This window comes from Pseudovibrio sp. Ad46, assembly GCF_001623065.1.
Classification (GTDB): domain Bacteria; phylum Pseudomonadota; class Alphaproteobacteria; order Rhizobiales; family Stappiaceae; genus Pseudovibrio.
In genome coordinates, this window is sequence record NZ_LMCG01000027.1 from 1 (window position 1) to 56846 (window position 56846).

Annotated in this window: 58 protein-coding genes (1 of these 58 running past the window's edge); 36 read left to right on the forward strand and 22 right to left on the reverse strand. The window is 51.7% G+C overall.

Going from position 1 to position 56846, the window contains the following annotated elements; translation table 11 throughout:
- Positions 1-292 precede the first annotated feature (292 nt).
- From mepA to PsAD46_RS05050, 3 genes are all read right to left on the reverse strand, one after another.
- Positions 293-1285: a penicillin-insensitive murein endopeptidase gene (gene mepA, locus PsAD46_RS05040; protein ID WP_063291313.1), complete on the reverse strand. Its 993-nt coding sequence runs from the start codon at positions 1283-1285 to the stop codon at positions 293-295.
- A gap of 88 nt (positions 1286-1373) precedes the next feature.
- Positions 1374-2417 (reverse strand): patatin-like phospholipase family protein, encoded by a 1044-nt coding sequence (locus PsAD46_RS05045; RefSeq protein WP_063291314.1) that lies wholly within the window; start codon positions 2415-2417, stop codon positions 1374-1376.
- 132 nt (positions 2418-2549) lie between these two features.
- Positions 2550-3140: a flavodoxin family protein gene (locus tag PsAD46_RS05050; protein ID WP_063306300.1), complete on the reverse strand. Its 591-nt coding sequence runs from the start codon at positions 3138-3140 to the stop codon at positions 2550-2552.
- Positions 3141-3230: 90 nt separating this feature from the next.
- Here PsAD46_RS05050 and PsAD46_RS05055 point away from each other — a divergent pair, with 90 nt between their 5' ends.
- Positions 3231-4154 carry a LysR family transcriptional regulator gene (locus PsAD46_RS05055; protein WP_063306301.1) on the forward strand — a complete coding sequence of 308 codons (924 nt, stop codon included), beginning with the start codon at positions 3231-3233 and terminating at the stop codon, positions 4152-4154.
- Between the two features lie 26 nt (positions 4155-4180).
- Here PsAD46_RS05055 and PsAD46_RS05060 read toward each other — a convergent pair whose 3' ends face one another.
- On the reverse strand, positions 4181-6202 hold the full coding sequence (locus PsAD46_RS05060) for a hypothetical protein (RefSeq protein WP_153040693.1): 2022 nt from the start codon (positions 6200-6202) through the stop codon (positions 4181-4183).
- A gap of 310 nt (positions 6203-6512) precedes the next feature.
- Positions 6513-7496, reverse strand: coding sequence for an AraC family transcriptional regulator (locus PsAD46_RS05065; protein ID WP_063306303.1), 984 nt, complete (start codon positions 7494-7496; stop codon positions 6513-6515).
- A gap of 197 nt (positions 7497-7693) precedes the next feature.
- On the opposite strand from PsAD46_RS05065, the gene PsAD46_RS05070 reads away from it, so the two are divergent.
- Both PsAD46_RS05070 and PsAD46_RS05075 read left to right on the forward strand, forming a co-directional pair.
- Positions 7694-8386 carry an SDR family oxidoreductase gene (locus tag PsAD46_RS05070; protein WP_063306304.1) on the forward strand — a complete coding sequence of 231 codons (693 nt, stop codon included), beginning with the start codon at positions 7694-7696 and terminating at the stop codon, positions 8384-8386.
- A 34-nt stretch (positions 8387-8420) separates the two neighbouring features.
- Entirely contained in the window at positions 8421-9296 is an 876-nt protein-coding gene (locus PsAD46_RS05075; protein WP_063306305.1) for a nucleoside-diphosphate kinase, read from the forward strand.
- Between the two features lie 21 nt (positions 9297-9317).
- Here PsAD46_RS05075 and PsAD46_RS05080 read toward each other — a convergent pair whose 3' ends face one another.
- The 3 genes from PsAD46_RS05080 to PsAD46_RS05090 all read right to left on the reverse strand — a co-directional run bounded on the left by PsAD46_RS05080 (position 9318) and on the right by PsAD46_RS05090 (position 11043).
- Positions 9318-9638, reverse strand: coding sequence for a multidrug efflux SMR transporter (locus PsAD46_RS05080; RefSeq protein ID WP_057464218.1), 321 nt, complete (start codon positions 9636-9638; stop codon positions 9318-9320).
- Positions 9639-9786: 148 nt separating this feature from the next.
- Entirely contained in the window at positions 9787-10404 is a 618-nt protein-coding gene (locus tag PsAD46_RS05085; protein WP_063286728.1) for a flavodoxin family protein, read from the reverse strand.
- A 129-nt stretch (positions 10405-10533) separates the two neighbouring features.
- Positions 10534-11043 (reverse strand): lactoylglutathione lyase family protein, encoded by a 510-nt coding sequence (locus tag PsAD46_RS05090; protein WP_063286729.1) that lies wholly within the window; start codon positions 11041-11043, stop codon positions 10534-10536.
- 130 nt (positions 11044-11173) lie between these two features.
- Between PsAD46_RS05090 and PsAD46_RS05095 the strand changes: the two genes are divergently transcribed.
- Entirely contained in the window at positions 11174-12070 is an 897-nt protein-coding gene (locus tag PsAD46_RS05095; RefSeq protein WP_208981675.1) for a LysR family transcriptional regulator, read from the forward strand.
- Positions 12071-12104: 34 nt separating this feature from the next.
- Here PsAD46_RS05095 and PsAD46_RS05100 read toward each other — a convergent pair whose 3' ends face one another.
- A complete protein-coding gene (locus PsAD46_RS05100) occupies positions 12105-12893 on the reverse strand; it encodes an alpha/beta hydrolase (RefSeq protein WP_063300730.1) in 789 nt (262 codons plus the stop codon).
- 131 nt (positions 12894-13024) lie between these two features.
- On the opposite strand from PsAD46_RS05100, the gene PsAD46_RS05105 reads away from it, so the two are divergent.
- From PsAD46_RS05105 to PsAD46_RS05135, 7 genes are all read left to right on the forward strand, one after another.
- Positions 13025-14200 carry a glycosyltransferase family 4 protein gene (locus PsAD46_RS05105; RefSeq protein ID WP_057464213.1) on the forward strand — a complete coding sequence of 392 codons (1176 nt, stop codon included), beginning with the start codon at positions 13025-13027 and terminating at the stop codon, positions 14198-14200.
- Between the two features lie 190 nt (positions 14201-14390).
- Positions 14391-14933, forward strand: a complete 543-nt coding sequence (gene infC / locus PsAD46_RS05110) for a translation initiation factor IF-3 (protein WP_082596985.1) — start codon at positions 14391-14393, stop codon at positions 14931-14933.
- Between the two features lie 128 nt (positions 14934-15061).
- Entirely contained in the window at positions 15062-15568 is a 507-nt protein-coding gene (locus tag PsAD46_RS05115; RefSeq protein ID WP_063306307.1) for a nucleoside deaminase, read from the forward strand.
- Positions 15569-15683: 115 nt separating this feature from the next.
- Positions 15684-16334: a lysoplasmalogenase gene (locus tag PsAD46_RS05120; protein WP_193776915.1), complete on the forward strand. Its 651-nt coding sequence runs from the start codon at positions 15684-15686 to the stop codon at positions 16332-16334.
- Between the two features lie 183 nt (positions 16335-16517).
- A complete protein-coding gene (gene rpmI, locus PsAD46_RS05125; RefSeq protein WP_057464257.1) occupies positions 16518-16715 on the forward strand; it encodes a 50S ribosomal protein L35 in 198 nt (65 codons plus the stop codon).
- Between the two features lie 29 nt (positions 16716-16744).
- On the forward strand, positions 16745-17101 hold the full coding sequence (rplT, locus tag PsAD46_RS05130; RefSeq protein WP_008553032.1) for a 50S ribosomal protein L20: 357 nt from the start codon (positions 16745-16747) through the stop codon (positions 17099-17101).
- Positions 17102-17278: 177 nt separating this feature from the next.
- Positions 17279-17662: a GFA family protein gene (locus tag PsAD46_RS05135; RefSeq protein ID WP_063306309.1), complete on the forward strand. Its 384-nt coding sequence runs from the start codon at positions 17279-17281 to the stop codon at positions 17660-17662.
- An 83-nt stretch (positions 17663-17745) separates the two neighbouring features.
- On the opposite strand, the gene PsAD46_RS05140 is transcribed toward PsAD46_RS05135, so the two are convergent.
- Together PsAD46_RS05140 and PsAD46_RS05145 are read right to left on the reverse strand one after the other, a co-directional pair.
- Entirely contained in the window at positions 17746-19647 is a 1902-nt protein-coding gene (locus PsAD46_RS05140) for a PhoX family phosphatase (RefSeq protein WP_063306310.1), read from the reverse strand.
- Positions 19648-20033: 386 nt separating this feature from the next.
- On the reverse strand, positions 20034-20450 hold the full coding sequence (locus tag PsAD46_RS05145; protein WP_082831232.1) for a GNAT family acetyltransferase: 417 nt from the start codon (positions 20448-20450) through the stop codon (positions 20034-20036).
- A 163-nt stretch (positions 20451-20613) separates the two neighbouring features.
- Here PsAD46_RS05145 and PsAD46_RS05150 point away from each other — a divergent pair, with 163 nt between their 5' ends.
- A complete protein-coding gene (locus tag PsAD46_RS05150; protein WP_063286737.1) occupies positions 20614-22089 on the forward strand; it encodes a methyl-accepting chemotaxis protein in 1476 nt (491 codons plus the stop codon).
- A 105-nt stretch (positions 22090-22194) separates the two neighbouring features.
- Here PsAD46_RS05150 and PsAD46_RS05155 read toward each other — a convergent pair whose 3' ends face one another.
- Positions 22195-22647, reverse strand: a complete 453-nt coding sequence (locus tag PsAD46_RS05155) for a YtoQ family protein (protein WP_063286740.1) — start codon at positions 22645-22647, stop codon at positions 22195-22197.
- Between the two features lie 41 nt (positions 22648-22688).
- Positions 22689-23321: a DUF2799 domain-containing protein gene (locus tag PsAD46_RS05160; protein ID WP_063306311.1), complete on the reverse strand. Its 633-nt coding sequence runs from the start codon at positions 23319-23321 to the stop codon at positions 22689-22691.
- 203 nt (positions 23322-23524) lie between these two features.
- On the opposite strand from PsAD46_RS05160, the gene PsAD46_RS05165 reads away from it, so the two are divergent.
- Both PsAD46_RS05165 and PsAD46_RS05170 read left to right on the forward strand, forming a co-directional pair.
- Positions 23525-23941: a GFA family protein gene (locus PsAD46_RS05165; protein ID WP_063306312.1), complete on the forward strand. Its 417-nt coding sequence runs from the start codon at positions 23525-23527 to the stop codon at positions 23939-23941.
- Between the two features lie 72 nt (positions 23942-24013).
- Entirely contained in the window at positions 24014-24427 is a 414-nt protein-coding gene (locus PsAD46_RS05170; RefSeq protein WP_063291330.1) for a GFA family protein, read from the forward strand.
- 67 nt (positions 24428-24494) lie between these two features.
- Here the strand turns inward: PsAD46_RS05170 and PsAD46_RS05175 are convergent, their stop codons facing one another.
- Genes PsAD46_RS05175 through PsAD46_RS05185 form a run of 3 tightly spaced genes read right to left on the reverse strand, consistent with a single transcriptional unit; the run spans position 24495 to position 27177 of the window.
- Positions 24495-25358, reverse strand: coding sequence for an SDR family oxidoreductase (locus PsAD46_RS05175; protein WP_063306313.1), 864 nt, complete (start codon positions 25356-25358; stop codon positions 24495-24497).
- Between the two features lie 21 nt (positions 25359-25379).
- A complete protein-coding gene (locus PsAD46_RS05180; protein ID WP_063291332.1) occupies positions 25380-26216 on the reverse strand; it encodes an RNA methyltransferase in 837 nt (278 codons plus the stop codon).
- A 4-nt stretch (positions 26217-26220) separates the two neighbouring features.
- Positions 26221-27177 carry a class I SAM-dependent methyltransferase gene (locus PsAD46_RS05185; RefSeq protein WP_063286842.1) on the reverse strand — a complete coding sequence of 319 codons (957 nt, stop codon included), beginning with the start codon at positions 27175-27177 and terminating at the stop codon, positions 26221-26223.
- 605 nt (positions 27178-27782) lie between these two features.
- On the opposite strand from PsAD46_RS05185, the gene PsAD46_RS05190 reads away from it, so the two are divergent.
- The 5 genes from PsAD46_RS05190 (at position 27783) to PsAD46_RS05210 (ending at position 32981) form a co-directional block, all read left to right on the forward strand.
- Positions 27783-28484, forward strand: a complete 702-nt coding sequence (locus PsAD46_RS05190; RefSeq protein ID WP_063306314.1) for a carbon monoxide dehydrogenase subunit G — start codon at positions 27783-27785, stop codon at positions 28482-28484.
- 193 nt (positions 28485-28677) lie between these two features.
- Positions 28678-29166 (forward strand): (2Fe-2S)-binding protein, encoded by a 489-nt coding sequence (locus tag PsAD46_RS05195; protein ID WP_057464199.1) that lies wholly within the window; start codon positions 28678-28680, stop codon positions 29164-29166.
- Positions 29167-29274: 108 nt separating this feature from the next.
- Positions 29275-31638: a xanthine dehydrogenase family protein molybdopterin-binding subunit gene (locus tag PsAD46_RS05200; RefSeq protein ID WP_063286746.1), complete on the forward strand. Its 2364-nt coding sequence runs from the start codon at positions 29275-29277 to the stop codon at positions 31636-31638.
- A gap of 3 nt (positions 31639-31641) precedes the next feature.
- Positions 31642-32139, forward strand: coding sequence for a hypothetical protein (locus tag PsAD46_RS05205; RefSeq protein WP_063306315.1), 498 nt, complete (start codon positions 31642-31644; stop codon positions 32137-32139).
- A 41-nt stretch (positions 32140-32180) separates the two neighbouring features.
- Positions 32181-32981: a xanthine dehydrogenase family protein subunit M gene (locus PsAD46_RS05210; protein WP_063291334.1), complete on the forward strand. Its 801-nt coding sequence runs from the start codon at positions 32181-32183 to the stop codon at positions 32979-32981.
- A 32-nt stretch (positions 32982-33013) separates the two neighbouring features.
- Here the strand turns inward: PsAD46_RS05210 and PsAD46_RS05215 are convergent, their stop codons facing one another.
- Positions 33014-33739, reverse strand: coding sequence for a hypothetical protein (locus PsAD46_RS05215; protein WP_208981676.1), 726 nt, complete (start codon positions 33737-33739; stop codon positions 33014-33016).
- Positions 33740-33904: 165 nt separating this feature from the next.
- Positions 33905-34666, reverse strand: a complete 762-nt coding sequence (locus tag PsAD46_RS05220; RefSeq protein WP_063306316.1) for an SDR family oxidoreductase — start codon at positions 34664-34666, stop codon at positions 33905-33907.
- A gap of 117 nt (positions 34667-34783) precedes the next feature.
- Between PsAD46_RS05220 and PsAD46_RS05225 the strand changes: the two genes are divergently transcribed.
- Positions 34784-34993, forward strand: a complete 210-nt coding sequence (locus PsAD46_RS05225; RefSeq protein WP_057464194.1) for a (2Fe-2S)-binding protein — start codon at positions 34784-34786, stop codon at positions 34991-34993.
- A gap of 54 nt (positions 34994-35047) precedes the next feature.
- Positions 35048-35533 (forward strand): bacterioferritin, encoded by a 486-nt coding sequence (gene bfr, locus PsAD46_RS05230; protein WP_054784322.1) that lies wholly within the window; start codon positions 35048-35050, stop codon positions 35531-35533.
- A gap of 53 nt (positions 35534-35586) precedes the next feature.
- Here the strand turns inward: bfr and hrpB are convergent, their stop codons facing one another.
- The 4 genes from hrpB to PsAD46_RS05250 form a co-directional block, all read right to left on the reverse strand.
- Positions 35587-38040 carry an ATP-dependent helicase HrpB gene (hrpB, locus tag PsAD46_RS05235; RefSeq protein ID WP_063306317.1) on the reverse strand — a complete coding sequence of 818 codons (2454 nt, stop codon included), beginning with the start codon at positions 38038-38040 and terminating at the stop codon, positions 35587-35589.
- A 100-nt stretch (positions 38041-38140) separates the two neighbouring features.
- The gene (gene glk / locus PsAD46_RS05240) at positions 38141-39184 is read right to left on the reverse strand and encodes a glucokinase (protein WP_063306318.1); all 1044 of its coding nucleotides are present in this window, start codon (positions 39182-39184) and stop codon (positions 38141-38143) included.
- Positions 39185-39198: 14 nt separating this feature from the next.
- Entirely contained in the window at positions 39199-39627 is a 429-nt protein-coding gene (locus PsAD46_RS05245; protein ID WP_063306319.1) for a methylglyoxal synthase, read from the reverse strand.
- 261 nt (positions 39628-39888) lie between these two features.
- Positions 39889-40713 (reverse strand): DUF1194 domain-containing protein, encoded by an 825-nt coding sequence (locus PsAD46_RS05250; RefSeq protein ID WP_208860247.1) that lies wholly within the window; start codon positions 40711-40713, stop codon positions 39889-39891.
- Positions 40714-41441: 728 nt separating this feature from the next.
- Between PsAD46_RS05250 and PsAD46_RS05255 the strand changes: the two genes are divergently transcribed.
- The 15 genes from PsAD46_RS05255 to PsAD46_RS05325 form a co-directional block, all read left to right on the forward strand.
- Complete coding sequence (locus tag PsAD46_RS05255) at positions 41442-42374, forward strand: sugar-binding domain-containing protein (RefSeq protein ID WP_244271720.1); 933 nt, start codon at positions 41442-41444, stop codon at positions 42372-42374.
- A gap of 69 nt (positions 42375-42443) precedes the next feature.
- Positions 42444-43442, forward strand: a complete 999-nt coding sequence (locus PsAD46_RS05260) for a BMP family ABC transporter substrate-binding protein (RefSeq protein WP_082830530.1) — start codon at positions 42444-42446, stop codon at positions 43440-43442.
- Between the two features lie 306 nt (positions 43443-43748).
- A complete protein-coding gene (locus PsAD46_RS05265; RefSeq protein WP_063306393.1) occupies positions 43749-45287 on the forward strand; it encodes an ABC transporter ATP-binding protein in 1539 nt (512 codons plus the stop codon).
- Positions 45288-45348: 61 nt separating this feature from the next.
- The gene (locus tag PsAD46_RS05270) at positions 45349-46452 is read left to right on the forward strand and encodes an ABC transporter permease (RefSeq protein WP_063306320.1); all 1104 of its coding nucleotides are present in this window, start codon (positions 45349-45351) and stop codon (positions 46450-46452) included.
- A 10-nt stretch (positions 46453-46462) separates the two neighbouring features.
- Entirely contained in the window at positions 46463-47431 is a 969-nt protein-coding gene (locus PsAD46_RS05275) for an ABC transporter permease (protein WP_057464188.1), read from the forward strand.
- A gap of 11 nt (positions 47432-47442) precedes the next feature.
- A complete protein-coding gene (gene cdd, locus PsAD46_RS05280) occupies positions 47443-47847 on the forward strand; it encodes a cytidine deaminase (RefSeq protein WP_063306321.1) in 405 nt (134 codons plus the stop codon).
- A gap of 2 nt (positions 47848-47849) precedes the next feature.
- Positions 47850-48656: a purine-nucleoside phosphorylase gene (locus PsAD46_RS05285; RefSeq protein ID WP_063286755.1), complete on the forward strand. Its 807-nt coding sequence runs from the start codon at positions 47850-47852 to the stop codon at positions 48654-48656.
- A gap of 14 nt (positions 48657-48670) precedes the next feature.
- Complete coding sequence (deoC, locus tag PsAD46_RS05290) at positions 48671-49450, forward strand: deoxyribose-phosphate aldolase (protein ID WP_057464250.1); 780 nt, start codon at positions 48671-48673, stop codon at positions 49448-49450.
- A 1-nt stretch (position 49451) separates the two neighbouring features.
- On the forward strand, positions 49452-50768 hold the full coding sequence (gene deoA / locus PsAD46_RS05295; protein WP_057464185.1) for a thymidine phosphorylase: 1317 nt from the start codon (positions 49452-49454) through the stop codon (positions 50766-50768).
- A 99-nt stretch (positions 50769-50867) separates the two neighbouring features.
- Entirely contained in the window at positions 50868-52088 is a 1221-nt protein-coding gene (locus PsAD46_RS05300) for a phosphopentomutase (protein ID WP_063291340.1), read from the forward strand.
- A gap of 250 nt (positions 52089-52338) precedes the next feature.
- Positions 52339-53214 (forward strand): phytanoyl-CoA dioxygenase family protein, encoded by an 876-nt coding sequence (locus PsAD46_RS05305; RefSeq protein ID WP_063291341.1) that lies wholly within the window; start codon positions 52339-52341, stop codon positions 53212-53214.
- Between the two features lie 3 nt (positions 53215-53217).
- The gene (locus tag PsAD46_RS05310) at positions 53218-54219 is read left to right on the forward strand and encodes an adenosine deaminase (RefSeq protein ID WP_063291342.1); all 1002 of its coding nucleotides are present in this window, start codon (positions 53218-53220) and stop codon (positions 54217-54219) included.
- Positions 54220-54462: 243 nt separating this feature from the next.
- Positions 54463-55698, forward strand: a complete 1236-nt coding sequence (locus PsAD46_RS05315) for a DUF1688 family protein (protein ID WP_063306322.1) — start codon at positions 54463-54465, stop codon at positions 55696-55698.
- A 127-nt stretch (positions 55699-55825) separates the two neighbouring features.
- Positions 55826-56455, forward strand: a complete 630-nt coding sequence (gene upp / locus PsAD46_RS05320) for a uracil phosphoribosyltransferase (RefSeq protein WP_057464180.1) — start codon at positions 55826-55828, stop codon at positions 56453-56455.
- 171 nt (positions 56456-56626) lie between these two features.
- Positions 56627-56846, forward strand: the start of a protein-coding gene (locus PsAD46_RS05325) for a phosphoribosylanthranilate isomerase (RefSeq protein ID WP_063286760.1). 443 nt of this gene lie beyond the right edge of the window; the window shows 220 of its 663 coding nt (coding positions 1-220); it begins with the start codon at positions 56627-56629; the stop codon falls past the right edge of the window.

Sequence of the window (56846 nt, forward strand, 5' to 3'; positions counted from 1 at the left end):
AACGCAGAACTATTCAAAACCGACGCTTGCGCTACCACGCACAAGCCGCTTAACATCAACACGCAATTGGGCCAGACACTCCACTAATCGAAAGCCAATTTTGTCCAACTATCTTTGACGACGGACAGTTTGTTTGCAAACATGCCGGTGTAGTCTCTACGGCCATGAATATGATTTTTTCTACCTCAGCCTCATCCGAAAAGCATGGGCTAAACACCAGCACATGAAAGCAGTCACCGCCGAACAAACCGGAGGTTGTTCGATCAGCTACATCACCATGTGCGCGCCAAACTTACTCTGCTCTCAAAACCGTCGCACAGCTATTAGGCAGGTCGGCAACAGCAAGCGGAGGCTTTGGCTTGCGTGGTTTTGGTTTCTCACCTGGTTTCGGCTTCTTAGGAACCCAGGGGGTATCAGAAAGCCAATAGGTCAGCTCCTTACCGCAGCCATCACCAGCAGGTGGCACGGCCTGATTTTTACACTGTGTGCTGCCGTCTGGGCAGGCCATCCGCACGTGGAAGTGATAGTGGTGTCCCCACCAGGGCCGTACTTTGCGCAACCAGTCGCGATCAGCACTCTCAAACTCACACAGTGCTTTCTTGATTGTCGGATTTACAAAGATGCGAGCCACACTAGCGTCCTGGGCAGCGCGGCGGATTAGCTTCGCATGGGCATCCGTCCAGCGTTTCGGGTTGACGCGGCGGTCCGCCCCCGGTTTGCTCAGGTTGCCATTCAGCATGGAAATCGCACTCTCTGACTCGCGTTGCTTGGCGCTGAAGCGTGTGTCTGGCATTTGTCTCAGCCAGATATCAGCATCCAATCCAATCTGATGAGAAGCATGACCCGTCAACATCGGGCCACCGCGCGGCTGCGAAAGATCGCCAACCAGCAAGCCATTCCAACCCAAATCTGGCGCATCAGCAGCCAGACGCTTCAGGAAATCAATGAGAACAGGATGCCCCCAATTGCGGTTACGAGACAGGCGCATGACCTGCCAGTTCTCACCGTCTTCAGGAATAGAGACGGCCCCTGCAACACAACCTCTTGCATAGCTGCCAAAGGAGAGAGGTTTCGTTTTGGCAGGTGTTTTCTTGTGCCCGAAGTGATACTTGGCAGCTCCCGGAAATTCTGGCTGCTTTTTCAGGGCGTCGCGATAATCCTCAGCAGAGAGCGGAGGCTTCGTGTCAGGAAGAGGTACAGCATGAGCACCAGCAGAAAGCAGGCTTACAACAATTCCACCAGCCATTAAGGCAATCGTGCGCTGATGACCTCTCAACCCAAACATGATCCCTCCGATGGATCCACGGCTATAGCGTGAATCACTTTCACTATTCATCCTAGTGGTTGTAGCAGGGGCGGAAGGATTGTGAAGCCTAAAAGCCAGGGCCATCCTGCCTTTCTTCCATAATATCTGCCAGTTTATCGAGTTCATCTCCGTGGCCGGAAAGGAGGTCATCTGCAATGCGGTTGAGCTGAAGCACCTCACCCGGACGCACACTGTATATGTCGCTGCCAAAGTGCGGAAGATCGGCGTTGAGGCGAATGTACTCAATCCCCGGCATGTCTTTAAACAGCACGTCTGCATACTGTCCCGTGGAGGCCGTTTGCCCATGCATATAGCTGGAAAGCAGAGGCGTACCTTCTTCTGGAGAAAGCCAGCCACTCGTGCCCCAGTTCACTGCCTGATTAAAGCTATGCTTCTCTTCAACCGGATTACCTGAGCCAAGCGAGAGAATAATGATGTCTTTAGGCGCCCATCCATGACGACGCGCCTCTGCATAGGCTGCAAGAACTGGGTCATTCAGGAAGCCGGCAGCGTCAATCATGATTTCTTCATCGCCAGTCGTCAGGTTCTCAACGCGGGCTGGTTCAAACCACGATGGGGAGGAGGTCGTTGCCCGCACAGCCTGCCAAAAGTAATAGTCATCCCGCCCGGTTGTGTTGTTGCTCATGGAAACGACGCGGCGGTTTTTCAGGTCATACGCAGTCAGCAAAATAGCCGTCATACTGCAGGAAAGTGCACTCCAGCCAATATGTTGCTTGATGGCTTGTTCAATGGGCCGCTCCTGAATGCCTTTATTGAACTGCCCGAAAGTATGGTAAAGGCGCCGAGGCAGCCAGTGCCTGCGGTTGTTCATGTAAAGCTCACGGGCTTCGATCTCAAAAAACTCTTGCAGCTCGCTGAGCGTCATCGCTGGCTGGCCGGATTTGTCACGGTCTGGGTTCGGTGCTGTCAGCCCAGCAGCAATCAGGCCACCACTGGATGTTCCGCAGATCAAATCAAAGTATCGGCAAAGAGGAGCGGATTTTCCGCGCTCATATAATTTGGTCTCAAGGCCGCGCAGCAGACGAATTGGAATAAGGCCGCGTGCTCCGCCACCATCAATGGAAAGGATAATGCGTTTTCTTTTTTTCATAGACAAACCCGATACAGTGATCTTGTGTTTTAATTTGCTCTTATACGTATCGAGTTTGTCCAAAAATGAGGTGAAGAGATGGCACCTGCGCCCGCACAAATCCAAGCACTTGCAATTGCAGTGAATTAAGGGTTAAGCCGCTTCACTCACAAGGGTGAGGGATGCTGCCACCTTCGCAATTCTGCCACCAAGTGCTTTGGCTGTATCTTTGTCGGCTTTCGGTGGAACAACCTCCGGTCCTTCGTCCGCATTGGCCTGTGCCATGACGCCGAGTGTGCTGCCCAAACGGTTGAGATCTTCCTCAGAACCTGTGCTGCTGTTGTTGCCGGGCATCAGATCCAACCCAACCCAGATCATGCCATGCTGAGCAACAAACACGCTCAGCTGTGTCAGCGTGCCAAGTTTATCGCCACTGCGAGAAGCCGATACTGTAAACGCACCTGCAACTTTATCGACCCAGCCACGTTCCATCCAAACTTTGGAACTGGCATCCATAAAAGCTTTAAACGGCGCACTCGCACTGCCCATGTATGTTGGCGAACCAAAGATAAGGGCATCAGCCGCCGCCAGCTTGTCCCAGTTCACATCATCCAATGTGCCGACTGACATCAGCTCAGCATCTGCACCAGCATCTAATGCACCCTGCAGCACGGCGTCTGCTAGGACTTGAGTGTGACCATACCCACTATGATAAACGACGATGACCTTGCTCTGCACGCTCATTGCAAATTCCTTTTCCTGCGCTGTGAGATCGACAGCACCTGTCTATTCAGCTAAGGATCATTCGTCTAATGCATGTAAGGTATAGTCATTATGCGTCAGGTGAATTTACGCAATGTAGATCTGAACCTTCTCGTCGTTTTGGAGAAGCTGCTGGAAACACGCCACGTGTCTATTGCTGCCACGCAATTGCATATGAGCCAACCCGCAGTAAGCCGTGCTTTGCAACGCCTGCGTGATGCCCTGCAAGATCCATTACTGGTGCGCATTGCCGGAGAGTATGAACTGACGGAAAGAGCTATTGAGATCCAGAGGCTACTCCCCTCTGCTCTGGCAACCATAAAGGACGTTATCGCTAAACCGCAGTTTGACCCGGCCACTGCGGAAGAAACCATCCGCTTTTCAGGCCCGGAGTTGGAGGTAAACCTCTACGGGCCGCCACTGCTACAGCGTATGAAGCAGGATGCTCCCGGCTTAAAGCTCGAGCTGAAAAGTGACATCCGCAACCAGTTCGAACCGCTGGAAAGTGGAGAGGCGCATTTTGTCCTGTCTGGCCAAACCCCAGCATCAGCGACAAGCCAGCTTCATCGTTTCTCGCTGGGCCGCTTCAGTTACGTCTGCCTGATGAGTAAAGACCATCCTCTTGCAGGCAAGCCTATATCGCTTGAGGACTACCTCAGTCAGGACCATATCTCGGTTATGATCACGGGTTCTGGGCACAGTATTATTGACGAGAAACTAGCAGTTATGGAGCAAAAAAGAAACGTCGCGGTAAAAATCGGCAGCTTCTTCGCGGCCATGCACTTCTGCGGCCAGTCCGACATGCTCTTTCTGGTGCCTTCCATCTTCGACACCCAAATCTACACCGGCCACAACACTGTTTCCTCCCCAGTGCCGGACTTCCTCAAAGACCATCACCAGGAATTCTTCCTCTACTGGCACGAGCGCTACCACCACGACCCAATGATCAAATGGACCCGCGACCTGATGAAAGAAACTACGAAGCAATACCGGTAGCTAAAGTGACGATGTATGCCACGCACTTAAAAACTGCTTGAGAACCTGACAGCAAGGTCGCCTCCAAGCTTGTCCTGATAACGGGCCGAAAAGACCTTCCCCAAGACCTCAACGCGGCTTTGCTCAGTCATGTTATAGGCTGCGCTTGCTTCGGCAACAAAACGAGCTCTGTTCTTTGAACGATCTGCACCAACAGAAAAATGTGCCAGACCGGGGATATTGGTAGAAGCTGATACCTCAACGTCATCTGCAAAGAAGTCCACTTCCCCCTGCAAACCAAAACCGAGTTCCAGTTGCTCAAAAACTGAAAACCGGGACCGGAGGCCAAAAACACCAGTGGCTGCACTTGTCGAGCTACCGTGAATATGGGCGATGGTGTCCAGCTCTGTCTGCTCGTCATATCCAGCTTGATAGGTGTTCTCCCAATATGCACCGATATAGGGGGAGATCATGAAATTCTCTGAGAATTGATGGTCAGCAATAAGTCGTGCGCCCACAGTCCTGCTGCTGAAATGAGTGGAGCCTCTTCCTACCTGTACATCAGTGAAATTTTGCCCACGTGTGACATCTGCATCGCTATAAAGCCATGCCCCATCAAGGCGTGCACGAACAGGTGTATCCTTAGAACCGAGAGGAAACGAACCAATCAAATACTCGGCGAATGCACCGACGCCAATACCGTAGTTCAAGTCCAACGTTGAACTAGTATTCCCTTCTCCATAGGTCCCAACACTTGCACCGAGTTTGAAAGCATCGCTGATGTTGACCGCACCAGTTAAACTACCACCAAAAGCATTGGTCCCCTGAAACAAACTAGTTGCGCCAGCCCGAACACCCAAACAGGCATTGCGGCCCTGCGAAATGTGGCACTCTTCCTCCCTAAGCTTCCTCGCTAAATGACTATTCAGATCCACGGCATTCGCAAATTCATTTGCGACCTCAATGGCAGAAGCTTGCACGTTAGCAAGATCTTGAATAGCTGTGCGATAAATGAAGCCGCGGGCATAAGTTCCAAAGTTAGATGTTCCAACAATTGTGGAGCCATCTGCACTAATATCGCCTACAAAGGTTTGCTCTGCCCCTGTCAAACCTCCAATGTCTTCCATCCGACCATTTTCCCAACGAAAAGAACTATATTTACTACCCAATGGGCTGTTCGTTCTAGATAGCCCCACGACAATGGTTCCATCATCACTCACGTGAGTGGCATAGGCATCGTCTCCAGGAGCCAGAACACCCAAATCCTGAGCCGTATCACCTAACCAGCGAACAGCCGTCTGAGCGCCTGTAATATTGCTAGACTGTGACCAACCTACAATGACACTTCCATCTGCATTTACATCCATTGCACCTGCACTAACGTGTCCCGTTATTAGCGACAGCTCCTGAAATTGATCACCTGTCCAACGCACGGCGCTATAGATGTCACCTGGTTTTGTGTAACTGCCAACGATAACTTTACCGTTAGCACTTACACCCGTAGCCCTGCTCTCGAGAGCACTTGGTGAAATAGCAAGAATTTGCATTTTGCCGTTCTGCCAACGAAATGCACGTGCGAAGCCTCCTGTGATGCTCCCGTGACCAACGACAATATCGCCTGTCGCATTGGTACTTGTTGCAATTGAATAATCGCCGCCTGATAGAAGGCCAAGATTATGCATTTTGCCGCTGTGCCATCGAAAGGCTTGAGGCCGGCCGGGAGTATCTCCCCCTCCGACGATGACTTTTCCATCATCACTCATCTCATGAAAATAGGTGTTCTTAAAATCTAGAAAGGGACTAAGGCGCACAGGGGATTCGGTAGTCGATGACCAATACAGGATCCCTGCTTTTCCCTGATAGTGTTGTATACCTGCGATTATTTTTCCGCTTCCGCTTACAGCATTCGCGCTAAAGCTAACACTGTAAGGGTCTAGTGGGCTAGGTAACTGCTCAAATGTGTTCAATGGAACCAATTGCTGGCCATGAGCAAGGTTTGCCGTCGAAGCGAATATGAAGGCTGTACATGAAAGGCAACCAAGTCCAGAGAGCGAAAATGAGACAGACATAAACAATCAGTTTCCATGAAAAAGCGCTGCTTCTCCCCAGTTATGGAAATTTGGAATAACCAGAAGAGAGCATGCAACAAATACATATTTTGACTGCATAAGAGAGTAAAACGAAGAGCAACTTCAGTGAAGTGCACGCTATGACTTCCTGAAAGTGCCGAATAATCGCTGCGTGAAACACAGGGGAAAATATCTCGGATACTTTTGTGTCTACATGACACAGAGGAGCAAATCTGAGAGCTGTCGTGTGGCTGTGCTTTAGTTCTAAATTATTTTCTTTATCAACAATTTACACATGAATCTGCTGGTGTTACTTGGCTGTTGCCCAATACACATAAGTGTCTAGTGGAGATTGTATGTCTTGACGTGCTTCACCCATCATCTCTCGCGGACTCATCTCAAACTCATCTTTGAAAACCTTAGAGAAGGTTGAAAGGTGCTTGAAGCCACACTGCTCAGCCAGCACACTGACCTCTTTGCTTCCTTGAAAATGTAAGAGCTGGCGGGCCCGTGCTAACCGCATGGTGCGTAGGTATTTTGCAAAGCCTCCCATCGGATCAAGCAGACGGTAAAGGGTACTTCGCGAAATACCCATCAAGTGGGCAAGATCATCACTGCTCAGATCAGGGTTAGATAAGTTGTGTCGGAGCAGGCCTTTTACTTGAAGTCTGCGGAGATGCTGAACTGAACGGGAAAGTGTAAAGCTGGAGTTTTCATTGTCTTGATGTGACACGATCTGTCCGACCAACTCTGCGATGCAATCAACAATGCTGGTGTATTGGTCATCCGTAAGCGTGTTGATCTCTGTGCTGAGACTGAGCATCAATTGCCGAATGATTGGCAAGGGAGTAGAATTCCCGCGAAAGATCTGGATAGGGTGGCTACGCTGGGCTGAAATGTAACCACTCAACTTCTCGCGTGGCAGCATCAACTTGCAAAGTTGATAATCTGCGTGATGTGCAGACATGGGCTGTGTAGCATCATAAAAAATCAGATCACCGCTCTGCAGTCCAAAGCTCCCTTTGGAGCATTCAAGTTCGCTTCCTCCGGTATGGCAGTAGAACTGAATGCAATACACATCGATGTTGTCTTGTGCAGTTCGCTTCTCAGTTCGCTCGACATAATAGTGACCACTGGAAATCAGACAAAGGCTGGCATCTGGAAGAAATCGGGCGCTTACAGATGCAGAAAAGTTCTCTACGGGCGGGCAATAGGCTTTGTTCACCACATCCCCGGTAACCGCTTGATAGGTTTCTACCCAGTCCCCCCACCGAACGTCTTTTTGCCGATGCAAAGAAATATGATCTGATTTTTTTCGCAAATGAAGATGATGCCAATACGTTGCAGCTGATGGTGGTAGTGTTAACACTTGGAAATCGAGGGAGCAAGTGAGTAGGACGCTCTGCAGAATCGTTTCAGACCTACGCTTCAATCTCCTTTAACTGACCAGAAACTTTGAAGCTCAATGCAAATCTGAGAAAGCATCATTTCGTGAAAAAGAATATTTTGATTGTTGGTGGTACGTCTGGCGTAGGTCTTGAGCTGGTGAAGCATTATGTAAAAGAAGGCCATAATGTTGGGCTGACTGGGCGCCAAAATCCTGAGCTTGAAGGAGCGGCCTTTCAAAAACTCTCGATGACAGATGACCCGGTTCAGTTAGCCCGTGACATCGATCAGGTGTTGGACGGCTTCAACAATGTTCATACGCTTATCTACGCCGCAGGTTTCCTTCAACGTGGGCATATTGACGAGCTTGCTGATGATCAACTTGGGATTATGGTCAATGTCGGCCTGCTGGCACCTATGATGTTGATACAGCGCCTGAAAAGAAGATCAGATCATCCTCTTAAGATCATGCTCATCACCTCCAGTTCGCAGTATACGCCTCGTGAGTTGGAACCAGCATATTGCGCGACCAAATCTGCGCTAGGAATGCTAGGCGCGTCACTCGTGCGTGACAAAGGCCTCGGCAAAGTTCTTGTCGCAGCACCGTCGGGAATTCAAACGCCATTCTGGGACGATACCGTGGAAGATACAGAGACGATGCTAGATCCGTCCTGGGTGTCAGAACAAATTGTCGAGCTCTCCGGTGGTAGCTTCAAATATAAGTTTGCAAAACTGCTGAGAGACCCGGCACGCGTAGAGGTCGTCGAAACTTTGGATAATAATCTGGTAACAATCTAGGCGGTTAGGCAGCTTGCTGACGGGAGGAGCCTTGATGGAACACAACATGATCCTCGTTAAGCCAGACCCGTCTAATCAAAAAAGGTTTGTCGAGGCCATCAGTGCTGACCTCTTGGAGAGCGGATACGAGATTGTTGCAGTTAGAAATAGGCAGCTGAGTTCTGCAGAATTTGAAGGCAACTTTATCTGCAAAAGTAGTCAGCACTTAGCGTACATAACCAGTGGTCCAATCGCAGCAATACTTTATCGTGGCCATTCTGCTGTTGGCTTCGGAAGGAACTATAAGTTCCATTTCAGAAAGCAGCACTCAACGGATAAGCTCAAAAACATACTGCACTCGACAGAACCGGGCAATGAATTTGCCGTGCAGTTCGAATTGTTCTTTCCAAACCTGAATATCACCGAGCATCATCAGTTTGCTGATCAGGGCGTCTATTTTAGCAGTTTGAAGGAGATACAATCGGGTGAGCTATCGAGACTTGCCAGCTTCAATCTGATTGCGGCTAATAACGAAGAGGCGAATTCGCGGCAGTTCAAGGAAACATGCAGCCTGAGAAACTGCAGGTATGTTGGATACCGCGAACGCATTCATAGCAGCACAGAATTGTTGCGGTATCGAAGGAAAGCAGATTTAAGCGCTAAAGATATGCCTGAAGTGAGGGTCCTGCTTCTGCATGATCTGCAGGAATATTCGCAGCATATCAGACACATGAAAGAGACGCATAAGATACACGGAGTGGTGTGCTACAAGCCGAAATTCACACTTCTGGAAACGGAAATGCTACGCACATCGATACTAGAAAACAATTTGTTCTGTGTTGGTGGCAGCTTCGGCGGGCAATCACCCGGTTCGATCAGAGCTTCGCAAGAGTTGGCCGATATGTTTGATGCCCACTTTGAGCGTATCTAAAAAATCTGTCTCTCTACCCACCTACCCATTCGAAACAAACTTCAGCCCGACGATTGCAGCGATGAGCATGGCTATGAAGAAGAGGCGGAGGAAGGTGACTGGTTCTCCAAAGAGGAAGATGCCAAGGATGGCGATGCCAGAGGCACCGATCCCCGTCCACACGGCATAGGCTGTACCAAGTGGTATGGACACCATGGCTTTGGTCAGGAAGTAAAGTGACAGCAAGGCCGTGATGATAAAGGCAATTGTATAAAGCGGTCTGGTAAAGCCGTCAGACAGCTTGAGGCAGACGGCAAAGGTCATTTCAAACAGGCCAGCGATGATGAGCCAGATCCATGCCATTCAGTTGCCTCCAACGCAATGTCTACAGCGTAACCTCTGTTCACCACCAACGGTGCGCTTAAGAGAATACGCGATGAAACAAAAGCTTGATGCCGTTTGAGCGTTCCACTCCAAATTTGATCACCTATAAGAAACGCGGTTTAAGCCCTCAGTGTAAAGGGCTCTTTCCTTGAGATGGATGGTTTTCTCCACCTTCCACCCATCTGCGGGTCGCCTTTGCAATGCGGGCGCCATAGGCAAAGGCTGTGTCTCTGTCTGATTGAGGAGGAGCCACTTCTGGCCCTTGATCCATGTTGGCCTGCGCTGCTGCGCCATAATACACGCCAAGGCGATTGAGATCTTCGTCGCTGCCAAAGCTGTAGTTATTGCCCGGCGGCATGCCAAGGCTTACCCAGATCATGCCATGCTGGGCTGCAAAGGCTGCCATTTGAAGGAAGACGTTGTGCCGGTCGCCGCTCATGGAACCTGATACGCTGAAACCACCGGCGATCTTGTTGATCCAGCCTTGTTTGTACCAAACGGTTGCAGAGGCATCCATGAAGAATTTGAAGGGTGCAGCAACACCGCCCATGTAGGTAGGGCTTCCAAAAACGATGGCATCAGCGGCTTCCAGAGCGTCCCAGTCCGTATCCTCATAATCGCTGACAGGCACATAAGTGACCGTGGCACCGTTTTCACTGGCACCGCGGGCGACTGCATGTGCCAGTGCCTCGGTATGTCCGTTGGCAGAAAAAAAGGCGATTGCTACCAGAATGTCTTTTGACATGGACCGTTACTCTTCAAGCCTGTCAGAATTCCGGTCTATTTGGGAGCAAACGCCTTTCAGCTACTCTAAGATAGCTCGGGTAGATTTAGATGTGCTCGATTAAAATTCTTCACGCACATACCTGTTTACCTAGGATTCCTTATAGGCTCCGCTGGAATAATGCAGCTCATAGGAGTGGCTGTAGATTTCCAGAATGTTGCCGAATGGATCTTCCATGTAGATCATGCGGTACGGCTTTTCGCCAGGATAATAGTAGCGCGGCTCCTTCATGCGGCGTTTACCGCCAGCAGCCTCAATCTTGGCGGCCAGACCTTCCACATCCGGGTCCTGAACACAGTAATGGAAGATACCGGTCTTCCAATATTCGAAGTTATTTTCCGGGGTCTCGTTCTGCGCAAACTCAAAAAGCTCCACACCAATGCCATCACTGGTGGAAAGATGAGCAATCTTGAAGCTCTTCCAGCCTTTACCAAACACGTCAGTACACATTTCACCAATCGGACTATCATCTTCAACAATCTCGCTTGGTTCCATGATGATGTACCAGCCCATCACATCACGATAGAACTTCACAGCGGCTTCTACATCCGGAACGGAAAGTCCGATGTGAGAGAAACGTCTTGGATAAGGTGCGGACATAACAGACCTCGCTACGCTAAACTTTACAGGCGGAATGCCTTGGATACGTTGGATGTAGCAACTCTGTGAGAAAATCAGAAATTATCATTTATTAGTTTTATGATAATTTAATGTTATGTATGCTTGGGCCATGTTGAATTCTCAGTGGCTTAAGACCTTCGTTAAACTAACTGAAACTGGTCATTTCACCCAGACAGCCAATCAACTTGGTATGACACAGCCGGGTGTAAGCCAGCACCTGAAAAAGCTGGAGCAGCAAATCGGTGCGCCGCTAATCACAAAAATCGGCAAGGGTTTTGAGTTGACGCGGGAAGGGGAGCTTCTGCTGGGCTTTGCATTGAAAGCAGAGAGGCAGGAAGCAGACCTTCGCGCCGCAATACAGCAAGACGATCCCAATATCGGTGAAGTCCGCATTGCGTGTTCCGGGTCCATGGCGCTCTACCTCTATCCCAAACTTCTCAAGCAACAGAGCGTCCATCCCGGTTTACTGCTGAAAGTCGAAGTGGCTCCAAACCATCGCAGCCTCCAACTGTTGCAAAACAATGAGGTCGATCTCTGCATCGTTACTCAGCGGACTGTTCAGTCCTCACTTGTGCAACACCACATCGGCGATGAACCGCTTTGCCTTGCGGTGCCAGCCGATTTCGATGGGAACACGTCGGTCTTCGCGGACCTGGAGTCGCTGGGCTTCATCGATCATCCGGATGGACTACACTATGCAGAGCGCCTGCTCACGCCAAATTTCCCAGAGATAAGTGCTGTTTCTGCTGACCTTAGAACAACCGGTTACATCAACCAGCTCAGTCAGATCCTTGTACCTGTTGCGCAAGGACTCGGGTACACGGTTTTACCAGAAACCGCCGTTCGCAGTTTTGAGGCACAAGCGAACATCAGAATTGTGGAGCTGAAAGAACCCGTCAGTGACCCGCTCTATCTGACGGCGAAAAAACATCGCACTTTGGCAGCGCGTTATGACTGGTTCAGCAAAAAAATCGCAGAACTATGCGGTCAAATGAGCAGCAGTTAGGCTACCATCACAGAAGCCTAACCACAAAATCAGATTAGCGCCCCGCCAGTTCCGCCACAGCAGCAATCATGCGGTCCAGATCTTCTGGGCGAGACAGGCGGTGATCGCCGTCTTTCACCAGTGTCAACACCACATCGTCATGGGCCATGCCCTCAACAATACGCAGCGCATGCTGCCATGGCACTGCATCATCCTTCTGACCTTGTAAAATGATGGTCTTGCAATTGGTGATGATCGGCGCGCCAAGCAAAAGGTTTGTCCTGCCATCCTCGATCAGATCGCGGGTGATGATGTATGGGCTGTCTTCATACTCAGATGGGCGCTCAAAGCGACCTTTCTCCATAATCTCTTGCTTGATTTCATCGGTAAACTCATGCTTCCACATCAGCTCCTCGGTGAAATCCGGGGCAGGGGCAATCAGGACCATGCCGGAGAGGGTGCCCTCAATGGTATCAGAGGCTTCATGCAGCGCCTTTGCCAGCAACAGTGCCATCCAGCCGCCCATGGAAGAGCCAACAACAATGGTCGGTCCTTTACAGAACTGCTTGAACACAGCAACGGCTTCTTCCAACCAAAGAGAGATGGTACCGTCAACAAACTCACCGCCGGATTCGCCATGACCGGAATAATCCATGCGCGTGCAGGTCAGGCCTTGCTTCTCAGCCCACTCACAAAGCACTTCGGCCTTGGTGCCCAGCATGTCGGATTTGAAACCGGAAAGCCACAGAACACCCGGCGCACCGCGTTCATCATGTCGCACTGCGATCTTCCGTGCACTGTCTCCTTTGCCAACGCTGATGAATTGCGGTAAGTCAGCACTCATTCATAACCTCCAAACACTTATCGGCTTATACTGGCCGGCAATTGTTCGGAAACCTGATTACAGTGCCTCCACAGTTGCCCGCCGGACATTTTGGCGAGCATAGTTGGATCACTCTCAAAAAACATAGAGAAATGTCCAAAGTGCCGACCATTTTGCAAATTGTCCCCGACCTTCAAACCGGCGGAGCCGAGCGCACCACAGTGGATGTCGCAGAGGCGATCGTCAACGAAGGCTGGAATAGCCTTGTGATTTCGCAGGGCGGACGCATGGTCCCCGAGTTGGAAGCGACAGGGGCGGTGCACTTTGAACTGCCAGTGAAGTCCAAGAATCCTTGGACCATGTGGCGTAATTCCTATTTGATTGAGCGTATCTGCCAGCAGAACAGAGTTGATCTGGTGCATGCCCGATCCCGTGCCCCCGCATGGTCGGCCCTGTGGGCGGCTCACCGTCTCAACATTCCTTATGTCACCACCTATCACGGCATCTATAAGGAAACGAACAAGTTCAAGGCGTTCTACAACTCCTCCATGACCCGTGCGGACAAGGTGATCGCGAACTCCAGATTCACAGCGGATCTGGTGGAAAAACGCGACCCGCGCACAAAAGGCAAAACCTCGGTTATCTATCGCGGCCCGGATGTGGAATCCTTCAACCCCGACAATATCAGCGATGAGCGTATCACAGACCTGCGCGCGCGCTGGGGTGTCTCTGACAACCGCCGCGTGGTGATAAACCTTGCCCGCCTGACCGAATGGAAAGGCCAGCGCGTGCTGATTGAAGCAACGCGCCAGTTGATCGAACGTGGCGGCTATGATGACGTGCTTGTGGTTTTGGCGGGCGATGATCAGGGGCGCGAATCCTATCGCCAGTCATTGGAGCTTCAGATTGCAGAATCTGATCTGACAGAACGCGTGCGCATCGTTGGGCACTGTTCAGATGTTCCGGCAGCCCTCGCAATAGCAGATGTTTCTGTTGTTGCTTCCATTGAAGCCGAGGCTTTTGGTCGTGCAGCTGTAGAAGCGCAGGCCGCTGGCGTGCCGATCATCGTCTCCAACATTGGCGCAGTACCGGAAACAGTTCTTGTACCGCCTGTTGTAAAAGCTGAAGAGCGTACTGGTTGGCATTTTGAAAATGGTGATGCTGAGGAACTCTGCGAGTTGATGGCTCAGGCCTTGGATATGAGCGCTGGAGATCGTGCCAAACTCACCAAACGGGCTCATGACCATGTAGAACGGTCATTCACCAAGCAGGCTATGTGTGATGCCACACTAAACGTTTACCGCGAGCTGTTACCAACAGGAAGCTAACTGGTTGTAAATGTCGCGTCAGAACCTACAAAACTAGTGTTGACTTACGTGGCATTTTTCCTGATTCTAGCAATGCAGCGCAATTGATGCCCTTCCCACGCGTTTCTCGACTTGACGAAACAGTCGGAACCAGTCATTGAACTGTTACCAAATATTCGCAAGTTCGGCAGTCTAAAGAGGAGATACTCACATTCGCCGTCCGTTTCGCGCACCGCCACCCACTAAGGAAGGGCCGCGCACCAATAAAGAGATTCGCGTTCGCGAAGTGCAGCTGATCAACACCGAGGGTGACAACCTCGGCCCAACTCCAACCGAAGAAGCCCTCGCAATGGCGGTGGAACAAGGTTTGGACCTGGTCGAAATTGCTCCGAACAGTCAGCCACCTGTTTGTAAGATTCTGGACTATGGTCGCTATAAGTACCAAGCTCAGAAGAAAGCTGCAGAAGCACGCAAAAAACAGAAGATCGTTGAGATCAAAGAAATCAAAATGCGTCCGAACATCGACACTCATGATTATGAAGTGAAGATGCGGAACATGAAGCGCTTCTTTGAAGATGGTGATAAAGTGAAGGTGACACTTCGCTTCCGTGGCCGTGAAATGGCTCACCAGGATCTCGGCATGAAGTTGCTCCTGAAGGTTAAAGCAGAGACTGCGGACATCGCTAAAGTCGAGTCCCATCCAAAGCTTGAAGGCCGCCAGATGATGATGGTGCTCTCACCTATCGCTCGTTAATACGGGCAGGTTGAAGCGCTCCGGTTTTGTTTCCGTGTAGCTACTCAACCGCAGCCCCAGAGAATTTTGAGATTACCCGGCACATTGTGTCGGGTATTTTCGTTTGTACCTGAGAGTGGAGGCTGATTATGAATGACGAGATGAAATTACATCACGAGCGAATGCTAGCGCTTGTTGCCTTCACTGCTTCCTCCTTTCAAACCTCGCATCCTTCTCCATTCGGTGGAGCGATTTATACCGCTGACGGAAGGTTGTTGGCTCAGGCCTATGACAGTGTGATCCGGGAGTGTGACCCGACCTGTCATGGAGAAGTCAATGCCATTCGGCAGGCCAGCAAAGTATTGGGCTCTCGCTGGCTTGACGGTTGCACCATGTACAGCACCTGTGAGCCTTGTGCCATGTGTACCGCCGCAACCATATGGGCTGGCATTGATAAGGTTGTTTTCGGCGCTTTCACCAATGAGGATGCGACCCACTTCTGGCCTCAGGAAATGAACCTGAGAACGAAGGATCTGACAGGTCATATGGTGCAACGCCCCCAGATCACAGTGATTGAAGGGGTTGAGCGTGAAGCCTGTAAGCAGCTTTTCACGCAGTGCGCAAGCACGATGCAAAGGCTTGGGATCGAAATCTAAAGCACTTCATGGCCCGGCAAACCTTTTGTCGAAAATTATTTGCCGTATAGGCTATTTCATTCGATCAAAATGCACCTTAGCCTGATTCAGTATGTTTTGAAATTGGGCGATGATAATGCGACAGGTTATTTTCTTAATTAGCTTTAGTCTTGCGCTTGCCTATGGAGTGTATTTTTGCTGGCAAGACCCGTCACTCCTGAAAACCATTGTGAAAACAACTGCTCTCGGAGTTATCGCTCTTTGGGCTTTTGTAACGCAAGCTCCGCTATTGCTTGCATTGGCCCTGACGACGTCCTCAGTGGGAGACGCAGCCTTGGCAGTGCCGGGTGAAATTAGATTCCTTGTTGGGCTTTGCAGTTTTGCGGTCGCACATGTTTTTTATATCCTCTTGTTCTCTCGAAAAATCAGGCATTTCGATTCCAGGATATTCGTACTGTCAGGAGCTGCTCTCTCAGTTCTGGTGCTGTCGACTGGTTGGTGGTTGCTTCCCTTTACCGGTGATCTGATGATTCCAGTTGCGATCTATATTATTTTGATAGCAACTATGGGAGGAATGGCAGCACAGGTTGGTGGATGGGTTTTGGTAGGCGCTCTCGCCTTCATGATGTCTGACACTCTGCTAGCAATCCAACTCTTCCGTCTGGACGACATCAGCCCTCTCCAGCTACCGGTTTCGGTGGCACTTTGGACACTATATTATTGTGGTCAGATGTTGATATTCTTGGCTATCACCAGACACAGGGTTTCAGTCAGCAAGTTCTCTTGAAATCTTCTTGCATTCCCATGCTGGCAGTTTTATAAGGCCTCGTTCAAAGTCGCCCGGCTGTAGTTTGCCTCCTATGAATTTATAGGAATCAGGCAAGAATTACAGGGCATGCCGTGGCGGCTTCTGATGCATCCATTGCAAATTTTTGATCAGTTTACTGATCATCACAAGAAAGGACGCAAAATGCCCAAGTTGAAGACGAAGTCTGGAGCTAAAAAACGCTTCAAGCTGACCGCGACTGGCAAAGTTAAGTGTGGCCAGGCTGGCAAACGCCACGGCATGATTAAACGCACGACCAAGTTCATCCGTAACGCACGTGGTACAACCACTCTGTGCGATGCAGATGCACGTATCGTGAAAAAATATCTGCCTTACGGCTAAGCCTTAAAACCTGACACTAGGAGACTACCATGTCACGTGTAAAAAGAGGCGTCACCGCCCACGCTCGTCACAAAAAAGTTATTAAGGCAGCCAAAGGTTACTATGGCCGTCGTAAAAACACCATCCGCGTTGCTAAGCAGGCAGTCGAGAAAGCGGCACAGTACGCTTACCGCGACCGTAAAGCTCGCAAGCGGAACTTCCGTGCACTCTGGATCCAGCGTATCAACGCAGCGACCCGTGAACACGGCATGACCTACGGCCGCTTCATCGATGGCTTGAACAAAGCTGGCATCGAAGTTGACCGTAAGGTTCTTTCTGACCTCGCGATCAATCAGCCAGACGCATTCAAAGCACTGGTTGAAAAGGCGCAGGCTGCTGTAGCTTAATTGCTATAGTAGAAAGCAGAAGCTTTTTTGAAAAAGGCAGGTTCCGAAAGGAGCCTGCTTTTTTTGTGCGCGTTTCAATGCTCGATGGATGTTATCTGTTCTTCTGTTATGGATTGTGAAGAAATAGCGGAACATCAGAAAGAGGCGCATTTAGCGCTCTGACGCATTGGGGAAACTATGATCACAGGGAAATGCGACTGCGGTAAAGTGAGCTTTCAGGTGGAAGAGGTGAGAGATACGGTCACAATCTGCCATTGCAGCCAATGCAGGCGCACAAGCGGTCATGTTTGGGCTTCAACGCATGCACCTTCTGAAGAGCTATCCTTCATAGCAGATGAAGGATTGACTTGGTATGCATCCTCAGACTTCGCAAAGCGAGGCTTTTGCAAATTCTGCGGCTCCAGTTTGTTCTACAAAATGAATGACAAGAACAATATCGCTATCGCTGCAGGCTGCCTTGATGCGCCAACAAACCTCAAAATCAGCAAGCATATCTTTGTGAAAGACAAAGGTGACTACTACGAGATCACCGATGGCGCTCCACAGATCGAAAAGTTCTGATCAACGGTGCTCTTTGGAGTGATGTAAACTCCCCCGGGTAGAGCCCGGAGGAGCGAATCTTGCATTTAACAATGGCTTGAGACTTACCCAATCACACCATTATCATCACGCTTAATGACGATGACGGAAGAGCGTGGCAGCTTGCCGCCGTCTGGCCAGTTGCCGCCCGGGTGCTGAATGCCCACAAACATACTGCGGCGATCAGCAGACCAGGTCAGGCCAGTGACTTCACTGCCGGTTGGCCCGGTCATGAAGCGTTGGATTTCTCCTGTTACAGGGTCACCAACCAGCATCTGATTATTGCCCATGCCAGCAAAGTCGCCTTCGTTGCTGTCACTGCCATCTGTCTGGATCCAGATAAGACCACTCTCATCAAATGCCATGCCATCCGGTGAGTTGAACATGTTGCCAGTATTGACGTTTGCAGACCCAGCCTTCGGACCTTCGTGAACAGCCGGATTGCCAGCCATCACGTAAAGATCCCAGTCGAATGTGTCTGCTGCATGATCCTCATTATGAGGGCGCCAACGTACAATCTGACCATACTTGTTGGTCTCGCGTGGGTTCGGGCCGTTGACGGAAGTGTCGTCCCCTCCGGCATTTGGCTTTACACCACGGTTCTTGTTGTTGGTCAGGCAGCAGTAGGCTTCTACTGCATTCGGATTGGCAGAAATCCATTCTGGGCGATCCATGGTGGTCGCACCAACAACGGAGCCAGCAATACGGCTGAAGATGGCGATGCTCGCAGCATCCATGCCAGTAGTCTCTGGGGTCAGTGCCAGCCACTCACCTGTCTGGTCATCGTTGAACTTGGCAACATAGAGCGTCCCCTCATCCAACAAGCCATCAGTCGGCTGCCCTGGAGTGTAAACGCCATTGGAGACAAAGCGGTACATGAACTCGCCGCGCTCATCATCCCCCATGTAAACGACCACGCGGCCATCTGGTGCAAGAACAGCTTCCGCATTCTCATGCTTGAAGCGGCCTAGGGCGGTGTGTTTCACGGGCGTAGAAGTCGGATCTGTCGGGTCGATCTCTACAATCCAGCCAGCACGATGCGGCTCGTTTGGGTTCTTCGCGATGTCAAAGCGCTCATCGAACTTGTGGTAGTCATAATTGAAGCCTGTCTCGTTGATGCCATAACGCTGATAGCCAGCATCAACACCGTCCAGACGTGCAGCTGGAGCAGCTTCAGTCGCGCCAAAGTACCCGTTGAAGTTCTCTTCGCAAGTCAGGTACGTGCCCCACGGTGTTTTGCCGGAACCACAGTTGTTGAAGGTACCAAGTGATTGCGTACCGGAAGGGTCAGCAGCCGTCTGCAGCAAAGGGTGACCAGCAGCAGGGCCTGCCAGCGTCATCGGGGTGTTGTGTGTGATGCGGCGGTTGAACGGGCTGTTCTTTACGATAGCCCAGCCATTGTCCCCGTCTTCCACTTCAATGACGACTACGCCTTGCAGATGTTGCAGCTTCAGAACATCCTCGGCGCTCTTAGGAGCACCATCTTCGTTCTGAGGCAGATTTATCTTGCGGTTAGCGTATTCATGGTTGATCGCCAGCAGCTGCTTGCCTTGAAACTGGAAGCTTTCCATGCCGTCGGTGTTCTCACCAAACACCTTGTCAGCACCAGAAGCAGAACCACCTGTCTCATGGTTGAAGGCTTCAGCGCCATCCACCAGTGCATCACCCCAGCGCGCCAGTATTTCCCAGTTGTAACCCTCAGGCACATGTACAGTCGCATCAGTGTAAGTTGGGATGGGCTTGAACGTGAAACGTGAAGTAGAAGCTTTGGCTTCAGACATTGAGAGGCTGAGGACACCAGTGCCCATCACAGCTGCGCCGGAACCAAATGCCAACACGCCCCCCAGAAACCCGCGGCGTGAAATCGCACGCTCGACAACGCGGTCAAATTCATTTTCTTCAGCACGTGGGAAGTTCTGTTCATCCCATTCATCTGCTGTGAGTTCATTCATAAATTCATTCGTCATTGGAAAAATCCCGTAGAAGAAGGTGAGCGCACACTAGAGCGCTAACATGACATCTTCACGAAGCAATAGAACGATGAAAATCCTGCAGATGTAATATGAATATCGTATTCAAGTTATAATGCGTCGTATGTTGGAGAAGTGATCTGTGATGGGTCTTAGAGTTAAGTTGTTGAGATTTATAGTTATTGTTGGTTTTTATTATTTAATTTTATTGATTACTTAAATTTTAGGGAATAATTCTGTCAGGGTGCTGTAGACGATCAGAAAACTAAGTATTGACGTCTAATGATATGCTGTCGCAAGTAAATTTCAGGAATGCTTCAAACCAAGCAGGTAAGCTTTCAACTGTTTCCAAGAGCCTTGTGAAAACCGCGTAAAACTTTGCTTCACAGCGGTTCAATCACCTTTTGCAAACAGATGGCGTGGGTGTCATTGTACCCCTGTCCTTCATAGAAGCTGACAGCCTGCGCGTTATCACCACGCACGAGCAGCTGGACCTTCCAAATACCTCGAGCCCGCAACCACTCTTCTGCTGCTGCCGTGATTGCCTTGCCCAGCCCTTTTCCCTGATGGTCTGGATGTGTGCTTACATAATAAAACCAGCCACGATGCCCGTCTTCACCGCACATAATGCTGGCAACAATAGCGCCATCCAACTCACCGATTAAGATCGTAGAGTGTTCGCCTTCCAGTGCTTTTTCGATATCCCGCATCGGATCATTCCATTCACGGAACACACCGGCAGCTTTCCAAAGAGCAATAACTGCGTCCTGATCTGATAAGCACATTTCACGACAAATCATATGTACCGCGCATAGTAGTTCGAAAATAGAAAAATAATCACAGGATGTTTTGTAATTATCCTTTTTAATACAGTGGCTTGAAATTGTGAAGAGGAATAATAACAAGGTTAATAATCTATAAGTAAAAATATGAAAATCTTTGCGCGATTGAGAGGTTTTCGATATGGCTTTTTTTAAGCGTAATACACAAATGCTTGCTGAAGCCGCTGCAAATGACCAAGGAGAAGTAATCGGTCAGTCTGCAGTGGTGGAATTTACAGAACCTAAGAATTCCATTGATAGCGCACGCTTGTTTGGCGAATTGGATGCGCTCGCGTTGGACATGGCATCAGCTGCGGGAGAGCTGGACGCCGTGAATAACACTGCTGGCGCTTTGAGAATGGCCATGGAAAGCCTCCAGGACGCGTCTGGGCGCGTTGTCGAAAGTAATCGGGAAGTGAGTGCCGCGGTTGAACAAACTGCTGAGCAGACGTCTAACGCCCGCGATACTATGTCTAAGTCTCAGGAGGTGGTGACCGACGCGCTTGCCAACATCAACAGCCTGTCGACAGCCATCAGCAGCATCAACAGGCAGCTGGAAGGTCTTCAGGCGTCATTTGCCAACGTTCGCCAGTTCTCCAGCTCTATTGATGCCATTGCCCGGCAAACCAATTTGCTGGCGCTCAACGCAACCATTGAAGCAGCCCGTGCCGGTGAAGCAGGGAAGGGGTTTGCTGTCGTAGCCAGTGAAGTAAAGGCTCTTGCAACACAAACGACTGTTGCGACGGAGCAGATCGACCAGACCATTCTCCAACTCGGCAAAGAAGCGGACACCTTGGTCGATTTAGGCAAGGGCGCGCTTAGCACAGTCGGAACTGCTGAGAACAGCACACAATCCATCAATGACCTCTTCCATGAACTGGAAGCGATGGTAGACAACATTTCCGCGAATACGGACTCCATACGAACGGCTTGTGCAAACAACGATGCAGATACCGAAGAGCTTCTGCGCAACCGTGATGAAGTGATCGGTGTTGTCTCAACAAATGCGGAAAGCATCGAACAGGTCTCGGGCCAGATGCTGGGAACCTCTCAGACCGCCGACGCGCTTCTTGCTGAAGTGGCTGTCGAACATGGCGATAACCTCAATCAGCAGATGATCGAGGTTGCAAAAGAGACCGCTGGAAAGACCATGGAAGCGTTTGAAGCTGAAGTGGACGCAGGCCGGATCTCAGTGAATGACCTCTTCGATTTCAACTACACGCCAATTGAAGGCTCCAATCCAGCGCAGTTCATGGCGCTTTTCACCCAAATGACTGATCGGGTGCTTCCAACTATTCAGGAGCCAGTCAAAGATCTCGATGACCATATCGTCTTTTGCGCAGCGCTAGATAAGAACGCTTATCTGCCAACACACAGCAAAGATTATTCCAAACCGCAAGGCAATGACCCGGTTTGGAATGCAGCAAACTGCCGTAACCGCAGAATGTTCGATGATCATGCGGGCCTGAACGCAAGCAAGAACACCAAGGAATACAGCCTGCAAACGTATCGCCGAGATATGGGGGGCGGCAAAGTAATGATGATCAAACTGGTCTCAGCCCCAATCTGGGTCAAAGGCCGCCACTGGGGCAACACCCTCATCGCATTCAATACTTGATGTTTAGAAGCCCCAAAAACAAAAAGGCCCCACACTCATCCCTCATAGTGAGGTGAGAGTGTAGGGCCGTGGTGAAACAGCGTCTTCCCTTGAATTGGGAGGGGCTTACAGCTCGCCGCGGATCACGTAACGAAGCAGATCAACCACCTGGTCAGGGTCTTCGGCAACAGCAAGGGCTGCTGCATCCACTTCTTTCAATGGGTGCGTCAGAGCTGGTTCGTGCAACACGATGATGCTCTTGCCCAATGCTGAGGCGAACCCTGCATCGAAGGCTGCGTTCCATTGCCGGTACTTGTCGCCAAAGCGAACCACAACGATATCGGCCTCAGAGAGCAGCGTGCGAGTGCGTATTGCATTCACCTTTGCCCCCTTGTGATCTCGCCAGAAGTTGTTTTCTTCCGGGCCTAGAATTTCGACACCGCAATCATCACTGGCTTCGTGATCGGTCACTGCGCTGTCAAAATGAACAGGTAGGCCTGCATCAGCCGCACCATGTTCAATACGCTCTCTCCAATCGGTGTGGATCTCACCTGAAAGATAAACACGCCACGTTTTCATCGGCTCGCCTTCCCCTAAGAATCTGCATTTGCCTGCAAATTTTAAGAGGGGTTGTAGCTCGGTTCAAGGTCAAGCAGCTTATTGGTGACTTCTTTTCGGACACGATCGCGTTGGCGCTCGCGAGAGAATAGCCTGTTTTGTGCAAGGAGCAGATCCGCACGAGCCAGATACGAGTCGGTCCGGGCGGCATCAGCAGCTTTTCGGCAGGCCTTGCCTTCCTTGCCAGACTTGCAATCTTCGCCGCGCGCTTCTTCTTCAAGCCGGTCTATACGGCGTTGAATTTCCCAGACTGCTTCCTGAGCTTCACTGGCAGTCTCATTGGCTGAATAAAGCTGGTTGCCCAGGGAGTAGCCAACTTTGAAGCTCTCTTCTGTAGCGATTGGGCATACACCGCGATAGCTCTTACCCTCACGACCCTGCTCAAAGCCAGAAATTGGAGTACAATAGCTTTGCAGGCCAATGGTGCGCCCAGCCATATAGGCACTCACATCCGGTGTGACGCCGTATTTGCCGCAAGCTTTTGTATGTTCATTCAGCTTGTCAGAGGTGTAACCAGCCCGCCCATCAACAACACCAATGCCCTGCCAGTCGCCGACCTTGCAATCTTCCTCAGAAAGGGAGGCGCAACCACTCAGCGCCAGCCCAAGTCCAACAACAGTAAATAGTACCCGCATCCCCAACATGCCTTCCCTAAAGCCCAATCGCCTTTGTAGTGCCCGCACATCTGATTGGACAAAAATTGAATCTATGAAACCCAGATACGAGACTTAACCTGAACGCTTGCTGAATACAAATGTTCGCTATATGTTCTCTTTAAGGAATCGCATAGCCCTCGATTCGAGAGGCCATCTCATTTCAGTAGGTATTGGAAAGTCAGATGACGAAGACCATTGAATTTAAAGGGCGCTGCCTGTGTGGCGCGGTCACTTTTGAAGGTGAAGCGCCGAATGAACCGGTCAGCAGCTGCCATTGCAAGCAATGCCGTCAGTGGGGCAGCGGCCCGTTTGAGGCATTCAGCTTGCCGCTGGCAGATCTGAAGTTCATCTCTGGCGAAGATGCCGTCAAATACTATGAATCCTCTGAGTTCGCCCGCCGCGGCTTCTGTTCAAAATGCGGATCAAACCTGTTTTGGCATGCAGACCGCCATCCTCAATGGAAAGACCGAATTGCGATTGCCGTGGGTACGTTGGAGCAGCCACCAGGCCTCACAGCAGGCAATCATATCTTCTGTGCCACAAAGGGTGACTACTACGAGATCGAAGATGGTCGCCCTCAATATGCCTACGAAGATTGATGAGGAAATTGATCTTATCCCAAACCGTGGCCCTCGGCTAAGGTTACCCAACAAGCTCTAAGGGAGAGAGATATGTCTGACTTGCGGATTTATAAAGCGAAATGTCTTTGTGGCGAAGTCTCATTCAAGGCTGAAGCGCCCCAAAAAGATATTGGTTTATGCCATTGCACAATGTGCCGTCGTTGGAACAGCGGGCCGTTCCATGCAATCGCGATTCCGTTTGATGCTTTGAAGGTCGAGAGCGGAGAAGAGAACATCTCATATTACCGCTCCTCTGATTACGCGAAGCGCGCATTTTGCAACAACTGCGGCAGCAGCCTGTTTTATCACGGAGACAAAATCCCCGAGATTGCTCATGAAGTTTACTTCAGCGCTGGGCTTCTGGAAGAACCGACAGGCTCAAAACTGGCAGGTCACATCTTCTGCGCCAGCAAAGGCGATTACTACGAGATAGAAGGAGACCTGCCTCAACACGAAACAGTATAAAAATCCGCTCTGCGGTCAAAACCGGTGCAAGGTGAGCGGTTGGATCAAGGCGTGTTCTTCACACGCTCTAGCTCCAGCCGTTCTCCCACATATAATCCAACGCTTCCCGGTAGTTCGGGAATTTGAATTTATACCCCAAAGCGCCTTTCAGCTTGGCATTGCTCGCGCGTTTCACTTCGCCGTAAAACGAAATCGCCATAGGTGAAAGATCAGCATCTTCAAAGGCGATTGCTGGCGGTGGCTCCACACCCATCAGACGAGCAGCATATTCCACCACATCTTCTGGCGGACACGGCGCATCATCACACACGTTGAAAATACCGGAGGCGTTGTCTTCAAACGCATGCTGGACAGCACCAGCAATATCACTCACGTGAATACGGTTAAAGACCTGACCTTCTTTGATAATCCGGCGAGCTTTACCTTTGTCCAGATTGCAAAGTGCATTCTGGCCACGGCCATAAATGCCGGCAAGGCGCAAAATGCTGACTGGGATGCTGGTTTCTTCTGAGAATGCGAGCCACTCGTGCTCTGCTTCCAGACGCTGCTTGGAGCGTTTGGAGGTTGGATTGCACTCCGCTGTTTCTGTTACCCAACGACCTCCGTGGTCGCCATAAACCCCGATGGTCGAGAGATAGCAGATCGCCGTTGGCTTTGTTTTCGCAACTGCGTCACGCGCAGCATTCAGCAGAGGATCACCATCGTCCGTTGGCGCGGCAGAAACCAGAATGTGAGTGGCGGTGGCAATAGCCTCCAACAGCTCATCGCTTGCTGTTTGTCCGTCAAAGAGGATCGGCTGAACCCCTTTGGACCGCAGTTCCTCCATTTTCTCAGGAGAGCGGGTCGTTCCGCCAATCCAGGAAAACTCGGTCCCGTACATTTTCACAAAGTGGCGAGCTGAATATCCAGCTCCCAAAATCAACAAGCGCATTCCAAGCCCCCCGGCTTACGTTTACAGCTTCAGATAGTTCCTGCGCACTTCATAAAGCATCACAGCCGTTGCAACAGCCAGGTTCATTGAATCAGCCTGCCCCGCCTGCGGAATTTTCACCAGATCAGAGCAGGTATCAGCCAGTTTATCACTCAGGCCAGCCTGCTCATTGCCCATCAACAAAATAACAGGTTCTTTATAATCTACAGCACGATAGTCCTTTGTGCCCCGCAAATGGGTGCCAACCACAGGTCCGGACCAGCTCTTGCGGAATTCAACGAACTCATCAGCAGTACAGCGCACAAGTGGCATATGGAACAGAGAGCCCATTGTCGCACGTACAGTCTCAACAGCAAATGGATCAGTTGTTTCGTCAATCAGAATAACGCCAGTCGCACCAACCGCATCGCCGGTGCGGATGATGGTTCCCAGATTGCCGGGGTCACGGACACGATCAAGCGCGATCCATGTCGTGGCACTTTTCGGGTCAATGTCACTCAGCTTCATAGTTTGCTGTTCGTAAACACCAACCACCATCTGCGGGTTGTCACGGCGGGTGATTGCACCAAGCACAGCCGTGTTCACCTCAAGAATGAGAGCTCCACGGGCTTTTGCTTTCGCAGCCGCTTCTAGCGCAATCTTGTTCTCACGAGCTTCAGGACCAAGCGCCAGATAACGTACCCCCCAGCCAGCTTCCAACGCATCGGTTGCCAGTTTCAGGCCTTCAGCAACGAACAATCCGGACTGTTTGCGATTCTTGCGCTGAGCAACAAGGCCTTTGATTTCCTTCACAATCGGATTGGAATGTGAGGTGATCTGCTTTACTGCACCGGCACGGTGATTATCTCTGGTTTCCATCGGGTTATGCTCCCTCAGCCTTATTGTTTTCAGGTGCGCTCCACCGGCTGAATAGGGAGGTTGAGAGCAATCGTGGTCCATCAAGTTCGCGAATAGCCAGCTCACCGGATTCAATCGTGCCCGGCAGGCCATCAAGGCATTCTCGCATCAACTCATGAGAAGACAGGAAGCTGGCGCGGATGGCGTAGCTGGACATCAGCAGGAACTGCGCATTGGGAGAAAGCAGCTTTCGCACGCACGCCAACATGTGCGGCACGCTCTCAAAGAAGTCCCAGACCTCTCCATTCGGCCCGCGACCATATTTCGGCGGGTCAAGGATAATGCCGTCATAGGTGTTTCCGCGGCGCACTTCCCGCTCTACAAACTTCATGGCGTCATCACAGATCCAGCGAATTGGCTTGTCTTCAAGGCCGGATAACTCCTGGTTCTCACGTGCCCAGACAATGGCCTTTTTGGAAGCATCAACATGAGTGACTTGCGCGCCAAGAGCAGCAGGCAGCAGCGAAGCCATTCCTGTGTATCCGAACAGGTTGAGAACTTTGAGCGGACGATCTGCTTTTTTGATTTGCTCGCCAACCCAGTCCCAGTGCGCAGCCTGTTCAGGAAACACGCCCACATGGCGGAAAGACATGAACTGGCCATTGAAGGTGGCAGGGCCGTATTTCATCTGCCAGATCTCATCAACCTGATTGGCAAACTTCCAGCGGCCTGGGCCTTCTTCTTCAACGTCGCCGGTAAAGATAGCGTCTGCGCTTTTCCATTCGCTTTCTGGCAGGCGAGGGGCCCCCATAGCCTGCGCTTCTGGGCGGATCAGTTTATAGCGACCATAGCGCTCAAGCTTTTGTCCGTGTCCCATATCCAGCAAGGCATAATCGTCCCAGCCGTTCATTTCCACCATCACAGGCAAAACGCTGGCAGGGGTGGTGAAGCGGGCAGATGTTGGCTTATGTTCGCGTACGATGGGCTCAACAACCGTGGTGGCTGGAGCGCTGCGCGTTTGGTCTCGCCGGTTCGGGCGCGTTGCTGCTGCGCTATCTTTCTTGCCACCACGAGTGTCGCGGGGATTGCGCGCCTCTCTCTGGTCCCGATTATCTCGGGTATCGCGTTTGGCAGAAAAACCACGCTTCGGATCGTTGTCCTTCCGTGCTCCGCCTTTTTTGGATTGCGCATTGCGGGTTCGTGGAGCGCCGCCTTTGGGTGATTTGCTCAAGGATGTTGCCTTTGATTTTCTGCGCACAAACGCGAGACAAAGCCTCACGCTGAATTCGTTTATTTAATGAAAAGGCATTAAGGCGATGCGGGCCTCGGGTCAACGCTTTAGCGCAAAACAAGCTCTTTACCGTTAAGTGAGTATCCACAGCGTGGGAACACCAGCATAATGCAGGACGTATAAAACGTCGTTGTGTTCTGAAAAGAAGTTTTGAGCATCCATGACAATTTTAACACGAGAGGTACTTGTCTTTTCCCTCGATTTAAGTCCAATCTACATGACGTGGAATGCAAAAGTGACCTTAAGGCGTGGAGCCTACCTAAAGGAAGCACTGAAAAGAACGAGGGGGCCAATCCATGGAAATGTCTGGAGAGCAGCAAATACCTGCGAGTCAGGAAAAGGTTTGGGAAGCTCTCAACGATCCTGAATTGCTGAGAAAGTGTATTCCCGGTTGCGATAGTCTGGAAAAAACCGCCGACACTGAGATGTCTGCCACGGTCACAGCAAAAGTGGGACCGGTCAAAGCCAAATTCAAAGGAGAAGTAACCCTCTCTGATCTGAACCCGCCAAAGTCCTACAAAATTTCCGGAGAAGGCAAAGGCGGTGTTGCAGGGTTTGCGAAGGGCTCGGCAGATGTAACCCTGTCAGAGAGTGGGGATGGCACTCTTCTGAGTTATGAGGTTAATGCAAAGGTCGGTGGTAAACTTGCTCAATTGGGAAACCGGTTGATCGATTCAACTGCCAAGAAGATGGCTGAGGAGTTCTTCTCGAATCTGAACAGAGAACTCGGTGGAACTCCGGTAGCAGGCAAGGACGAGCCGCTAGAAGCTGTTGAGTTGGATCAGGGGCTGATCGAGGAAGCCAAGTCTATCGCAAACGAGCACGCCATCGAAGGATCAGTTGAAGCCATGGCTGATGCTGAACATGCGTTGGAAGATGCAGTCAAAGACGTTGAGGAGAAGGTAGAAGTTGCAGCGGGCAAGGGATTCCTAGGTGGACCGCTGGGTTGGGGCCTTATGGCTCTGGTTGTTTTGATTGCTCTTTATTGGTTACTTTGAAACTAGGAATTTGGCGGTCGGATTTTGCAAGGCGCGTAGAGGGCGCTTTGTAAGCTAACGGCCCCGCCGAATAACAAGGCCAATGGCCTAAATTACAACCAACTGCCTTGATAGGACGGGAGATCCTGACCAAGGCTGTTGGCTTCATAGTCTGCGGACGCGAAATTGCAGGCTTTTTTGAGGGAGGAAAACCATGACGACTGTCTCTATGACGGTGAATGGAAAGCAGATTTCTGGTGAGGTCGAAGACCGCACCCTTTTGTCTACATTTCTGCGCGAAAATCAGGGACTGACCGGAACACACATCGGCTGTGACACCTCACAGTGTGGTGCATGTCTCGTGCACATGGACGGTAAAGCAGTGAAGTCCTGCAGTATGCTTGCTGTTCAGGCAACTGGTTCTGCTGTCACCACAATTGAAGGTGTTTCCCAAAATGGCCAACTGCACATCATGCAGAAAGCTTTCAAGGAAAACCACGGTCTTCAGTGCGGTTTCTGCACCCCTGGCATGATCATGTCCGCAATCGATATGATTGATCGCCTGGGTACAGATCTCGACGAGAAAACAATTCGCCATGAGCTGGAAGGCAACATTTGTCGCTGCACCGGCTACCACAACATCGTCAAGGCAATCAAAGCCGCAGCTGACGAAATGGCCGAAGTTCTCGAAGCCGCAGAATAATTCGGAAATTCAACTGATCATTGATCCAGCTGCACCTTATTTCAGGTGCGTTGCACTGCTGGAGCCTATGAACAGTTGCTGAAGTCAACCTTCCGGGAGGGGATGGAAATGACAGCAGAAGGAATCGGCGCACGAGTGCTGCGCAAAGAAGACAAAAGATTTATTACCGGAAATGGCCGCTACACGGATGACATGACCATGCAACGCATGGGCCACGCTGCTTTCGTCCGCTCAACACACGCTCATGCTCGTATCAAGTCCATCAACACAGATGACGCGATGAAAATGCCGGGTGTTGATGCGGTTTTAAACGGACATCAGCTGGTCGCAGATGGCATCGGCAACATCATTTGCGGATGGATGATCCATTCCAAAGATGGTTCTCCAATGAACATGGGCGCGTACCGTGCTTTGGAGTCGGAAACAGTCCGTTATGTCGGTCAGGCCATCGCAGTTGTTGTTGCTGACACCCAGCAGCAGGCACGTGATGCAGCAGAAGCTGTGGTGGTGGAATATGAAGATTTGCCAGCTGTCGTTGACAGTCTTGATGCTCTGAAAGATGGCGCACCACAGCTCCATCCGGAAGCCGCTGGCAACCTCATCTACGATTGGGAGATCGGTGAGGAAGCTCCAACGGATGAAGCGTTTGCAAACGCAGCACACATCACCCGGATGGACATCGACAACAACCGTCTTGTTCCAAATCCGATGGAACCACGCTCTGCTTTGGCGCATTTTGATCCGTCAGAAGAGCACTACACGCTTTACACCACCTCTCAGAACCCGCATGTGGCACGCTTGGTACTCTCCGCGTTCTACAACGTGGCACCTGAGAACAAGCTGCGCGTAGTTGCACCGGATGTTGGCGGTGGCTTCGGCTCCAAGATCTTCATCTACCCAGAAGAGATTGCTTGTCTTTGGGCAACAAAGCGTGTTGGCCGTCCAGTCAAGTGGACTTCCGACCGTACAGAAGCCTTCCTGACAGATGCGCATGGTCGTGATCACCACAGCACCGCAGAGCTGGCTCTGGATGCGAACAACAAAATCACCGGGTTCCGTGTGAAGACAGTCGCCAACCTTGGCGCTTACATGTCTTTGTTTTCATCTTCTGTACCAACCTATCTGTACGCGACGTTGCTGTCGGGCCAGTACAACATTCCAAACATCTACGCGAATGTGAAAGCGGTCTACACCAACACCACTCCAGTGGATGCATATCGCGGTGCAGGACGTCCGGAAGCCACCTATGTGGTTGAGCGCATGATGGAAACGGCTGCAAAAGAAGTTGGCATGGCGCCAGCTGAATTCCGCCGCATCAACTTTGTGCGCGAGTTCCCGCATCAAACACCAGTGATCATGGCTTATGATGCCGGTGATTACGAAGCCTCTCTTGATGCAGCCATGAAGGCTATCGATTATGATGGTTTTGCTCAGCGTCGCACTCAGTCCGAAGCTGCTGGCAAGCTCCGTGGTATCGGCATGTCTTGCTACATTGAGGCATGTGGTATCGCACCATCTCAAGCTGTCGGCTCACTCGGCGCAGGTGTAGGTCTTTGGGAATCTGCTGAAGTTCGCGTGAATGCCGTTGGAACCATTGAGGTTTTGACTGGGTCGCACAGCCATGGTCAGGGTCACGAAACCACATTCGCTCAGTTGGTCTCTGACCGGCTTGGCCTGCCAACGGAGAGCATCTCCATCGTCCATGGTGATACCGACAAAGTGCAGATGGGTATGGGCACATATGGCTCCCGCTCTGGTGCCGTTGGTATGTCTGCAATTGCTAAGGCACTCGACAAAGTCGAAGCCAAGGCGAAGAAGATCGCAGCGCACCTGATGGAAGCGTCCGAAGGGGACATCGAAATCGAGAACGGTGAGTTGAAAGTCACCGGAACCGATAAGAAACTCACCTTCACCGAAGTTTCTCTGGCAGCTTACACAGCCCACAACCTGCCGGAAGGCATGGAACCCGGCCTGAAGGAAGGTGCCTTCTACGATCCAACTAACTTCACGTTCCCTGCAGGCTGTTACATCTGTGAGGTCGAAGTTGATCCGGATACGGGCGTTGTCTCCATCGAGAACTTTGTTGCAGCTGATGACTTCGGCACCATCATCAATCCGATGATTGTGGAAGGTCAGGTGCACGGTGGTTTGGTGCAGGGCATTGGTCAGGCCATGCTGGAACACACCCAGTATGACGAAGATGGTCAGCTGCTTACAGCTTCTTACATGGACTACACCATGCCGCGTGCGGATGATGTGCCATCCTTCACGCTGGAAACCACAGTCACTGAATGCCCGGGCAATCCGCTCGGCATGAAGGGCTGCGGAGAGGCTGGCGCGATTGGGTCACCACCTGCTGTCATCAACGCCGTAACGGACGCCCTTGGCATTCGTGACATGAATATGCCTGCCTCGCCAAACCGCGTCTGGCAGCTCATTCAGGACAACGGCATGAAGCAGGCAGCGGAGTAATCAATGGCACAGGCTGGCGCTAAATCGACATTGGATCACAAGTTCATTGCCATCGAACTCAATCAGCGCGCATGGGCTCTCTTAGAAAATGAGAGCCGCTCGCCCGAGGAAAATGACGAGATGCTCCATGTCGCCCACGCAAGCCTTTGGCACTGGCTTCAGGCCGGAACGAATGTCCATCACCAACGTGGCTTGTGGCTGGTAGGTCGTATCCATGTTCTGCTTGGAAACCGTGAAGCAGCAATGCGTTACGCCCGGCAGACCATGGACCTGACAGAGGTTCATCAAGAGGATATGGCAGACTTTGATCACGCCTATGCCTCTGAACTTCTGGCACGCGCCACATTGCTGGCAGGGGAAGAAGGCGAAGCCTCAGTTCTGTTTGAAAGAGCTGCACGGCTTGGCCAACTGATCCACGGTGAGCAAAATCGCAAGATTTTCTTTTCTGATCTGGAAGCTATTCCGTACCCGAAAACTGAATTGTCTGAACTTAACTCATAGCAACTCTGCCAAAGACCCCTTTAGGGGATGGGAGGCTAAAAATGTACGAGACCAAATATCATCGCGCATCAACAGTGTCAGATGCTGCGGCAATGCTGAAAAATGCTGATGACGGCAAACTGCTTTCTGGTGGTCAGACCTTGATCCCAACCATGAAGCAACGTCTGGCAGCACCCAGTGACTTGATTGATCTGCGCCACATCGGAGAAATTTCCGGCATTGTGAAGCAGGCTGATGGCTCAATCCGCATCGGTGCAGCAACTTGCCATGCAGATGTCGCGGCCAATGAAGATATCAAGGCAGCCCTTCCCGGACTGGCTGATCTGGCTGGCACAATCGGTGATCCGCATGTCCGCCATATGGGTACGATTGGTGGCTCTGTCGCCAACAATGACCCGGCAGCGGATTACCCGGCAGCTTTGTTGGCTCTTGGGGCAACCATCGAGACCAACAAGCGTGAGTTCTCTGCGCAGGACTTCTTTACTGGTATGTTCGAAACAGCGCTGGATGAAGATGAGATCGTGACCGCGGTTGTCTTCCCGGTCGCATCGAACACCGCATATGCAAAGTTCCCCAATCCTGCCTCGCGCTACGCAATGGCTGGTGTCTTTGTAGCAAAGACCGGAGCGGGTGCTCGCGTAGCTGTGACAGGTGCAGGTCAGGATGGTGTTTTCCGCATGCCTGACATGGAGAAAGCTCTGGATGGCAACTGGTCTGCTGATGCTGTTGCTGGCATGGCACCATCTGCTGACAACATGCTCTCAGACCTTCATGGCACCGCTGCCTACCGCGCCAATCTGGTGACGGTCATGGCAAAGCGTGCTGTCGCGGCATCCAGCTAACACATTGAGAGAAGGGGCTTTGTCCCTTCTCCTCATTCCCCTGCTTTTACATAACCAGCCTGGATCGCCCGCTGGAATGTAATCGCTGCGTACTGGTGAACTTTACCCAGATAGGCAAGCAGAGCAGAGAGAAAGGTCGTTAGGCCAACCAGTTCAAACGTCTCTTCCAAAATGTAGAAGATCTTGTAGCCAAGCGCATCATAGCCTTCGCTGCCAGCAAACATGGCTCCCAGCATCTCAAAGCCAATCGCGCCTGCAAGATAAACGCTGCCTGACACAACAAACAGAACAGCGAACCGTCGCGGTAACCTTATGAGAAAGCGCAGATAAACGAGGCCTAGCGTTCCAACCAGAACCACAGCAGGCAGAACCCATGCAAAGTAAAAGGCACCACTCAGGTCAAACGCATTGCGTAGCGGATCGATTGTGACTTCATGGATTGCGATGTTCTCATCAACAGACATATAGAGAAAACCAAAGGCGAGCACCAACCAGTAGGGCCAGTTTTGTGGTTTCTTGGAATGTCGTTCAATGATGCCGATCACAGCAGTTAGACCAGCAATACAGACCATCACCATGGAAGAGAACCATGCGCCGAGGTTGAGTTCTTCATCCAGTGAGATATGCCGCAGGTCTTTCAAAGGCGTTTCAATGCCAATGGTATCAACGAACACCTGCTGAGCAATGCCGAGCAGCACTATCAGAAACACCATGCCGTACAAAACGACGGGCACCCTCTTTAAGTTGACCGCTGGCATGTGTTTGATCCCCCAACACTTCTTGATGCAACCAGCTAATTAAATCAGAGGTTCCATAAAAAAGAGCTAAGAAATATTACCAATATTTGATGTTCTTCAGCACGCATGCTGGCAACAAAAAAGGGCGCCCAAAGCGCCCCTTTCACGTTTCACATAAGAACGCGTTTATACGTGCTGTCCGCCGTTGATATGTATCTCAGCGCCTGTCACGTAAGAAGATGGAGCAGAGCACAGGAAGTAGATGGTGTCTGCCACTTCTGTCGTGCTGCCAAGACGGCGCATCGGAATGGTCTCAACGATTTTCTCGGTACCAGGTGAGAGAATCGAAGTATCGATTTCACCCGGAGCAATCGCATTCACACGAACGCCATGCGGCCCAAAGTCAGCAGCCATCTCGCGCGTCAGGGAAGCAAGAGCCGCCTTGGAGGTCGCATAAGCTGTTCCGGCGAACGGGTGCACACGACTACCAGCGATAGACGTGACATTCACAACGGAGCCTCTGGCAGCCTTCAGCTCTTCAAACAAACCACGGGCCAGCATAATTGGCGCAAAGAAGTTTACCTGAAACACATCCCGCCATGTTTGCATTGGGGTCGTCAGGGAATCGAGGCGTTGGCCTTCCTCGTCCTTCGGGCTGATACCCGCATTGTTAACGAGGGCATGAAGCATGGAGCCATTGTCTTTCAGACGCTCTTTGATCTGGAGAACGGCGTTTTCCAGATTATCTGCATCGCCCAAATCCACTTCAATGTGGTCTTCCGGCCCGGATGGCCAAGGGCATTTGTCAGAAAACGGTTGTCTGGAACAGCTAATGACCCGATAACCCGCTGAAGAAAATTTCTTTACGGTTGCGTGGCCGATTCCACGGCTTGCGCCCGTTAAGACGATTGTCTTGCGGAGATCCTTCGTCGTTTGGTTGGTGTTCATAGGGGCTTTGCTCGTGATAGGACTGCAGGAAACTGGAGTATTATTCTCTAGTTTTAAAAGATCTACTGTTTATATAATGCTTTGCAAGCGAAATTGGGAGCCCGAAAGCAACCAACAATGATCATTTGTCACTGCAACGTCATTAATGACAAGGAAATAAAACAAGCTGCACGTGAGCTTTGCGAGAATCCTGAGGGGGGAGTCCCCACTCCGGGCGCGGTATTTCGTCACCTTGGGTACAGGCCAAAATGTGGTGGTTGCTTTAAAAGCATCATCGAAGTTGTATACGCTGAGGCTGAACAAGTTAAAGATGACTCTGGACAGTAACTTGGAATTATTCTAAAAAAGGTCAATACCTCAATTTGTCAAGGAGAGAGTGACATGAAGGGTGAACCTAAAGTACTGGAATATCTCAACAAGGCTCTACGCCACGAGCTGACCGCAGTAAATCAATACTGGCTGCACTACCGTCTCCTTGAAGACTGGGGCTTCACAAAGCTTGCAAAAAAAGAACGTGAAGAATCCATTGAGGAAATGGAACACGCCGATAAACTGATCGAGCGTATCATTTTCCTCGAAGGTCACCCGAATCTGCAGACACTCGATCCGCTGCGCATCGGTCAGGACCTCAAGGAATGCCTTGAATGCGATCTGGCAGGTGAATACTCCGCTCGTGCACTTTACAAAGAAGCACGCGAAGTTTGCCGCGACGAAGGTGATTACGTCACCATGAAGCTTTTTGAAGATCTGATGGCAGACGAAGAAGGTCACATCGACTTCCTCGAAACCCAGCTGGAACTTCTGGAAAAGATTGGCGTCGAGCGCTACGGCCTGCTGCAGGCAACTCCTGCAAACGAAGGCGAATAAGCTTTTCATCTTTGAGTTTTAGAAGGCCGGAGAGCGTTATGCTCTTCGGCTTTTTATTTGCGCGGTTTTACCCGGCGCGTGGCTTCTGCATCCAGCGGATTATCCGGCCACGGGTGTTTTGGGTACTGCCCCTTCATATCAGCCTTCACATCCGCCCAGGACCCTTGCCAGAACCCAGGTAGGTCCCTGGTGATCTGAATAGGCCGCTGAGCAGGGGAAAGCAGTTGCAACACCAGCTGAACCCTCCCACCGCAAATGCTTGGGTGCTCCGCAAGGCCAAACAACTCCTGCACCCGAACGGAAAGCATCGGCCCTTGCTCGCCATCATAATCAACCGGAATGCGTGATCCGGTGGGTACGACAAAGTGTGAGGGGGCAAGAGTTTCCAGTTCCGAACTCAACTCCCACGGAACCAGCGTTGCAAGTGCATCCCCCAACGTGCCCGCACTCACTTGAGACAGCGCCGTCTTTCCTGCTAGGAACGGACGCAGCCACTCAAAGTCTGTATTCAGAGCCTTGTCACTCAAATCCGGCCATTCCTTACCTGCCGTCTCGCGCAGATAAGTCACCCGTCCGCGATAGCGTAACTGATCCTTGCTCCATGGCAGACGAGCCGCGCCTTTACGGGCAATCTGGTCAAGCAATGCATCAACAATCGCTTCTGGATCGGGATCAGAGATTTTCTTCTCGTTCAGCACCAGTTTGCCTAGAACCCGCTGCCGAACCGCCTTGATGGCGCCATCTGGCATCAACTGCACCTGTTCTTTCTCGCGGATGTGAGAGGCAAAGCGAGCTTCGAGTTCATTGAAGGAAAGCGGTGCAGCCAACAAGATACGTGCGCGGGCTGCTGTACCAGTCACTTCAGCAATACTCAGGAATTTCTCGGCATAAAGCGCTTCGCTCTCTTCCAGCTGTGCACCACGCCCATTGGCCAGTCGGAAACTTCCTCGTGCACCGCGTTGCTGTGCGATGCGGTCAGGATAAGCAAGGCTCAGGATATCGCCCGCATCCTCAAAGTTGGCACGCTCAGAGGAGCGTCCGCCAACAAGCTTCACCCAGCGTTTGGCCTGCGCTCGTGCCTCTTTGCCTCGTGGACTCTGGTCTTGCATCAAACGGCGTAAGCGATCTCGCAGGTCAATCGAGCGACCGCCCAAACCATGCTCACCAATAATCACGGCAATTAGCGATGCCAGCTCGGCTTGTCCCTCTTGCGAGGCTTGCACCAGCATGTGCCCGAGACGAGGGTGCAGCGGCAGTCCGGCAAGGTCACGCCCAGCTTTGGTCAGGCTGCCATCTGCATCCAGCGCGTCGAGCTCTTCCAGAAGTTCTTTAGCCTCAGACCAGGCAGCAGCAGGCGGCGGTGTCATAAACTTCAGCTGAGCGGGATCAGAAACACCCCAATTGGCGACATCAAGCACAAGTCCGGAAAGATCGCTCTCCAAAATCTCTGGCTTTTCAGCAGCAGGAAGGGCCTTCGTCTGCGCTTCTTCCCAAAGTCGATAACATATGCCCGATTCCACACGGCCCGCGCGCCCCTTGCGCTGCTCTGCAGTTGCACGAGAAACTTTCACGGTCTCAAGACGTGTCAGTCCTGTTTGCGGATCATAACGCGGCACACGGGAAAGACCCGCATCAATCACAATACGCACGCCTTCAATAGTCAGGGATGTCTGCGCAATGGCCGTGGTCAGCACCACTTTTCGCTGACCGGGCTTGGCAGGACGAACAGCCAGATCCTGCGCCTTACTATCCAAAGCGCCATAAAGAGGTGCAATGCTCACATCAGCAGCAACGCGTCCTTCTAACAAGGATTGCGTGCGCTTGATCTCACCCTGACCTGGCAAGAACACAAGCACAGAGCCTGTCTCTTCAGCCAATGCTGAACGAACCGCCCGTGCCACCTGGTCTTCCAGCCTTCCACGCGGATCACGGCCAATGTAGCGCGTCTCAACCGGATACTGCCGGCCTTCACTCTTCAGGATTGGTGCATCATCCAGAAGCTTGGAAACTTCAGCCGCATCTAGTGTTGCAGACATTGGTACAATGCGCAGGTCATCGCGCAACGCTTCCTGAACATCCAAAGCAAGCGCTAGTCCAAGGTCTCCGTCCATGGAGCGCTCGTGGTATTCATCAAAGAGAACGGCAGCCACGCCGGAAAGCTCAGGATCATCAAGGATCATGCGGGTGAAGACACCTTCCGTCACCACCTCAATGCGCGTTTTGCCTGAAACCTTACTGTCCATGCGCACACGATAACCAACCGTCTCGCCAACGCTCTCACCCAGCGTATGCGCCATTCGTCGCGCAGCAGCACGCGCTGCAAGGCGCCGAGGCTCCAGCACGAGGATCTTACCATCGCCTCGCCATGGAGCATCCAGCAGAGCCAGCGGCACACGGGTCGTCTTACCCGCACCCGGCTCGGCAACAAGAACCGCATTGGTGTTTTGCTCAAGAGCAGAGAGCAAGTCCGGCAGGATCGCTTCGATTGGCAAAGAGGAAGACGTCATGGGCTCCGCAAAAAAGTAGGCGTCAAAAAAGAGAAAGCAGCTCCACAGACCTTAATCTATGCAAAGCTGCTTCCAGTCAATTTGGAATTTAAGCACAAGGCTAACCTGCGGTCTTGGCGTCCTTGCGGTGCCAGCTACGGCCCGTCAGGTCCACAAGATACTCATCAGGTGCACGGGTATAAGCCGCGAGGCCTTCAAGGGCAGGGCTTTTGTGCGTGATGATGTAAGTCGGAATAGACTTCATGATACCTTCATGCGGAGCTTTGGCCTCAAAAGCAGCCCGAAACTCACCACCATGCAGCCAATGCGAGATCTTCGGCGGAATGCCGCCTGCCAGATACACACCGCCACGTGCGAGATTGGTGATCGCGAAATCCCCCGCAACACGGCCAAGTGCAGCACTGAACAATCGCAGCACTTTCTGTGCAACCTCATCACCATCATCCGCTGCCAAAGGCACATCTGATGGCTTCTCATAGGTACGATGCACCCCGTCAGCCTGCAGCACAGCCTTAGCAAGGCGCACAAGGCCAGCACCACAGACAACCTGCTCAGCACCAACACGCCCGCCAATGCGCTCGATATACGGCCAGATGCGGTATTCTTCCTCACTCAACGGGCCAAGCTCAACATGGCCGCCTTCGCCGGGAACGGGAATCCACTTTCCGCAGGAGCGGATCATTGCACCTGCACCAAGGCCGGTGCCCGGTCCAACAACAAACTTGGTTGCGTTCTGATCAGCCACGCCGCCGCCCACCTGATCCAGATCGACTGGGGATAGGGATGGCAAGGCAAGGGCCTGTGCCTCAAAGTCGTTGAGAAGAACCACCTGTTCCAGACCAAGCTCTTTGATGAGAGCGGGAGGCTCAATCACCCAACTTGCATTGGTCAGGGCAATCCGGTCGCTGGAAACGGGAGCAGCAACAGCCAGCACCGCAGACCGAGGTGCAGCGTAGCCTTGTTCCAGAACTCCGGCGCGAATGGCATCCTGAATGGTTGCATGCGCCTTCGTACCTTCCTGACCACAAAGCTTGGTAGGCTCATTGGGGCCTTCGATAAGCGCAAAGCGAGCATTCGTGCCGCCGATGTCAGCGACAAGGACCGGGTAGGGTAGGTTTCTTGTAAGCGGAGCAGAGTGCAGCATTTATCAGTTTGACTTTATAGTTGGCTGGAAATTTCTGGTGTTTGCGAGGAAGTGGAAAGCCCCGCCAGACGTGCAGAGCGCAAAATGATGTCTGCTGTACTGCGGTTCAACGCCATTGGAATGTCGTAGACCAGCGCCAGACGCATCAATGCTTTCACATCCACATCATGCGGCATTGGGGAGAGGGGGTCGACGAAGAAGAACAGGCCATCCAGCGCGCGGTCAGCAATCATTGCGCCAATCTGCTGGTCACCACCAAGCGGGCCGCTTTTCATGCGTTCTACATCCAGAGATGGACATGCATCCTGAATACGGCCACCCGTTGTCCCCGTCGCAAAGAGCTTATAGTCAGCGAGTTTGCTTTCGTGCAATTTGGCAAACGCGACCATTTCGTCTTTTTTGGCATCGTGGGCGATAAGGGCGAGAGTTCTACGCTCGGTCATTTGGGCTCCGTCAACACGTCGCTGGAGCGCATCCCTGAAAGGTGGTTCCGTTTTTCGGAGAGGGACACGCAGAAACAAAAACTTAGAGCTTGCCTGAAACTGTGCACGGCATGCTCTAAGTCTCTTGGGATTACTTATCCTTTAGCGCGTCTTGACAGGCTTTGAAAGAGTCAACTTGCGCCGTTTGTGCCTGATATTTGAGCGGCGACAAACGGCAGCAGGTCATACACAGGTTTCCGAAACTTTTCGGAGATCGCAGCATCAGTCGAATAAAGAGCACATGACCATATCTCTGCGTGACTTGGCGCGGATGAATTTGGGTTTGTCATCAACAAGACCGGCAATCTCCAGCACAAGTTTCATGCGGATGGCATCACTGAAGCCTTCCTTGGAGCGGACTGGAATCGAAAATGCCCCAGGTCCACCAATGACACAGTCTTCATAGTAATGGTCCAGATGCAGCATGGATTGCCACGAAATGCTCTCTTCCTTCAGCATCAAAGGCAGGCCGTTGACTGTCATACCCTGCGCGATCGCAGCATCACGCGCTTCGGTGACAGCACTGCCCTGATTGTTCGGACCATCGCCGGAGATATCGATGACCTGACGCATGCCGTTGTATTCGTTCGCGATGACCAGATTGACCGCCTGCGTCAGCGCGGAGGAGATGGAAGTGCGCTGCACCCGGCGCAAGGGGGCTTCGGCAATCTTGCCTGCAAACTTACCCGCAGTTGCCTCGTCCGAAATAATGGTCCAGTCCGCAACAACAAAGTGCTCGTCTTTGCCGCCCCACTCCATGTAGGCAACAGCAATGCGACCGATGGGGCCGTATTTGATCGCATCAAGCACCTCGTCAGATGTCAGTGCCGCAACATACCCTTCTCTTTGAATGCGCTGTTCCTCTGGGTCCATGCTTTGAGAAATGTCCACGGCCAGAACCAGTTCAAGGTCGACCTCCTTGGACATATCGAAGTTCAAAGATGCATGAGTATTGGAAGTTGCCAGAATGGGGGTAGAAAACAAGAAACCACCAAGTGCGAATGCGCCCGCAATCGCAGTGAGGGGTTTTGTGCACATGGGCCGCATTTTCAGCCTCCTTTTTTGCAAGGTTCAAGGTGTCCCGGTCACGGACCTCCCCGCCTCAATTTTTTTGTTTTGCTGCAATCGGCACTGAGCTAACGAAAACAGGTTACATCCATAGTATTCCCACGGTCATCCATGAATGTGGAAGACCATTCACTAGCATTGATATATATAGGGTTGTATTAAGCTGGCTCTGCGGAAAATAACTGTTTGATTTGCCAGTAAACGCAATCTGAAGATTTTGCGGCGACAAATGTTGTGCCAGTTAGTGCGTTGAAAATATTTTGTTTATTTTACAAATATTGAGAGTTGATCAAATGTTACATAAAGTTGATTAATTTCTTCATGATCGCTTTGCAACTTTGACCTGAGGCGTGAGTCGTAACCTAAGTAATTTCCGCAAGTACTTGAATTGAAACTATTTGATTTTATTAGTATGGCAAAAACAGTGGTTTAGTTAGCTAGCAATAAGATTCTGCAAATCGCGCAGTTTATTTCCTTGACCTTCCGTTTCACCTAATGCAAATGTGTGTTTGAAATATTTCTCACGTGGTGAAGAAATATTCTTCTCTGATTTGGGGGAGTGCTCAGAAGCTCTGAAACTGAGCATTTCGGTAGGAAAATTGGGAATGGATTCTGGAGGTATTTCCAGAAAGCCATATAGGAATATAAGAGGCTAGACCATGAAGGCAGACGAATGGACCACATCTTTGGCCATTAGGGCCGCTTGGATGTCTTTCATTGGCCGAAGCACTCAGGGAGAGATTGCTGGCCGCCTTGGGGTTTCCCCTGCAAAAGTTCATCGCCTAATAGCACATGCTCAAAAAGAAGGCTTGATAAAATTTCATATCGAAGCCCGGCCTTCTGAATGCGTTGAATTAGAACAATTTCTCTGTAAGCGAATGAATCTGGAAAATTGCTTTATTGCTCCGGATCTTGGCAGCGGTGACGAAACAGACTCTTTCACGGCAGTTTCATCTTTTGCTGGCCAATACCTTCATTCACTTTTTACAACGAATCCACCTAAGCGCATTGGTGTAGGCATGGGGCGCACGCTCCAGTCCACCATCGAGGCAATGCCTCGTGTTCACCTTCCTGAGCTTGAGCTGCTGTCCGTATCCGGCTCGCTCACCCGTCGTCTTTCTGCCAACCCGTATGATGTTGTGCAGCAGCTATGTGCGAAGACGGGCGGTGAAGGTTTCTATCTTCCTGTTCCTTATATTGCTGAAACCAAAGCAGAAAGAGACACCTTTGTCTCTCAGGGCGCTGTTCAGGAGCTGCTCGCAAGAGCTAAGGCCGCAGAACTCTTCATCATCGGCATCGGGTCCGTTGAGAAGGAAGGCCACCTTGTACAACGCAAGCTGATTACCTCTGAAGAACGTGAAGAACTGCTGGAAAGTGGCGCTTGTTCTGACGTGATGGGCCGCTTTGTCGACATTGACGGCAACGAAGTAGCCTGTTCTCTAAACGAAAAAGCAGTTGGTTTGCACTTTGATGACGTCCGCAAGGCGCATGTTGTCGCGATCGTTGGCGGTTACCGCAAGGCGAAAGCAACACTGGCAGCATTGGCGACCGGCATCATCAAGGATCTGATCATCGATGAGGTTTTGGCCAGAGAACTCGCTGGCCTGCTGAAAGAGAACGAGCTCGAAGCAACGACATAAGTTGGGAGTCTGTTCTTCTTAAGGGAGAGTCCTTTCCGCTCTACGGGAAGATATAATAAGGAAGAAACCGTGAAAACCACAACAATCCTCGGTGCAGTTGCTTTAGCAGCAGTCATGACGACTGGAGCTATGGCAGAAACTTTCAAGCCCGCAGTCGTTTATGATTTCGGCGGTCGTAATGACCGGTCTTTCAATGAAGCAGCTTACAAAGGCGCGTTGCAGTTCGAAGAACGCACAGGCATCAAGTTCCGCGATTTTGAGATCCAGAATCCATCTCAGCGTGAACAGGCTCTGCGTAACTTCGCGCGACGTGGTCTCGATCCAATCATCACGATTGGCTTCGCTCAGGCAGCTGCACTGGAGAAAGTTGCTAAGGAATTTCCTGACACGCACTTCGCAATCGTTGATTCCGTTGTAGACCTGCCAAACGTACGTTCCATCGTCTTCAAAGAAGGTGAAGGTTCATTCCTCGTTGGTCTTCTGGCTGCAATGTCAACTGAATCCGACACCATTGGTTTTGTTGGCGGTATGGACATTCCGCTGATCCGCAAGTTTGCATGTGGTTACAAGCAGGGCGCGAAATACGCGAAGCCTGACATTGAAATCATCGAAAATATGACCGGAACCACCGGCGCAGCATGGACTGACCCACTTAAGGGCGGTGAACTTGCTCGTTCACAGTTCGCGCGTGGCGCAGATGTTGTGTTCCATGCAGCAGGCCTGACCGGCACTGGTGTTCTTCAGGCAGCAGCTGATGAAGGCAAGCTGGGCATCGGTGTGGATTCCAACCAGAACCACCTGCATCCGGGTTCTGTTCTGACTTCCATGATCAAAGCGGTAGATGTTGCTGTCGATAAGACGCTGACAGACGCTAAAGAAGGCAAGTGGACATCCGGTGTTGAAGTTCTCGGCCTTGCTGAGAATGGTGTTTCCTGGTCTTACGACGAGTATAACAAGCCTCTCATCACAGCAGAAATGCAGTCTGCAGTTGAACAGGCAAAGATGGATATTATTTCTGGCAAAGTAGAAGTTCACGATTACATGGTGGATTCTACCTGTCCGTTCTAATCTAATGGAAAGTGCCCGCACTATCTGGTGTGGGCATTTTCGCTTACGGTGGTTCTTCGGAACGACCACTCCTTCCAGACTTTCGGTCTTGAAGGGATTTATGAGGGACTTGCGCCCCTGTAGCCCGAGTAGAGTTTTCAGCCTTTGGGAGCGAAGGTTGAAGGGGAAACGAGGATAACTGCATTGGGATCTGTTCTCTGCTTCTCCTGGGGGTGGGGCAACGCTTTTGAAACGGTGTACTTCGAAAGCAAGAACGAGATTGATGCGCAAGTTATTGATTTGATAGACCAGAAAGGCCGGGCAACAGTGGCTGAAAGCAATGTACCTGCCATCGAGTTAATTGGCGTAAGTAAAAGTTTTGGGCCTGTTCAAGCAAACAAGGACATTGACCTTGTTGTAGGAAAAGGGTCCATTCACGGCATCATTGGGGAGAACGGAGCGGGCAAATCCACCTTGATGTCGATCCTCTACGGTTTTTACCATGCCGATAGCGGAACAATTAAGATCGATGACAAGACAACCACTATTCCTGATTCGAAGAGCGCGATTGCGCAGGGCATCGGTATGGTGCACCAGCATTTTATGCTCGTCGATCCATTCACAGTTCTAGAAAACGTTATTCTTGGCGCTGAGGGCGGCGCACTGTTGAAAGATGGTGTAGCAAACGCACGTCGCGAACTTAAGCGTTTGGCAGACGAATACGACATGACAATTGACCCTGACGCAGTCGTGGGTGAGTTGCCAGTTGGTTTGCAGCAGCGAGTAGAGATCCTGAAGGCTCTGTACCGCGGCGCAGACATTCTCATTCTTGATGAGCCGACTGGTGTTTTGACACCATCTGAAGCTGATCACCTCTTCCGCATTCTTCGCGTACTGCGCGATCAGGGTAAAACAGTTCTGCTGATCACCCACAAACTGCGTGAGATCATGGATGTAACCGATACGGTGTCCGTGATGCGTCGTGGTGAAATGGTGGCCTCTCGCAAAACTGCTCAAACCTCCATGGAAGAACTGGCTGAACTTATGGTTGGCCGCAGTGTTCTTCTGGAAGTGGACAAGCCTGAAGTCGAAGTTGGCAAGCCTCTCCTCAAAGTAGAAGGCCTCAACGTTCGGGATGATCGCGGCGTGATGCGCGTGAAGGATGTTTCCTTCGAAGTGCGTGCAGGTGAAGTTCTTGGTATCGCAGGCGTTTCCGGTAATGGTCAGTCTGAGCTCCTCGCAGCTCTTTCCGGCATCACCCGCGCCGAAAGCGGCAAGATGGAGCTGTCAGGCGAGCCGTTGGACCTCTCAGCGGCACATAATGCAGCTGAAATGCGCACCAAGGGAATGAGCCACGTACCTGAAGATCGCCACCGGATGGGGCTGGTCAACAAGTTCGCAGAGTATGAGAACTCCATTCTCGGCTACCATCGCGAACCGAAATACTCAAAAGGTATGTTCCTCAATAAAGATGCGATCCGTAAGGAAGCTAAGGAACGCATCGAGAAATACGACATTCGCCCTCCAACCACCGAAATGACAGCTGCAAAGTTCTCTGGCGGTAACCAGCAGAAAATCGTTCTGGCACGTGAAATTGAGTGTAACCCGGACGTTCTTCTGATCGGTCAGCCGACACGCGGTGTTGATATCGGTGCGATTGAGTACATCCACAACCGGATCATGGACATGCGCGCGCAGGGCAAAGCTGTCCTTCTTGTATCCGTGGAGCTTGAAGAAATTCGTTCACTCTCCGACCGCATCATTGTCATGTTTGATGGCAACGTGGTTGGTGAACGCGGGCCAGAAGCAACAGAGCAGGATCTTGGTCTTCTCATGGCTGGTGTCAATCAAGAGGCAGCAGAATGATCATGAACTCCCTGTTTAACAACAAAATTTGCTTTGACCTGACATTTGGGGGAACACAGAAATGAGTAAGGGGCAACTTCCTCGTTGGGTTGACTACGGTGTTTTACCGGCCCTCAACCTGCTCGCGGCATTTATCATCTCTGGCTTGGTCGTTGTAGTAATTGGCGAAGATCCATTCGAAGCCGTTAAATGGCTCGTTTGGGGTGCTTTGGGGTACGGTGAAGGCTTTGGCTATACACTGTACTACGCAACAAACTTTATCTTTACCGGTCTGGCTGTGGCAGTCGCCTTCCATGCTGGTCTGTTTAACATTGGTGGTGAAGGTCAGGCCTATGTCGGCGGTCTGGGTATCGCTCTGGTCTGCCTCGCCATGGACCGCTTTGTGCCATGGTGGGTGACGTTCCCATTCGCGATTATCGGTGGTGCTGTATTCGGTGCAGCCTGGGCATTCATTCCGGGTTACCTGCAGGCAAAGCGCGGCTCTCACATCGTTATTACGACGATCATGTTCAACTTCATCGCATCCGCGTTGATGGTGTACCTGCTGTCTAACATCCTGATCCCTCAGGGTACGATGTCCCCATCCTCTCGTAACTTCGAGGCTGGCGGTCAGCTTCCGCTGCTCAGAAACGTCTTCACAAGCTTCGATTTCGGTCAGTCTCCTGTGAACCTCGCGTTCTTCCTCGCTCTCGCTGTTTGCGTGGTGGTTTGGCTTCTGATCTGGCACACCAAGCTTGGCTATGAAATCCGCAGCTTCGGTGCAAACCCGGATGCAGCTGCCTACGCTGGCATCTCCCCGGTGCGCATCACTGTTGTAACCATGCTGATTTCCGGTGCTCTTGCTGGTTTGATGGGCATCAACGTTGTGATGGGTGAGCAGACACGCTTGCTTCTCGACTTCGCAGGTGGTGCAGGCTTCGTTGGTATCGCGGTAGCGCTGATGGGACGAGGGCATCCGATCGGGATTATTCTCGCCTCCATGCTCTTTGGCCTGCTCTATCAGGGCGGCGCAGAGCTGGCGTTCGAAATCCCAACAATCTCACGCGACATGATCGTGGTCATTCAGGCCCTGGTTATTCTCTTCGCTGGTGCTCTTGAGCATATGTTCCGCCCAGCAGTTGTAGCGTTCTTCGATCGCTTCTCATCAAGCACAGCAGAAGCATAGGGAGACGGACATGTTAGACACAATCATTCTTGTTCTCGACAGCACATTCCGCCTGTCAACTCCTCTTCTGTTTGCGTGCCTTGCTGGCCTGTTTTCAGAGCGCTCCGGTATCGTTGATATCGGTCTGGAAGGTAAGATCCTCGGTGCAGCTTTTGCTGCCGCTGCCGCAGCCTACGTCTTCCAGAGCCCGTGGATCGGCCTTCTGGCGGGTATCATGGTTTCCGTTATGCTGGCATTGGTGCACGGTTACGCATCTATCAGCCAGCGCGGCAACCAGGTGGTTTCCGGTGTGGCGATCAACTTCCTTGCAGCTGGTCTGACCGTATTGCTGGGTCAGGCATGGTTCTCTCAAGGTGGACGAACACCGGCTCTGTCTCCGGCAACCCGCTTTGAAAGCCTCACGCTGCCATTCGCCGACACTCTGGCAAACGTGCCTGTGCTGGGTCCGATCTATGCCAATCTGATCTCTGGTCACAACATTCTGGTTTATGCATCTTTCGCTGCCGTACCGTTGACCTGGTGGATCATTTTCAGAACCCGCTTTGGTCTGCGTCTTCGCGCAGTAGGCGAGAACCCTTCCGCAGCTGACACAGCAGGTCTATCAGTAACACTGCTACGTTACCGTGCGACAATCATTTGTGGTATTCTCTGCGGGTTCTCTGGTGCTTACCTGTCTGTTGCTCAGGGCGCCGGATTTATTAAAGATATGAGTGCGGGCAAGGGCTTTATTGCTCTGGCAGCTCTTATCTTTGCAAAGTGGAAGCCAGTGAACGCCATGTTCACATGCCTTCTCTTTGGTTTCCTAGATGCATTGGCAATCCGTCTTCAGGGCCAGGAAATTCCTGGAATTGGTGAAGTGCCTGTTCAGGTCTTCCAGGCTCTGCCTTACGTGCTGACTGTGGTTCTTCTTGCCGGCTTTATCGGTCGCGCAATCCCACCGAAAGCATCTGGTATCCCATATGTTAAAGAGCGTACATAAGGACAATAATAATGAGCGCATTTGACAAGCTTTTTGAAGAAGCAAAGGCGGCAAGAAAAACCGCCTATGCGCCATACTCTAACTTCAAGGTGGGCGCTGCATTGCTCACCACTGATGGCAAAGTGGTCTCCGGGTGTAACGTCGAAAACGGCGCCTACCCGGAAGGCACCTGTGCTGAAGGCGGAGCAATCGCGGCAATGATCCGCGGTGGCTCCACCAAGATCAATGAGGTTGTAGTGCTGGCAGACGCCGCGCTGTGCACACCATGCGGTGGGTGTCGTCAAAAACTTTCTGAATTTGCAAGCAACAAGCAGATCAAGATCCATGTAGCCAACCTCGAAGGTCTGCGTAAAACCTTCACCATGGAAGAACTGCTGCCTGCTGGCTTTGAATTGAATGAACAGATTGAGGATTGATTATGAGCGGATTTGGTAAGGAATCAGCGGAAATTGTACGCGCTGCTCGCCCAGGTGATTATAAAGTTGGGATGATCCTCGGTTCTGGTCTGGGTTCTCTGGCTGACGAAGTGGAAGACGCGGTTCGTGTGTCTTACAACCGTCTCACCGGTTTCCCTGTCTCTTCTGTTACCGCGCACGCAAGTGAGCTGGTTGCAGGCACTCTGGAAGGTGTCCCGGTTGTTATTCTGTCCGGTCGTGCACACTACTATGAGAGCGGCAACCCATCCGTGATGCGCACTCCGCTTGAGACCCTCAAAGCACTTGGCTGTGACACAATCGTTGCAACCAACGCTGCAGGCTCCTTGCGTGAAAATATCAAGCCGGGTTCTCCAATGCTGATCAATGACCACATCAACTGGTCTGGTCTGAACCCGCTCATCGGCGAAGAAGACGAGAGCCGTTTCCTCGATCTTTCCGCCGCATACGATCCAGAGCTTCGTGAGCAGCTCAAAAAAGCAGCTGCTGAAACTGGTGAAGACCTCGAAGAGGGCGTCTACATGTGGTTCTCCGGCCCGTCTTTCGAGACACCGGCAGAAATTCGCATGTCTCAGGTGCTCGGTGCTGATGCCGTTGGCATGTCTACCGTACCGGAAGTGATTATGTCTCGCTTCCTCGGCATGCGCGTCGCAGCAATCTCCACCATCACCAATATGGGAGCTGGCCTACAAGCCCACGGCCTCTCTCATGATGAAACCAAGGAAATGGCCCCGCTCGGAGCGGCCAAGATCAAAAAGATTTTGCGTGCCTTCCTCAAAAACATGGCTTGAAGGAAACTGGCAAAATGACCGAAGCATCAACAAAAGAAATAGCAAAGCGTGCTCTAGGACTTATCGATCTAACCAACCTGAATGATGACTGCACCGCAGAAGATGTAGCAGCACTTATTGAGCGCTCAACTACACCTTACGGTCACACCGCAGCCATCTGCATCTGGCCTCGCTTTGTAAAGCAGGCTGCTGAGCTTCTGAAGAACTCTCCAGTTCGCATCGCGACTGTTGTGAACTTCCCTGCTGGTGGTGAAGACACTGCAGCAGTGATCGAAGAAACCAAAAAGGCTGTTGCTGACGGCGCGGACGAAGTTGATCTCGTCATGCCATATCGCGCATTCGCAGAAGGCCGTCGTGGTTTCGCCGAAGACCAGATCAAACAGGTTCGTGGCGCAATTCCTGCTCCAGCACAGCTCAAGGTTATCCTTGAAACCGGTGAGCTGAAGGATCCTCGTTTGATCCACCTGGCTTCTGAAATTGCAATTGCACAGGGCGCAGACTTCATCAAAACCTCAACAGGTAAAGTGGAAGTCAACGCAACTCTCGAAGCTGCGGAAATCATGCTCAACGTACTGCGTGAAACTTCTAAGGAAGATCACCGCGTTGTTGGCTTCAAGCCAGCTGGTGGTGTGCGCACTGTAGAAGAAGCAGCTGAATACCTGAAACTGGCTGACGACTTGATGGGCAGCAACTGGGTATCCTCAGCAACGTTCCGTTTCGGCGCAAGTGGCCTGCTTGATGCAGTGCTCGCTGGCATCGAAGGCCGTGATAACGACACTAAAGAGACCTACTGATATGCTTCCTCAAGAAATCGTTCGTAAGAAACGTGAAGGCGAAGTCCTGACAGCTGAAGAAATTCAGTTCTTTGTAAAGGGCATCACTGATAACAGCGTAACCGAAGGGCAGGTTGCTGCTCTGGCAATGGCCGTGTTCTTTCAGGGTCTCAGTGTTGACGAGCGTGTTGCACTGACACTCGGCATGCGTGACAGCGGTGACGTTCTTGACTGGTCCGACATCGGCGCACCAGTCGTTGACAAGCACTCCACGGGTGGTGTTGGCGACAACGTTTCTCTGATGCTTGCGCCTGCACTTGCTGCAAACGGTGCTGCTGTTCCAATGATCTCCGGTCGCGGCCTCGGCCATACCGGCGGTACTCTGGACAAGCTGGAAACCATTCCGGGCTACTCCGCAAAACCATCCAACGAACTGTTCCGCAAGGTTGTTCGTGAAGTTGGTTGTGCGATCATCGGCCAGACTGGCGACCTCGCACCTGCTGACAAGCGCTTCTATGGTATCCGTGACGTGACCGCGACTGTTGAGAGCATTGATCTCATCACCGCGTCCATCCTCTCCAAGAAGCTGGCGGCTGGCCTTGAAACTCTGGTTCTCGACGTTAAGTGGGGCACCGGCGCATTCATGGCGAACTACGAAGACGCGAAAGCTCTGGCTGAAAGCCTCGTTCTTGTTGCAAACGGTGCAGGTCTCAAAACCACCGCATTGCTCACAGATATGAACGAGTCTCTGGCATCTGCAGCTGGTAACGCGATCGAAGTTCAGAACGCTGTAGACTTCCTGAAAGGCACCCACGTTGACAATCGTCTGTGGGATGTGACCGTTGCAATTGGTGCAGAAGGTCTTGCCAACTCAGGTCTTGCTGATAGCGTTGATGACGGTAAGAAGAAGATGGAAGAAGCCTTCACCTCTGGTAAGGCAGCTGAACTCTTCGGCAAGATGGTCGGCGAACTCGGCGGTCCAAACGACTTCATGGAGAAGCCGGAAGCATACCTTGCAAAGGCTCCGATCCAGCGCGCAATTCATGTGCCAGAAGCATCTTTGGTGACTGGTGTTGATGCACGTGCAGTTGGTCTCGCAGTTGTTGAACTTGGTGGTGGTCGTCGTGCCGCAGCGGACGAAATCGATCCTGCTGTTGGTCTCACAGACATCGCTGGTGTTGGCACGTCCGTAGATAGCGAAACTCCAATCGCCGTCATCCACGCACACACCGAAGATCAGGTAGAGCGTGCAGAGAAAGTTCTGCGTGACGCTTACACCTTTGGTTCTGCGGCGGACGTTAAAGAGTTCGACACAATCCGTGACCGTATTGCGCCTTAATCTGCGCAGCAATAATTAACTGGCAGGACAGCCTCTCACCTCTTTTGAGCAGACAATTATCTGATTGAGAGCTGTCCTCCAAAAACTAAGGAAACGCGAATGCCACGCGCAATTATGTGTGTACTCGACAGCTTCGGTATCGGCGCAGCCGACGACGCTGACAAGTTTGGCGATGTCGGCTCCGACACCCTTGGTCACATTGCCGATGCATGTGCAGAAGGTAAAGGCGATAAAGAAGGTCTGCGCAGCGGTCCTCTCTCCTTGCCAAACATGGATCGTCTTGGACTGGGTGCTGCCGCTCGTGCATCCACTGGTAAAGACATTAAAGGCCTGGATTTCTCCGGCACGCCAGAATCCCATTGGGGTTTTGCTGCTGAAGTTTCCAACGGCAAAGACACACCATCCGGTCACTGGGAAATTGCTGGCGTACCAGTCACATTCGACTGGGGCTACTTCCCGGATGCGAACCCGTCATTCCCTGCTGAGTTGATCGAAAAGATCATCGAAGTTGGTGAACTCCCGGGTGTTCTGTGTCTGACGCACGGTTCTGGCACTGTTGTCATCGAGGAATTCGGTGAAGAGCACGTCAAAACCGGCAAGCCAATCATCTACACTTCTGCAGACAGTGTTCTTCAGATCGCTGCCCACGAAGAGAGCTTTGGCCTTGAGCGCCTGCTGGATCTCTGCGTGAAGTGCCGCACACTGGTAGACGAATACAACATCGGTCGTGTGATTGCCCGTCCGTTTGAGGGCTCTGTTGAAGCAGGCTTTGAGCGGACTGCAAACCGTCGCGACTACTCTGTTTTGCCACCAGCTCCAACTGTTCTGGATCGTCTGGAAGATGCTGGCCGTCAGGTGATTGCTGTCGGCAAGATCTCCGATATTTATGCAGCGCAAGGCATCACCAAACTGCTGAAGGGTGCTGGCAACGATCAGCTCTTTGACCGCACGTTGGAAGCAATGGATCTGGCGAAAGACGGAGACCTTGTGTTCTCCAACTTCGTTGACTTCGACATGCTCTACGGCCACCGCCGTGACGTGCCGGGTTATGCCGCAGCTCTGGAACACTTCGACAAGCGTCTGCCAGAGATGATCGAAAAGATGAACGACGGCGACCTGCTCATTCTGACTGCCGACCACGGTTGTGACCCAACCTGGAAAGGCACAGACCACACACGTGAGCATGTTCCTGTACTGGCTCTGGTGAAAGGCGAGAAGGGTTCCAACATCGGAAAACGCCCGACTTTCGCTGATATGGGCGAGTCCGTTGCCAAACATCTTGGAATTTCAACTGGCGAAAACGGAAATAGTTTTCTGTAGATCCACTAGGAAATTTTGAAAATAAGCCGGGCAAGCATTGTTTGCCCGGTTTAGTGTACCGCGATATATTTCTGAATTGCCTATGATTTGCAATTGTTAGAGTGCGTTCCGTTTGTTTGGACACAATCAAACGGCAAGAATTCACTCCAATAAAAATGTTGGAGCATGATGCGTGACTTTAAAGGAACGCGGCATGCTCTGAGGATGCTGGGAGAGGCATCCGTCGTGTTACATGAGAGGGGAATGCAGCATGCAGGCTCGCACGTTTACTGCACAGCAAGATGGAAGCTTAACGCCTGAGATGAAGCAGGCGTTCGAAGAGGATGGCTTCCTCGTTCTTGAAGGATTTGCATCGCCGGAAGAGTGCGATCAGTTGAAAGCACGCATGGCTCACCTGATTGACGAGTTTGACCCGTCAACAGTCGCGTCCGTGTTCGAGACCAATGCGCAGACGCATGCGAAGGACGCTTATTTCCGTGAAAGCGGTGATAAAATCCGTTTCTTCTTCGAGGCAGAAGCATTTGACGAAAATGGTGCTCTGACCAAAGACAAACATCAGGCACTGAACAAAGTCGGCCATGCCCTGCATGACTATGACCCTGTGTTTGAACAGTTTTCACGCTCCCCGAAAATGGAACGCGTGGCCAAAGATATCGGACTGACAGAGCCACTGCTCGCTCAATCCATGTACATCTTCAAACCGCCTCACATCGGCGGAGAAGTAAACAACCATCAGGACTCCACATTCCTCCACACAGCGCCGTTGACCTGCACAGGCTTCTGGTTCGCTTTGGAAGATGCGGATGAAACCAACGGTGGTTTGTATGGCGTTCCAGGTGGTCATCAAGGACCGCTTCGCAAACGCTTCCATTACAACGGCGAAGGCCTTGTGATGGAGACCCTAGACGAAACCCCACTCGAAAAATCTGCAGATGATGCGGCGCCACTTGTTGCCCCGAAAGGGACCCTTGTTATCCTTCATGGACTTGTGCCGCACAAATCTGCTCCGAACCGCTCTGATAAGTCCCGTCATGCCTATGCTGTGCATATGGTAGACGGAACTGCAAAATGGTCGGATGACAACTGGATTGTTCGGGCTAAAGACAAGCCAATGCACGGATTTTAAGAAATGAGACCAAAGCAGAACGTGGTGCCACGCGCCGAACTGCACTGCCACATTGAAGGTGCAGCACCTCCAACGCTCGTAAGAAAGTTGGCAGAGCGCTATGATGTAGACTTGGGTGATCTGTTCGACACCAACGGAGCCTACAGCTGGCATGACTTTACCACCTTTATTCAGCAGTATGATGTTGCAGCATCTCTGTTCCGCCGCCCGGGCGACTATGCAGAACTAGCTGAAACCTACTACAAGATGCTGGCAGCTGAAGGCGTGATCTATGCGGAAGTGTTCATCTCTCCCGATCATGCAATCAAAGCAGGCCTGAGCTACAACTCCTATCTGGAAGGCCTCATAGCCGGTCTGGAACGTGCGAAAGCAGACACAGGCATCGAAGGCCGTCTGGTTCCACTCGGTGTGCGTCATGAAGGAGCTGAGTCCGTTGAAGGCGCAGTCAAGGCTGTCATCGACAACCCACACCCAATGGTAACAGGCTTCGGTCTGGCTGGTGACGAGCGCATTGGCCCGGCAAAGGACTTTGAAAAAGCCTTCGCTATGGCCCGCGAAGCTGGTCTCGGCCTCACAGCCCATGCTGGTGAGTTCGGCGGTGCTGAAAGCGTACGTGACGCACTGGATTACCTGAAGATCACCCGTGTTGGTCATGGTGTGCGTGCAGTAGAAGACGATGCGCTGGTTCAGCGTCTTGTGGACGAGGAAATCACCCTTGAGGTGTGCCCACATTCCAACATTGCACTCGGTGTCTACTCAAACCTGCGCTTCCACCCGGTAAACATGCTGCGTCAGGCAGGTGTGCGTATCACCCTCAACTCCGATGATCCGCCATTCTTCCACACAACGCTTGGCCACGAGTATGTTGAAACATCTCGTGTGTTTGGCTGGACGCGTGACATCCAGAAATCCATCACAAAGAATGCGCTGGAAGCAGCGTTTGTTGATGAGGAAACCCGTGCTGTTCTTCTAAAGCGTTTGGACACTTTAACTGAAGAAGCATGAGTTTTTGCTTGAGTTGAGTGTGCATAAGCAGGAAAACTGGCATAGCCGGGTTTCTTATGCTCAAAACCTCAGAGCATAGATTGCAAAAAGCCCGTACCTTCATAAAAAGGTGCGGGCTTTATAGCGTAGATCAGTGGGGCATTTTAAGCTTCGGGGCAGACGTTGCATAAGGCCGATTCCGGCAAACCAGAAATACGAGTGCTTTACAGGCCTCACCAGGCAAAACGATAGGAACCGACGAAGATGGAGATGCAAGCATCGCAGGCTTTGTCCTTGCTCAACGCAAAAGCAGTTCGTGAACGCTCACATATGCTTTTGGAGCTGGGATTGCAGGGCGAACTTGAGCATTTTGCTGTTGATCTGTCTCACCTTGCAGAAGCTGCCCGCAGAACACTCGCTGCGACCGACAACACCTATCCAGACCGGCAAATTCCATTTCATGCCCGCTGGCGCCAGTTTGAGACCGGTGGCATAGACCGCTGGGGCATGTTGGCTGGTGCACGACGCTTTTCTGATGTGCAGGGCATGGGCCGTGCAGCTTGCGATCTGGCGATTGTTTCAGCGCTGCTGGATGCCGCCGCTGGTGAACACTGGACGTATCGCGAAGCAATCACCAATGAGACCTTCAAGCATTCTGAGGGTTTGGCGATTGGTTCACTGGCCATGTTCTCGGCTGGTTTCTTTTCTCACGAGCCGCTGGACCCACTCAGGGCAGATGCCATCACCTTGTTCCGTCTGGACAAGGATGAACTCGCAGAAGGCTTACAAATTACAGAGAAGAACCAGCTCATCGGGCTGGATGGGCGACTGTCTTTGCTGAACCGTCTGGGAGAGGCTGTTTCTCTCCGCGACGATCTGTTTGGCAAAGAAGATGAGCCACGTCCGGGCGGTCTCTTTGATATCCTCTATGAGGAAGGGCAAACGGGCCCTCTGGATGCAGAACGGATTCTGGAGCTGGTTCTGGATGGATTAGGGCCGATCTGGCCCAATCGTGAGCAGATCGACGGTGTGATCCTCGGGGACACATGGCGTCATTCCAAGGTCACAACTCAGGACAAAACCACCAATCTTGTCCCTCTTCACAAACTTTCTCAATGGATTGCTTATTCTTTAGTTGAACCTCTGTCGTGGGCTGGTATTGAGATGACAAACATTGATGGTTTGACTGGCCTTGCTGAGCATCGCAATGGCGGACTGTTTTTGGACACGGGCGTACTGCGCTTGAAAGATCCGAAGCAGTCTCTGAACAAACACGAAGTAAGCAGCGAGCTGGTTGTTGAATGGAGAGCGCTCACGATCGCTCTTCTCGATAAGCTCGCGGATTGGATTCGGGCAGATTTGTCTGTCTCCCGGGACCAGCTTCCACTGGCATGTGTGCTGGAAGGTGGGTCTTGGGCTGCAGGACGACAAATTGCCCTTGAAAAACGAGGTGATGGATCTCCACCCCTGATGATTATCAGTGATGGAACCGTTTTTTGATCTATAACCTTTCGTCAATTGCACCCGAGAATATCAGGTGCCTAACTAAGACACGCACTGCCATGTACATGCTGACAAAAGGCAGCTGCATATAAAAGACCCGACTGGGTTGAAAAAGAGGAACACGATGTCCGGCGCAACCGTAATCGCACACCCGCTGGTCCAGCATAAGCTGACCCACATGCGGAGAAAAACAACCCCGACGCAGGACTTCCGCCGCTTGCTGCGCGAAATCTCTTTGTTGCTGTGCTACGAAGTAACACGCGATTTGAAGATGACCACCCAGTCCATCGAGACACCAGTTGCTGAAATGGATGCACCGGTTCTGGCTGGTAAAAAGCTTTGCTTCGCCTCCATCCTGCGTGCTGGTAACGGCCTGCTGGAAGGCATGCTTGAGCTGATCCCATCTGCACGCGTTGCACATATCGGTCTCTACCGCGATCCTAAGACCCTTGAAGCCGTTGAATACTACTTCAAAGCGCCTCAGGAGCTGGAAGAGCGTCTGGTGATCGTTGTTGACCCAATGCTGGCAACTGCAAACTCTGCGATTTCTGCTGTAGACCGCCTGAAGAAGCGCGGCGCAAAGAACATGGTGTTCGTTTGCTTGCTGGCTGCTCCTGAAGGTGTTGCGCGCTTCAACGAAGCACATCCTGACGTGCCAATCTACACTGCGTCCATCGATGAAAAGCTCAACGAAAAGGGCTACATCATCCCGGGTCTCGGTGATGCTGGTGACCGGATGTACGGTACAAAATAAACTTTCTTGGTTTAGAAGCGTCAGGCATCAGGTCTGGCGCTTTTTTCTTGAAGGCATCCTCAAGAAATACAGACAGAAATACCGGAGACGATACGCATCTCAAAACTGTGTATTCGTCCTTTATGAGGTGTAGACCGTGTTGTAAGGTCATGCGCGCAAGGGGATGATGGAATGCCAAATAAAGCTCGTACCCGTTTGAAGGTTTGCTGTATTTCAACTTCGGGTGAAGCAGCCACCGCTGTTGCTTGCGGCGCCGATGCTGTCGGTCTTGTTGCCCACATGCCGTCCGGTCCCGGTGTGATCGAAGATGACCTCATTCTCAATATTGCCCGGCAAGTCCCGCCAGCTGTAGCAACCTGGCTCCTCACATCACGTACCACAGCAAAAGACA

Bases quoted from the DNA above. Each gene is read 5' to 3' on its own strand.
- mepA (WP_063291313.1), bottom strand. From the start codon at position 1,285: ATGTTTGGGTTGAGAGGTCATCAGCGCACGATTGCCTTAATGGCTGGT.
- PsAD46_RS05045 (WP_063291314.1), bottom strand. From the start codon at position 2,417: ATGAAAAAAAGAAAACGCATTATCCTTTCCATTGATGGTGGCGGAGCA.
- PsAD46_RS05050 (WP_063306300.1), bottom strand. From the start codon at position 3,140: ATGAGCGTGCAGAGCAAGGTCATCGTCGTTTATCATAGTGGGTATGGT.
- PsAD46_RS05055 (WP_063306301.1), top strand. From the start codon at position 3,231: ATGCGTCAGGTGAATTTACGCAATGTAGATCTGAACCTTCTCGTCGTT.
- PsAD46_RS05060 (WP_153040693.1), bottom strand. From the start codon at position 6,202: ATGTCTGTCTCATTTTCGCTCTCTGGACTTGGTTGCCTTTCATGTACA.
- PsAD46_RS05075 (WP_063306305.1), top strand. From the start codon at position 8,421: ATGGAACACAACATGATCCTCGTTAAGCCAGACCCGTCTAATCAAAAA.
- PsAD46_RS05080 (WP_057464218.1), bottom strand. From the start codon at position 9,638: ATGGCATGGATCTGGCTCATCATCGCTGGCCTGTTTGAAATGACCTTT.
- PsAD46_RS05085 (WP_063286728.1), bottom strand. From the start codon at position 10,404: ATGTCAAAAGACATTCTGGTAGCAATCGCCTTTTTTTCTGCCAACGGA.
- PsAD46_RS05090 (WP_063286729.1), bottom strand. From the start codon at position 11,043: ATGTCCGCACCTTATCCAAGACGTTTCTCTCACATCGGACTTTCCGTT.
- PsAD46_RS05095 (WP_208981675.1), top strand. From the start codon at position 11,174: ATGTTGAATTCTCAGTGGCTTAAGACCTTCGTTAAACTAACTGAAACT.
- PsAD46_RS05100 (WP_063300730.1), bottom strand. From the start codon at position 12,893: ATGAGTGCTGACTTACCGCAATTCATCAGCGTTGGCAAAGGAGACAGT.
- PsAD46_RS05105 (WP_057464213.1), top strand. From the start codon at position 13,025: ATGTCCAAAGTGCCGACCATTTTGCAAATTGTCCCCGACCTTCAAACC.
- PsAD46_RS05115 (WP_063306307.1), top strand. From the start codon at position 15,062: ATGAATGACGAGATGAAATTACATCACGAGCGAATGCTAGCGCTTGTT.
- PsAD46_RS05120 (WP_193776915.1), top strand. From the start codon at position 15,684: ATGCGACAGGTTATTTTCTTAATTAGCTTTAGTCTTGCGCTTGCCTAT.
- rpmI (WP_057464257.1), top strand. From the start codon at position 16,518: ATGCCCAAGTTGAAGACGAAGTCTGGAGCTAAAAAACGCTTCAAGCTG.
- rplT (WP_008553032.1), top strand. From the start codon at position 16,745: ATGTCACGTGTAAAAAGAGGCGTCACCGCCCACGCTCGTCACAAAAAA.
- PsAD46_RS05135 (WP_063306309.1), top strand. From the start codon at position 17,279: ATGATCACAGGGAAATGCGACTGCGGTAAAGTGAGCTTTCAGGTGGAA.
- PsAD46_RS05140 (WP_063306310.1), bottom strand. From the start codon at position 19,647: ATGACGAATGAATTTATGAATGAACTCACAGCAGATGAATGGGATGAA.
- PsAD46_RS05145 (WP_082831232.1), bottom strand. From the start codon at position 20,450: ATGATTTGTCGTGAAATGTGCTTATCAGATCAGGACGCAGTTATTGCT.
- PsAD46_RS05150 (WP_063286737.1), top strand. From the start codon at position 20,614: ATGGCTTTTTTTAAGCGTAATACACAAATGCTTGCTGAAGCCGCTGCA.
- PsAD46_RS05155 (WP_063286740.1), bottom strand. From the start codon at position 22,647: ATGAAAACGTGGCGTGTTTATCTTTCAGGTGAGATCCACACCGATTGG.
- PsAD46_RS05160 (WP_063306311.1), bottom strand. From the start codon at position 23,321: ATGCGGGTACTATTTACTGTTGTTGGACTTGGGCTGGCGCTGAGTGGT.
- PsAD46_RS05165 (WP_063306312.1), top strand. From the start codon at position 23,525: ATGACGAAGACCATTGAATTTAAAGGGCGCTGCCTGTGTGGCGCGGTC.
- PsAD46_RS05170 (WP_063291330.1), top strand. From the start codon at position 24,014: ATGTCTGACTTGCGGATTTATAAAGCGAAATGTCTTTGTGGCGAAGTC.
- PsAD46_RS05175 (WP_063306313.1), bottom strand. From the start codon at position 25,358: ATGCGCTTGTTGATTTTGGGAGCTGGATATTCAGCTCGCCACTTTGTG.
- PsAD46_RS05180 (WP_063291332.1), bottom strand. From the start codon at position 26,216: ATGGAAACCAGAGATAATCACCGTGCCGGTGCAGTAAAGCAGATCACC.
- PsAD46_RS05190 (WP_063306314.1), top strand. From the start codon at position 27,783: ATGGAAATGTCTGGAGAGCAGCAAATACCTGCGAGTCAGGAAAAGGTT.
- PsAD46_RS05195 (WP_057464199.1), top strand. From the start codon at position 28,678: ATGACGACTGTCTCTATGACGGTGAATGGAAAGCAGATTTCTGGTGAG.
- PsAD46_RS05200 (WP_063286746.1), top strand. From the start codon at position 29,275: ATGACAGCAGAAGGAATCGGCGCACGAGTGCTGCGCAAAGAAGACAAA.
- PsAD46_RS05205 (WP_063306315.1), top strand. From the start codon at position 31,642: ATGGCACAGGCTGGCGCTAAATCGACATTGGATCACAAGTTCATTGCC.
- PsAD46_RS05210 (WP_063291334.1), top strand. From the start codon at position 32,181: ATGTACGAGACCAAATATCATCGCGCATCAACAGTGTCAGATGCTGCG.
- PsAD46_RS05215 (WP_208981676.1), bottom strand. From the start codon at position 33,739: ATGCCAGCGGTCAACTTAAAGAGGGTGCCCGTCGTTTTGTACGGCATG.
- PsAD46_RS05220 (WP_063306316.1), bottom strand. From the start codon at position 34,666: ATGAACACCAACCAAACGACGAAGGATCTCCGCAAGACAATCGTCTTA.
- PsAD46_RS05225 (WP_057464194.1), top strand. From the start codon at position 34,784: ATGATCATTTGTCACTGCAACGTCATTAATGACAAGGAAATAAAACAA.
- bfr (WP_054784322.1), top strand. From the start codon at position 35,048: ATGAAGGGTGAACCTAAAGTACTGGAATATCTCAACAAGGCTCTACGC.
- hrpB (WP_063306317.1), bottom strand. From the start codon at position 38,040: ATGACGTCTTCCTCTTTGCCAATCGAAGCGATCCTGCCGGACTTGCTC.
- glk (WP_063306318.1), bottom strand. From the start codon at position 39,184: ATGCTGCACTCTGCTCCGCTTACAAGAAACCTACCCTACCCGGTCCTT.
- PsAD46_RS05245 (WP_063306319.1), bottom strand. From the start codon at position 39,627: ATGACCGAGCGTAGAACTCTCGCCCTTATCGCCCACGATGCCAAAAAA.
- PsAD46_RS05250 (WP_208860247.1), bottom strand. From the start codon at position 40,713: ATGCGGCCCATGTGCACAAAACCCCTCACTGCGATTGCGGGCGCATTC.
- PsAD46_RS05255 (WP_244271720.1), top strand. From the start codon at position 41,442: ATGTCTTTCATTGGCCGAAGCACTCAGGGAGAGATTGCTGGCCGCCTT.
- PsAD46_RS05270 (WP_063306320.1), top strand. From the start codon at position 45,349: ATGAGTAAGGGGCAACTTCCTCGTTGGGTTGACTACGGTGTTTTACCG.
- PsAD46_RS05275 (WP_057464188.1), top strand. From the start codon at position 46,463: ATGTTAGACACAATCATTCTTGTTCTCGACAGCACATTCCGCCTGTCA.
- cdd (WP_063306321.1), top strand. From the start codon at position 47,443: ATGAGCGCATTTGACAAGCTTTTTGAAGAAGCAAAGGCGGCAAGAAAA.
- PsAD46_RS05285 (WP_063286755.1), top strand. From the start codon at position 47,850: ATGAGCGGATTTGGTAAGGAATCAGCGGAAATTGTACGCGCTGCTCGC.
- deoC (WP_057464250.1), top strand. From the start codon at position 48,671: ATGACCGAAGCATCAACAAAAGAAATAGCAAAGCGTGCTCTAGGACTT.
- deoA (WP_057464185.1), top strand. From the start codon at position 49,452: ATGCTTCCTCAAGAAATCGTTCGTAAGAAACGTGAAGGCGAAGTCCTG.
- PsAD46_RS05300 (WP_063291340.1), top strand. From the start codon at position 50,868: ATGCCACGCGCAATTATGTGTGTACTCGACAGCTTCGGTATCGGCGCA.
- PsAD46_RS05305 (WP_063291341.1), top strand. From the start codon at position 52,339: ATGCAGGCTCGCACGTTTACTGCACAGCAAGATGGAAGCTTAACGCCT.
- PsAD46_RS05310 (WP_063291342.1), top strand. From the start codon at position 53,218: ATGAGACCAAAGCAGAACGTGGTGCCACGCGCCGAACTGCACTGCCAC.
- PsAD46_RS05315 (WP_063306322.1), top strand. From the start codon at position 54,463: ATGGAGATGCAAGCATCGCAGGCTTTGTCCTTGCTCAACGCAAAAGCA.
- upp (WP_057464180.1), top strand. From the start codon at position 55,826: ATGTCCGGCGCAACCGTAATCGCACACCCGCTGGTCCAGCATAAGCTG.